This is a genomic window from Actinoplanes sp. NPDC049598 (assembly GCF_040675435.1).
In the GTDB taxonomy this organism is placed as follows: Bacteria; Actinomycetota; Actinomycetes; order Mycobacteriales; family Micromonosporaceae; genus Actinoplanes.
This window is the reverse complement of sequence record NZ_JBFAOX010000003.1, coordinates 290,721-347,658: the sequence shown is the minus strand read 5'-3', so window position 1 is coordinate 347,658 and position 56,938 is coordinate 290,721. Positions and strand designations below refer to the sequence as shown.

Below are 56,938 nucleotides of genomic sequence, written 5' to 3'. Positions count from 1 at the left end.
CGCTGCCGGTGCTGCCGCCGCTGTTTGAGCTGCCGCTGCCGGTGCTGCCGCCGCTGCTCGAGCCTCCGCCGCTTGTGCTGCCGCCGCCTGTGCCGCCGCTGCTTGCGCCGCCGCCCGTGCCGCCGCTGGTAGTGCCTGTGCCGGTGCCGCCGCCGGTGCCGCCGGAGCCGGTGCCGCCGCCGCTGGTGGTGCCGGTACCGGTCCCTGTGCCGCCGGCCGTGCCGCCCGGGGCGGCCGGCTTGGTCGGGGTGCTCGGCGGGGTGCTGACCGGCGTGCTCGGCGGGGTGCTGGGCGGCGTGGTGACCACGCCCGACTCGAGCGGCCGGGAGGTGGTCGGCTTCGGGGCCGGCTTGGTGGTGGGTTTGGTGCTCGGCTTGGGCGTGGCCGACGGCGCCTTCGACGACGGCGTCACCTGGGCCGACTCGAGCCGCGGGGCCGGGCGGCGCTCGGGCGTCCGGCGGGCCTCGGCCACGAAGACGGCGGTCGTCTTGGTCACCGGGGTCGGCGTCGGGCTGGGCGCCGGCGGGGCCGGGGGCGGGGGCGCTTGTTTCTTCTCGGGTTCGAGCCCGGGTAGGGGCAGCACCGCGCTGGAGCGGACCGGACCGCCGGCCAGGCTGACGCTGATCAGGCCGCCGTACAGCATGACCAGCGCGCCGAAGGCGTAGGCGAGCCGCCGCAAGAACCGGCTGCGGCGCCCGGTGCTGTCCACGAACACCGGTGCGGGCGGCGCCACGGAGATCACCTCGGTCTCGAGGCTTTCGGCAGTGGCGAATTGCGGGTTTTCTGGCTCGTGCGAAGTCACGCGGCGAGCTTAAAAATATTTATGGCGATCTTGAGAGCCCTCACTCGGGAGGGTGACGGATGATCGCCGAAAGGAATCAACCGAAATGATGAGGGTCAACGTTTGACCAGATGGGCCCTGGTATGTGCCGCTCAAAAAGACAACGCTGTGAGCAGCGGTGCAGGGGGCAATGGATCGAGGTTACGCGAATTTGGACAACCGTTAGCTGTCGCTTTGCCGACAGTGAAAGAGGCTAAAAGCTGAAGCCTATTCACGAGGCGATATGCCGGACTAAATGAGAATAAAATAGTTTGTCCGTTTTGTGCAAACGGCTTGATCGAAATTTGAAAGTTCGCGGCGCGAGCCGTTGTGCCCGACATCGGAGGTCGTTAAGCTTCTTGGTGCGCGCCCCTATCGCCCGCTTCCCCCGTGGCAGGCGATCGGGGCGCGCCCTTTTCTTCCCCGGTGCTTGAGGCAGCTCGCGCCGGCAGGGTCGAGCACCACCGGCGCGATCCAGATCCGACGACCACTAGATCCAGCGGCCGCCCAACCACATTCGTTGTGACCAGCTGTCGTACGGGATCACGTGCCCGACGAAGATCGGGTAGAAGTAGGCGAAGCAGAGCGCCACCACCACGACGTACGCCGTGACCACGATGGTGCCGATCAGCTGTCTGTCCGAGCGGCCGGAGCCGGCGGCCACGCCTTCCCTGGGCGTCATGATCGCGCCGAGCACGTAGACGACGGCCAGGATCAGGAACGGCAGCGCGGGCAGGACGTAGAACGAGAACATCGTCCGGCCGTCCTTGATGGCGTAGTAGAACCACGGCAGGATGCCGGCCGTCGCGCCGGTGAGGATGGCCCAGGCCCGCCAGTCGCGGCGGGCCAGACCGAACCAGATGAGGGCGGCCAGCGCGGGCAGGAACGACCACCACAGGATCGGCGTGCCCAGCAGCAGGATCTCGCGGGCGCAGCTCGGCGCCCCGCAGTTGCCGCCGTTGTTCCAGTAGAAGGCGACCGGCCGGCCCAGCAGCAGCCACTGCCACGGCCACGATTGATAGACATGCCGCTCGGTCAGGCCACTGTGGAACTTGTAGGCCTCCGAGTGGTAGTGCCACAGGTTCATCAGCGCGCCGAGGATCGGTGGCTCGCTGAGCCCGTTCGCCTGCCGGTAGTGCCGGAAGTAGCCGTCGTCGGTGACGAACCAGCCGGTCCAGGTGGCCAGGTAGATCCCGAAGCTGATGACCAGGCTCAGCAGCAGCCAGCCGAGGTCGCCGATGATGCCGGCCAGGAACGGGCCGTGGATGCCGGCCGAGCGGCGGGCCTGCACCCGCCAGACGATCACCAGCACGGCGAAGAACGGCGCGAAGGCCAGGGCGCTCCACTTGACGCCGCAGGCCAGGCCGAAGGTGACCCCGGAGACCAGCAGCCACCCGGGCACGATGCGGGGCACCGTCGCCGTCTTCTCCGGGTCGTAGCCGTTCTCCAGCGCCCGCAGCAGGCTTCGCCGGTAATGGTCCCGGTCGAGCACCATCGCGGCGAAGGTCATCAGGACGAACAGGCCGAGGAAGATGTCGAGCAGCGACGTCCGCGACAGCACCAACTGGAAGCCGTCCAGCGTCATCAGCAACCCGGCCAGGCCGGCCAGCAGGACCGAGTGGAACAGCCGGTACGTGACCCGGATCAGCACCAGGATCATCAGCGTGCCTGCGACGGCCGGCATGAAGCGCCAGCCGAGCTCGTGGTTGCCGAAGATCCACTCGCCGATGGAGATCAGCCACTTGCCCAGGGGTGGATGCACCACGTACGCCGGGCCGTTGGTCTTCTCGTCCCACTCGACGCCGTGCTGCAGCATGTCCCAGGCGTCGGTCGGGTAGTACACCTCGTCGAAGATGTACCCCTTAGGGCTGCTGACCCCGACGAGACGCAGGATCGCGGCCATCGCCACGATCACCCCGGTGACGATCCACGAGTGTGGATCGAGCCAGCTGTCGAGGGTGGCCAACCGCCGCCGGACCACCTCGGGAACCGCGCGCACGCCGCCGGGCTCCGGGGCCTGAACGGGCGGTTCCGGGGTGAGTTCTTTCTCCGCTGTCGCCGCCGTAGTCACCCCGCGATCGTAGAAGGTACGTCTAAGAGGCGACGTGCGCCGTCGCCGCGTCGCGTCATGTGATGAACTTTCCGGCGTGTCTGCTGCAGAGAACGCTTCCGGCCGGGTGGTGCTGCTCGGCGCGCCGCTGGGCAACGTCGGCGACGCCTCCACCCGGCTGCGTGAGGTCCTGGCCACGGCGGACGTGATCGCCGCCGAGGACACCCGCCGCCTGGCCCGGCTCACCCGCGATCTCGGCGTGACGGTCACCGGGCGTGTCGTCTCCTACTTCGAGGGCAACGACTTCAGGCGTACGCCCGAACTCGTCGAGGCCTTGGCCGGCGGCGCGGTCGTGGCCGTGGTGACCGACGGCGGCATGCCGAGCGTCTCCGACCCCGGTTTCCGCCTCGTCCGGGCCGCCCTCGACGCCGGCTACCCGGTCACCGCCGCCCCCGGCCCGAGCGCGGTGACGACCGCCCTGGCCCTCTCCGGCCTGCCCAGCGACCGTTTCGTCTTCGAGGGATTCCTGCCCCGTACGGGTTCGCATCGGCGCTCCCGCCTGCGCGAGCTGGCCACCGAACCGCGCACGCTGGTCCTGTTCGAGGCGCCGCACCGCATCGCGGGGACCCTGACCGACCTCGCCGCGATCTTCGGCGCCGAGCGGCCGGCCGCCATCTGCCGGGAGCTGACCAAGACGTACGAGGAGATCCGCCGCAAGCCGCTGGGCGAGCTGGCCGCCGATGCCGCCACCGAGGAGTTCCGGGGCGAGATCACCCTGGTCGTGGGCGGGGCCCCGGCCGGGCCGGCCGAGCGCCCGGCCGACGACGACCTGCGGGCCGCGGTGGCCGAGCGCGAGGCCGCGGGCGCGTCCCGCCGCGACGCGATCCAGGCCGTGGCCGACGAGTACGGCGTCAAGAAGCGCGAGGTGTACGCGCTCGTCCATCAGTAGGCGGCGGCCAGGAACCCGGCGAGCAGCGCGAGCGGGCCGGCCAGGCTGAGCAGGATCGCGCCCCGGCGCGCCTTGGCCGACGGCAGCTGCCGGGCCCGGGTCACCCCGGCGATCGCGTACCCGCAGAGCAGCACCAGCACGAAGCCGAGCAGCCAGCGCAGCTGCAGCAGCGCCCCGGTCCCGCCCAGATAGGCCTGCTGGCTGTCCGGGCTGACCATCTTGGCCGGCGTGACCGCGCCCGGCTGCCGGCCGGTGCCCTCGACCCCGAGCAACGTCACCCGGGCGATCGTGTAGCTGCCGTCCTCGGCCGTGAACTGGCCGGCGCAGCGCTGGGTGACGCCGGTGCCGGTGCAGACGGTGGTGGTCGCGTTCCCCTGGTCGCCGTGACCGACGGCCAGCCAGAACGGCTCGGCGCTGACCCAGGCGAAGAACGCCGCGACCAGGCCCAGCGCGACCAGCGAGACCTGGGCCGAAAGAGGTAGGCCGGCGGAGGGGCGGCTGTGCCGCGGCTTGCCGGGCGTGCGGCGCGGCGCCTCCGGGCGGACCTCGACGGTGTCCTCGACCCGGTCCTGCCAGAACGGGGAGTTCTCCAGGCGCTCCAGGCGGGCGTCGGTGGCCGGCGACCCGGTCGGCGGTGGCAGCGGCTCGGCCGGCGACGGCAGCGGCTCGGCCGGGCGGGCGTGCGCGCCACCCTGCCGCGGCCGGCGCGCCGACGGGGGCCGGGCCGGGGGCGGGGCGGCGCCGGGCTCCAGCGGCACGGTGGGCCGGTTCCGGGCGCTCGGCTCGGGCAGAACCATCACGTCCTCATCCGCCGGCGGCGGCGTCACGGTGCCCGCGGGCGGCCCGTCTGCCCTGACCCGCGGGGATCCCGCCTCCGCAGCGGCAGTCGTCTCAGCGCTCGTCTCCGCCACCCCGGCCGTCTCGGCAGCCGCGGCATTTGTGGCGTTTTCAGCTGCGCTGGGGGTACCGGCCGGCGAGGCGGTGGCACCGGCGGTGCTGGGGGTCGCGGCAGGCCCGGCGGTCGCTGCCGTGCCGGCGGTCCCAGCCGTCGCGGCGGCGCTGGGCGTCGTGGCGGGTCTGGCGGTCGCTGCGGTGCCGGTGGTCCCAGCCGTCGCGGCGGCGCTGGGCGTCGTGGCGGGTCTGGCGGTCGCTGCGGTGCCGGTGGTCCCAGCCGTCGTGGCGGTGTCGGGGGGTGCGGCCGCTTCGGCGGTCCCTGCTGCCGCGGCGATGCCGGAGGCTCCGGCGGTCGGGGAGTCAGCGGCGGTAGTGGCCGGGGGCTGGGGTGTGGTGACGGGGGTGGTGGGCACCGGGGTGACCGCGGCTGTCGGGGGCTCGGGGGCGATGGTCGGCGAGGCGTCGGCCGCCACCGTGGCGGCCGTTCGGCGGGGGGTGTGGCCGGCGGTGGGGCGCAGGGGGTCGTAGCGGTGCGGGTCCGGGCGGTCGTGGTCGCGCTCGGCGGCGATGAACTCGGCCACGGCCCCGGTCGGGGGCGCCACCGACGCGATGACGCCCTCGACCGGCTCGGCCGGCGGGGTGAGGGCGGCGGCGTCGGCCGGGGCGGTGAGGTCGGCGGCCGGGCGTGGAGGTGCGGTGGGGTCGAGGGCGCCGGCGACGTCCTGGGCGGCTGCGGCGTGGGCCTGGGCGGCCTCGCCGGCGTACTGCTTGGTGGCCGGGGGCTGGAGCACACCCGTACCGCCGGGGGTCTGTTGATCTTGATTGGCGGCCGCAGGCCGGCGGCGGGGGTGACGGGGGCGGCCCGAGGGTGGGTCCGTCTCGCCGCGCCACCAGGCCGCGTCGGGATCGGCGAACGACCACGGGTCGGACTCGCTGCGAGGCGTTTCCCCTGGCTGTGGCGTGTCTCCGATCATCTTTCCATTGGACTACGACGGCACCCGATGACCAGGTTAGAAATCGGGCGTGTCGTAATAAATGCGGATCTCGCTCAAGGCGGAGGCGATCCCGTCGCGGTGTCACGGGGTAGCTCACTACGCTTGTACCTCATGAGTCACGTTCTCGCCGCGGTTGCCTGGCCCTATGCCAACGGCCCGCGCCACATCGGTCATGTGTCCGGCTTTGGAGTGCCCTCCGACGTCTTCAGCCGGTACATGCGGATGGCCGGCCACGACGTGCTCATGGTCTCCGGCACGGACGAGCACGGCACGCCGATCCAGGTGCAGGCCGACGCCGACGGGGTGACCCCGCGCGAGCTCGCCGACCGGTACAACCGCGTCATCGTCGAGGACCTGCACGGCCTCGGCCTGTCCTACGACCTGTTCACCCGCACCACCACGCGCAACCACTACGCCGTGGTGCAGGAGCTGTTCGGCGCGCTGCACCGCAACGGCTACATCGTCGCCCGCACCACGCTGGGCGCGAAATCGCCCTCCACCGGCCGCACCCTGCCCGACCGCTACATCGAGGGCACCTGCCCGATCTGCGGCTACGAGAGCGCCCGCGGCGACCAGTGCGACAACTGCGGCAACCAGCTCGACCCCGAGCAGCTCATCAACCCCAAGTCGAAAATCAACGGCGAGACCCCGGAGTTCGTCGAGACCGAGCACTTCTTCCTCGACCTGCCCGCCTTCGCCGAGGCCATCGGCAACTGGCTCGACCAGCGGGAGAACTGGCGCCCCAACGTCCTGAAATTCTCCCGCAACCTGCTCGACGACCTCCAGCCCCGGGCCATCACCCGCGACCTGGAGTGGGGCGTGCCGATCCCGCTCGACGGCTGGCGCGACCGCAACGACAAGCGCATCTACGTCTGGTTCGACGCGGTCATCGGCTACCTGTCGGCCTCGATCGAGTGGGCCCGCCGCTCCGGCGACCCCGACGCCTGGCGCAAGTGGTGGTCGGCCGACGGTCTCGGCAAGGACGCGCTGGCCTACTACTTCATGGGCAAGGACAACATCGTCTTCCACTCGGTGATCTGGCCGGCGCTGCTGCTCGGCTACTCCGGTGAGGGCGACAAGGGCGGCGAGCCGGGCGAACTGGGCCGGCTCAACCTGCCGACCGAGGTGGTCTCCAGCGAGTACCTGACGATGGAGGGCAAGAAGTTCTCCTCGTCGCGCCGGGTCGTCATCTACGTGCGCGACTTCCTGGAGCGCTACGACGCCGACGCCCTGCGCTACTTCATCGCCGCCGCCGGCCCGGAGTCCAACGACACCGACTTCACCTGGGCCGAGTTCGTCCGCCGCAACAACGACGAGCTCGTGGCCGGCTGGGGCAACCTGGTCAACCGCTCGATCTCGATGGCGGCCAAGAACTTCGGCGCCATCCCCGAGGCCGGCGAGCTCACCGCCGAGGACGAGGCGCTGCTGGCGGTGGCCAAGGCCGGCTTCGGCACGGTCGGCGAGCTGATCGGCAAGCACCGGCAGAAGGCGGCCATCGGCGAGGCGATGAAGGTGGTCGCCGAGGCCAACAAGTACCTCTCCGAGCAGGCCCCGTGGAAGCTGAAATCCGAGGAGGACAAGCCCCGCCAGGCCACCATCCTGCACGTGGCGCTCCAGGTGGTCAGCGACGCCAACACGATCCTGACCCCGTTCCTGCCGCACTCCGCGCAGAAGGTCTTCGAGCTGCTCGGCGGCGAGGGCGTGCACGCCCCGATGCCCCGCATCGACGAGGTCGAGGACCTCGACGGCGGCCCGTCGTACCCGGTGCTGCAGGGCGACTACACGGTCGGCGCCAAGTGGGAGTCGGTCCCGCTCGTCGCGGGCACGCCGCTCGCCGCCCCGAAGCCGGTCTTCAAGAAGCTCGAGCCGTCAGTCGTCGAAGAAGAGCTCGAGCGCCTGGGCAGTTGAGTCGACATCCCCTATCGGCTCTGATCAGAGCCGATAGGGGATGTCGGCGATGTGGTGGTCCCTGAGCTCGGCGACGGGGGCCCAGGACTCGTAGACGCCGCGCTCGTAGCAGCGGGCGCCGGTGTTGCTCAGCGCGTCGGCGTCCGGGCGGACCAGGCGCAGCCGGGCCCAGGCGTCGTCGCGCTGCAGCACCCAGCAGGGCGCGCCCCGCCACAGGGCCTGCTCGGCGCGGCGGCTCAGCGTGGACACCGGGTACCGCGCGGCCCGGGTCAGGGCCCGGACACGGAACTCCTCCGGCGGATCGGCTACCGCCTCGTACTCCCGGTCCTTGATCGTCCCGATCAGCTTGGCCGAGCCGGGCGTCGTGCAGGGCACGTACTCCCGGTCCGGGCTGACGCCGGGCAGATCGTCGAGCAGACCCCGCCAGCGCGGGCCGGCCAGCCGCAGCCAGCCGTGCTGCTCCGGCTGATACGTGTAGAGCAGGACCTCCTCACCACCGGGCACGTACGCGATGATCTGCGCGTTGGCCGGCATCGGCAGATCGGCGAACCCGGCGGTGACGTACTCCGGGATCAGCTCCTCGTTGCTCGGGGTGAAACCGGTGCCGAGCACCATCGCGCCGACCCGCGAATGGGCCGGCAGCAAGGACAGACCCGGCTGGTACGGGTCGGTGGGCACCTCGTAGTCGACCGGGTCGGTGGCCCGCCAGCGCAGCGCGAACGTCACCTCGCCGTCAGCCGTGCCGTCCGTCCGCAGCAGCGCCAGATCGCGCGGGTCGCGCAGGTGCGCGATGTCGCAGGCGCGGTAACAGAACCCGTACGGCAGCCAGCCCCCCAGATGCCCGGAGACCTGAGCCGGTGAAAGCACCTTGACCATCCGGGTGCCGCGGTGAATCGCCGCCGTGGCCCGGATCTGGCGCAGAAGGGGATCGTCGCGGTGGTCGGCGGACTGGCTCATCCGCAGAACCTGCTGCCAGCCGAGGTCTCGGCGCAGAGGGGCGGACAGGGGCGGCTCGAGCGGATCAGAGCCGATCACACTGCCCTCGCCGGTCACAGTCACGGCCAGTGAAGCTAAGCGACAGCGGTGGCCACCAGGTGAACAAACAGTGTCGGGCGCGTCCAAGTGCAGAATGTCTCACATGTCAACGTCACCGTCAGAATCCCGTCGGAAGAAGGCCGCGCGGCGGGCCGGCGAGTTCCCCGGGGCTCCCGAGCCGCTCGCCGTGCCGGTCTTCGACAGCCACACCCACCTGGACATCACCATCCAGGAGGCCGGCGTGCCCGGCGACCCGACCGGCGACCCGGTCGACGCGCTGATCACGGCCGCGGCCAAGGTCGGCGTGGACCGCATCGTGCAGGTCGGCGTGGACGAGGCATCCTCACGGTGGGGCGCCTCGCTGGCCGCGCGCCACCCCTCCGTGCTGGCCGCAGTGGCGCTGCACCCGAACGACGCCCCCCTGCTGACCGACCTGGACGAGTCGCTGCGGGTCATCGAGGCACTGGCCGCCGAGCCCCGGGTGCGGGGCATCGGAGAGACGGGCCTGGACACCTTCCGTACGGGTGAGGAAGGCCGCGAGGCGCAGGAGAAGAGCTTCCGGGCCCACATCGCGATCGCCAAGCGGTACGGAAAACCGCTGATCATCCACGACCGGGACGCCCACGCCGAGGTGCTTCGCGTGCTCGACTCCGAAGGCGCCCCGGAGACGGTCGTCATGCACTGCTTCTCCGGCGACGCCGAATTCGCGGCCGAGTGCGTGCGGCGAGGGTTCCATCTGAGCTTCGCGGGGACGGTGACCTTCGCCAGCGCCGGCAACCTGCGCGAGGCGGCTGCGCTGACCCCGCCTTCGCAGATCATGGTGGAGACGGACGCGCCGTATCTGACACCGGTGCCGTACCGCGGCCGCCCCAACGCGTCGTTTCTGATCCCGCTGACCGTGCGGGCCCTGGCCGCGACCCGCGGCGACGACGTGGACGAGCTGAGCGCAGCCATCTCCGCCAACGGCGACCGCGTCTTCGGCCCCTGGAACTAGGCGTTATCCACAACCGCGGCGGAGTTATCCACAGCCGCGCTCAGAGGACGCGGGCTGGGGCGCCGAGTTCGAGGCCGAGGCGCTCGATCGTTTCGGCGAAGCTGCGGGGGGCCGAGTTGAGGGGGCCGCGGGAGACGAAGCGGACGGCCCAGCCGTGGCCGGCGGCGATGTTGAAGATGCGGAAGCGGACCAGGCTGCCCTGCTCGTATGGCTCGACCGAGTGGACGCCGCGGTACCACCAGGCGCCTTCGAGGGTGACCGAGCGGGCGGCGCGGTCGACGGTCACGCTGACCTTGCCGCCCTCCTGAACCACCTCGAACTGGTCGCCGACGTCCGTCTCCTCGATCGTGCCGGTGACGGCGATCGGGGAGCGGCCGCCGGGGCGTACGTCGAGCAGGACGGCGGCGACCGCCTCAGGGGGCGCCTCGACCACCCCGCGTAACGTCAGCAACTCGCTCATGGCTCGTTTGTACCCCGCGGCGGCCCTCCCCGTAGGCTCTGAACCCATGGCTGACGCACTTCTCGGCCCGGCGGAGATCCGGGAGCTGGCCGCCCGCCTCGGCGTGGCGCCGACCAAGAAGCTCGGCCAGAACTTCCTGCACGATCCGAACACGATCCGGCGCATCGTGGCCGCGGCCGGTCTGCGGCCGGAGGACGTGGCGCTGGAGGTGGGGCCGGGGCTGGGTTCGCTCACCCTGGGCCTGGTCGGCGCGGTGCGGCACGTGCACGCGGTGGAGATCGATCCGCGGCTGGCCGAGGCGCTGCCGGGCACGGTGACCGACGCCCATCTGACCGTGCACAACGCCGACGCGCTGCACGTGCGGGCGGCGAGCTTCGACCCGCCGCCGACGATGCTGGTGGCCAACCTGCCGTACAACGTGGCGGTTCCGGTAGTGCTCAACCTGCTGGCCGAGTTGCCGACGCTGCGCGGCGGCCTCGTCATGGTGCAGAAGGAGGTCGCGGATCGGCTGGTGGCTGGTCCCGGCTCCAAGGTGTACGGGGTTCCGTCGGTGAAGCTGGCCTGGTACGCAGAAGCCCGCTCGGCCGGGAAGGTGCCGCCGGCGGTGTTCTGGCCGGTGCCCAATGTGGATTCCGGGCTGGTCGCCTTCACCCGTCGTACACCTCCGGGTGACGTCGATCGATCGGAGGTGTTCGCTGTCGTGGATGCGGCTTTCGCCCAGCGCCGCAAGACCCTGCGGGCCGCCCTGTCGGGCTGGGCCGGCGGGGCCGACCGGGCCGAGAGACTGCTGGTGGCGGCCGGGATCAGCCCGCAGGCCCGCGGTGAGTCCCTGACCGTCGAGCAGTTCACCGCCATCGCCGCGGCGGCCAAACTCTCGCCCCCCGGCGGTAAGCTCAGCCCGACCGGAAGCCAGCAGCGGGAAGAGGTTGACTCGTGACAGCGGAGACATCCGAGTTCGTCATGGGGGCGCCCGCCGACGGACTCCCGATCCGGGACGTCGCTCCGTGACCGAGGCGTGGGGGCCGGACGATGACGAGCCGCGCCGGCACAGCGGGCCGGTGCGGGTGCGGGTCCCCGCGAAGATCAACCTTCATCTCGGGGTCGGGCCGTTGCGGGCCGACGGCTTCCACGAGCTGAACACCGTCTATCACGCGATCAGCCTCTTCGACGAGCTGACCGCGCGGGCCGGTGACACCCTGACCCTGACCATGGAGGGTGAGGGCACCGGCACGCTGGAGCTCGACGAGAGCAACCTGATCATCCGGGCCGCCAAGGCGCTCGCGCAGCGGACCCGCCAGCCGGCGTACGCGCGGTTGCACCTGCGCAAGAGCATCCCGCTCGCGGGCGGGCTGGCCGGCGGCAGCGCCGACGCCGCGGCCACGCTGATCGCCTGTGACCTGTTGTGGGGTACCGGGCTGTCCCGCGACGAGCTGGCCGAGGTCGGCGCGACTCTCGGTTCCGACATTCCCTTCCTGCTGCACGGCGGTACGGCGCTGGGCACCGGCCACGGCGAGACGGTCAGCCCGATCCTGGCCCGGCCCACCACGTGGCACTGGGTGCTCGCCGTGGCCGACGGCGGTCTCTCCACCCCGGCCGTCTACCGCAAGCTGGACGAACTGCGGGCGAGTTCCTTCCCGCCGAAGGCGCTGGGCGACCCCGACGAGCTGATGACCGCTCTGCGGCAGCGTGACCCCGAGGTGCTCGGCGCCGCGCTCGGCAACGACCTGCAGCCGGCCGCGCTCGCGCTGCGGCCCGAGCTGGCCGAGGTGCTCGACGCCGGGCGGCAGGCCGGGGCGGTGGCCGGTCTGGTCTCCGGGTCGGGCCCGACCTGCGTATTCCTGGCCACCGACGCGGCCCACGCGGGCCGGGTGGCGGCCGGGCTGAACGCGGCCGGGGTCTGCCGGGAGGCGGTCACCGCGCGCGGGCCGATGCCGGGCGCGCGGGTAACGTAGACGCCATCGTGGCTAACATCATCAACCTCGACCGGGTCTCCAAGGGCTACGGCGCCGCCGGTCAACTGCTCACCGACGTCTCTCTCGGCCTCGACGACGACGCCCGCGTCGGCATCGTCGGCCTCAACGGGGCGGGCAAGTCGACCCTTCTCCGCCTGCTCGCCAAGAGCGAGGAACCCGACTCGGGCCGGGTCACCCACCGGCGCGACGTGCGGGTCGCCACCCTCCCGCAGAGCCTCACCCTGGCCGCTGAGGCGACCGTGCGCGACGTCGTGCTCGGCACCGCCTGGCTGTCCGAGGGCATGGGGGCCGAGCACGAGTGGGCCGGTGACGCCGGCGTGCGGGCCATCCTCGACGGCCTCGGCATGGGCTACCTCGGCCTGGACACGCCGGTCGGCCCGATGTCCGGTGGCGAGCGCCGCCGGGTGGCGCTGGCCGCGCTGCTCGTGCGCGAGAGCGACCTGCTGATCCTCGACGAGCCGACCAACCACCTGGACGTGGCCGGTGTCGACTGGCTCGCCCGCTACCTGCTGACCCGCCGGGGCGCGCTCGTCGTGGTCACCCACGACCGGTGGTTCCTCGACGCCGTCTGCACGGCGACCTGGGAGGTCGTCGACGAGCAGGTCCACCTGTACGAGGGTGGGTACGCGGCCTGGACGCTGGCCCGGGCCGAGCGCCAGCGGGTCGCCGCCGTCATCGAGTCCCGCCGGCAGAACCTGCTGCGCAAGGAGATCGCCTGGCTGCGGCGGGGCCCGCCGGCGCGGACGTCCAAGCCGCAGTTCCGGATCGACGCCGCGAACGCGCTGATCGCCGACGTGCCACCGGTGCGCGACACCGTCAGCCTGCAGAAACTGGCCACCAGCCGGCTCGGCAAGCAGGTCTACGACCTCGAGGACGTGACCCTCAACGCCGGCCCGAAGCCGATCTTCAAGGGGCTGACCTGGCAGGTCGGCCCGGGTGACCGGTTCGCGATCCTGGGCGCCAACGGGGCCGGCAAGACGACGCTGCTGCGGCTGCTGGCCGGGGTCACCAAGCCCGACGGCGGGCGCCTGGTCACCGGCTCGACGGTGCGGCCGGCCTTCCTGTCCCAGGAGCTCAAGGAGCTGCCGGGCCATCTGCGCCTGCTCGAAGCGGTCGAGGAGGTGGCCAAGCGGGTCAAGCTGGGCGACCGGGAGCTGTCGGCGGGCCAGTTGGCCGAGGTGTTCGGCTTCACCGACAAGCGGATCTGGACGCCGGTCAGCGACCTCTCCGGTGGTGAGCGGCGGCGCCTGCAGCTGCTGCGCCTGCTCGCCACCGAGCCGAACGTGCTGCTGCTCGACGAGCCGACCAACGACCTCGACACCGATACCCTGGCCGCGCTGGAGGACCTGCTCGACTCCTGGCCGGGCACGATGATCGTGGCCAGCCACGACCGGTACCTGGTGGAGCGGGTCACCGACACCGCGTACGGGATGTTCGGCGACGGCCGCCTGGTGCACCTGCCCGGTGGGATCGACGAATATCTCTCACGCGCGGCCACGGGGCTCGGTCCCCCGGCGGGCGGTGCTCCGGGCGTACAGCCGAAAAGCGCGGAAAGCGCGAGTGGCCTTTCCGCGGCCGAGGTCCGGCAGGCTCGCAAGGATCTGGCCAAGCTCGAGCGGCAACTGACCAAGCTCGACGAGCGCGTGCTCAAGATCAACGAGAAGCTGGCCGACCACGGCAGCGACTACGACAAGATCGTGGAGTTGGACGCCGAGCTCAAATCGGTACAAGAGGAACGGTCCGCGGTCGAGGAGGCCTGGCTGGAGCTCGCGGAGCAGGTGCCCGGAAACTGATCCGGGGGGTGTGCCTGCGCCGCTTGACCGGGATACGCGAGAATCGGCGTGTACAACACCTGACCTTGGAGACGGACACCATGGCGCACACTCCGGTAAACCACCCGCTGCGGCCGCTGTACCGCGCGCTCGGCCTCCTGGTCGGCGCCTACCTGGTGGTGTTCGCGATCATCGGGTTCATCCAGACCTCCGGCGAGAGCTTCACCGGCGACAACGGCGAGCGGGTCATCGGGCAGGGCACCAACCTGCTCTGGTCGATCATCTCGCTCGTCTTCGGCGCGATCGTCCTGGCCACCGCCGTGCTCGGCCGCAACCTGGACGTGGAGGCCTACAAGTACGTCGGCTGGGCGCTGCTGGTCCTCGGCAGCTACGAGCTGGCCACCAACCGCACCGACGCCAACTTCTTCGGCTTTACGATGTCCACGGTCGTCGTGACGTACCTGGCCGGCGTGATCCTCATCCTGGCCGGCCTGTACAGCAAGGTCGCGGCGCCCAGCAAGGCCGGCGCCCCGCGCCAGGTCCGCGAGGGCCGCACCGCCTGACCGGTTCTTGTGCGAAGGCCCGCCGTCCGGCGGGCCTTCTTTCATTTGACCTTACGGGTGATCAGGCTCGGTTTCGGCTCCAGGTGGGACAGGCCGTTCCAGGCCAGATTGACCAGGTGGGCCGCGACCATCTCCTTCTTCGGCTTGCGGGCCTCCCGCCACCACTGGCCGACCAGCGCCACCATGCCGACCAGGGCCTGCGAATAGAGCTCGGCGAACTTCGGGTCGAGATCGCGGCGGCGGAACTCGTCACCCAGGATGTGCTCCACCTGGTGGGCCACGTCGTTCATCACGCTGGAGAAGGTGCCCGCGGACGACAGCGCCGGGGACTCGCGCACCAGCACCTGGAAACCGTGCGGCTCCTGCTCGATGTAGTCGAGCAGGGCCAGCGCCGCCTGCTCCAACAGCTCACGAGGGTCACCCGCGGTCAGCGCGGTCGCGATCCGGTCGAGCAGCCCGCGGACCTCACGGTCCACGACCACCGCGTACAGACCCTCCTTGCCGCCGAAGTGCTCGTAGACCACCGGCTTGGAGACCTTGGCCCGAACGGCGACCTCCTCCACGCTAGTGGCGTCGAAGCCACGCTCGGCGAAGAGCTGCCGGCCGATCGCGATGAGTTGCTCGCGGCGCTGAGCGGCCGACATGCGGATGCGAGGGGCTGCCGCGTCCGGCCGCTGACGCCGGGGGCGCCCGCCGGTGGCGTCATCAGGATCCGTCACCGGGCCATAGTGTCAGCCTTCAGTCTGGTCAAGGGTGGCGGTGGGGCGTGGAACGCGTCGCCGGGCGTGTGATGCCGATCGGGTGGCCTCGGTGGGGCGACCCGATGTGGGCCGGTGTTGTCGGGGTTCCGGCGGAGTCGTTCCGGCGGGCCACCGAGAAGACGCACAATCCGTCCACGGCTCGGCGGAATGTCGGGGACTCTTATCGGGGCTGCCTGGTCGTCTATGTGCCCAAGTCGTCCCGGCCCTATGGGGAGGTTGAGGGAGTCATGCGCGGGATCGCGGCGAGTGGGGACCGGTGGCGTGCCGCTAAGATGTGACCGGCGGATGGATCCCTCTGGGGGTATGTCCGAAATAGTCCCGGATCGTCTAATGGTAGGACCGCGGCTTTTGGTGCCGTTTATAGGGGTTCGAATCCTCTTCCGGGAGCAGTCTGTCCGCGGCTGTGTTGGCGCCGCCTCTCTGCGTAAATCTCTCTACTGCGAGCAATGGAGTACCGCGTGAGCCAGGCCCCTCGTCGAACTGTTGTTGTTCTTGCCGCCGGGGAAGGGAAGCGGATGAAGTCCGCTACGCCCAAGGTGCTGCACCCGCTGCTCGGCCGCACCCTGGTCGGGCATGTGCTGGCCGCGGCCGAGCCGGCCGGGGCGGAGCAGGTCATCGTGGTCGTGGGGCACAAGGCGGACCAGGTCAAGGAGCACCTGGCTGAGGTCGCCCCGGCTGCGGTGCCGGTGCTCCAGGCCGAGCAGAACGGCACGGGTCATGCCGTACGCATCGCGCTCGAGGCCGTGCCCGAGGCGACCGGCACGGTCGTGGTGCTCAACGGTGACGTGCCGCTGCTGCGGCCGGAGACGGTGTCGAGCCTGATCGAGGCGCACGAGGCCGGGCAGCGGGGCGCGACCGTGCTGGCGGCCGAGGTGCCCGACCCGACCGGCCTGGGCCGTATCGTGCGCGACGCCGCCGGCAACCTGGAGCGCATCGTCGAGGAGCGGGACGCGTCGCCCGAGGTCAAGGCGCTTCGCGAGATCAACGCGGGGATCTACGCGTTCGACGTGGTGTCGCTGCGGGAGGCGCTGTCCAAACTTTCCACCGACAACGACCAGGGCGAGGAGTACCTCACCGACGTCTTCGGGCTGCTCGCCTCGTCGGGCGACCCGGTCGGTGTGTTCGTGGCGCCGGACGCGCAGGAGACGCTGGGCTGCAACGACCGGGCCGAGCTGGCCAAGCTGCGCGCGCTGCTGCGCGACCGGGTGAACGAGGCCTGGATGCGCTCCGGGGTGTCGATCCTGGACCCGTCGACGACCTGGATCGACGTGACCGTGACCCTGGCCCCGGACGCCGAGATCGACCAGAACTCGCAGCTGCTCGGGGCGACCAGTGTGGCCGCCGGGGCCATCGTGGGCCCCGACACGACGCTGATCGACACGACCGTGGGCGCGGGGGCCGTGGTCCTGCGTACCCACTCGATCGGCGCCCGGATCGGCGACGAGGCGACCGTCGGGCCGTTCTCGTTCCTGCGGCCGGGCACCGAGCTGGGCCGCAAGGCCAAGGTCGGCGGCTTCGTGGAGACGAAGAACGCCGAACTGGGCGACGGCGCCAAGGTGCCCCACCTGTCGTATGTGGGCGATGCCACGATCGGCGCCAAGTCGAACATCGGGGCCGGCACGATCTTCGCCAACTACGACGGCGTCAACAAGAACCACACCACGGTCGGCGAGGCCGCGTTCGTCGGCTCGGACACGGTGCTGATCGCCCCGACGACCATCGAGCCGGGGGCGTACGTGGCGGCCGGCAGCGCGATCCAGGGCACCGTGCCCGCGGGCAGCCTCGGTGTGACCCGGGCGCCGCAGCGCAACGTGGAGGGCTGGGTGGCCCGCCGCCGGGCCGGCACGGTGTCGGCAGCCGCCGCGGAGCGGTTCGAGGCGGCCAAGGCCCCGGAAGGCGAGATCTCCGACGCCGAATAGGTCCGGCCGGTGGGGTATCTGCGGGAAGCTGTGGGTACCCAGGTGGGTGGCGGCTATCCGACACCACGGGCCATCGGCGAGCCGGATCGGTGATGATCCGGGTGCGCTGGGTGGTCCGGCGACGGCCGGGTGAACCCGTTCTGACCTGGAGTGATCCGCCGGGGGTGAGGCATCCCACCCGCCGCCCGCGTAACGTGGCGGTTCGGTGGCCTCGGGGGATACTTCACTCGATCACATCCCCACCCCCTCGATCCAACGGGAGTAGCGAGCCGATGGGCAGCATCGTCGCGGAGAACCGTAAGAGTCTGATGCTTTTCTCCGGACGTGGTTTCCCGGAGCTGGCGGACGAGATCGGCCAGGTGCTCGGCGTCGCGCCGACCCCCGCCGACTCGTACGAGTTCGCCAACGGTGAGATCTTCGTCCGGTTCAAGGACTCGGTCCGGGGCTCGGACGCGTTCGTCGTGCAGTCGGTCACCGAGGGCGTGAACCGCTGGGTCATGGAGACCCTGATCATGATCGACGCGCTCAAGCGCGGGTCGGCCAAGCGGATCACCGTGGTGCTGCCGTTCTACCCGTACGCGCGTCAGGACAAGAAGCACCGCGGCCGCGAGCCGATCTCGGCCCGCCTGGTGGCCGACCTGCTCAAGACGGCCGGGGCCAACCGCATCCTCACGGTCGACCTGCACACCGCGCAGATCCAGGGCTTCTTCGACGGCCCGGTGGATCACCTGTTCGCCATGGACATCCTGGCCGAGCACGTGCAGAAGAAGTACGCGGGCCGCCCGATGACCGTGGTCGCGCCCGACTCGGGCCGGGTGCGGGTGGCCGAGCGCTGGACCGACCGGCTGGGTGGGTGCCCGCTGGCCTTCATCCACAAGACCCGTGACCCGCTCAAGCCCAACCAGGTCGTGGCCAACCGCGTGGTCGGCGAGGTCGAGGGCCGGGTCTGCCTGATCGTCGACGACATGATCGACACCGGCGGCACCATCACGAAGGCGGCCGACATCCTCTGGGACGAGGGCGCGGCCGATGTGATCGTGGCCTCGACGCACGCGCTGCTCTCCGACCCGGCGACCGAGCGGCTCAAGAACAGCCGGATCACCGAGCTGGTGGTGACCAACACGCTGCCGCTGCCGCCGGAGAAGCGACTCGACAAGATCACTGTGTTGTCCATCGCCCCGCTGCTGGCCCGGGCCATCCGCGAGGTCTTCGACGACGGCTCGGTGACCACGCTGTTCGGCGGTCTCAGCTAGGGATTTTGAAACCTCGCACGGGTGAAGTTTGCGCGGAGTGCCGTAGCAGGCCGGACCCGCTGAGGAGTGCGCTCAGGCTGTGGGTAAGATAGTGCGGTTGCCACGGCGAGGGTGTCCCGCGGCCTGCTGAGGTTCGCAGCCATTCGGGGGCACCGTGATCGACGCGGTGCTCCGGGCCTGTGCCCAGCGCGCCCCCTTGCCCGGCAGCGCCGACGACGGCCTCCAGCACGGATGGCGGCCGATCACCACACTGCCGCAGCACGCCGACTTAGACGCAGCCCGATCGAAGAGTTTCAGGAGTTTCCCCGTGTCCGAGGTAAAGATCAGCGCCGAGCCCCGCACCGAGTTCGGCAAGGGTGGTGCCCGCCGCACGCGCCGGGCCGGTTTGGTGCCCGCCGTGCTTTACGGCCACGGCGAGAAGCCGCAGCACATCGCGCTGCCGGCCCGTGAGTTCGCCGCCGCGATCCGGCACGGCGGTCTCAACCAGGTTTTCACGATCGACATCGCGGGGGCCGCGGCGACGCTGGCCCTGCCCAAGGCGATCCAGCGTGACCCGATCAAGGACACGTACGAGCACGTGGACCTGATCATCGTCAAGCGGGGCGAGAAGGTCCAGGTCGACGTCCCGGTCAACGTGACCGGCGAGGCCGCCCGCAACACCCTCGTCGTGCACGAGTCCAACACCCTGGCCGTCGTGGCCGACGCGCTGCACCTGCCGGGTGGTCTCGACGTCTCGATCGAGGGCCTCGAGGCCGGCGCGCAGGTCACCGCCGCCGACGTGACCCTGCCCGAGGGTGTCGAGCTCGCCGTCGAGCCCGACTTCGTGCTGGCCATCGTCTCCCAGGCGCAGACCGCCGAGCAGCTCGAGGGCGGCGACGCCGAGGGCGGCGAGACCGCGGCCGAGGGCGAAGAGGCTCCCGCCGCGGAGTAACAACGTCGGGCCCAGTCGGACCGAAGCAGTGATCGGGGAAAGTGCCGTGGGCACTTTCCCCGATATGCGTATGGAGAAGCCTTCAGTCCGTTTTGGGGCGGCGGCGGGGTGGTTGGATGGGGAGCAGGAGCAATGACTGAGGACGCGCCGTGGCTGGTGGTCGGCCTGGGCAATCCGGGCAAGGAGTACGCCGGCAACCGGCACAACGTGGGTTTCATGGTGGCCGACCTGCTGGCGTCCCGGGTGGGCGCCAAGTTCGGCCGGTCCAAGCGCGCTCACGGTGAGGTGGCCGAGGGCCGGCTCGGTTTCGGTGGCCCGAAGCTGGTGCTGGTGAAGCCGCTGACGTTCATGAACCTGTCCGGCAATGCCGTCGTCTCGCTGGCCCAGTTCTTCAAAGTGCCGGTGTCGAACGTGATCGCCGTGCACGATGAGCTTGATGTGCCCTTCGGGCAGGTGCGAGCAAAGCGTGGCGGTGGTGAGGGTGGCCACAACGGTCTTCGTTCCATGTCGAAATCGCTGTCGAGCAAGGAGTACGCGCGGGTCCGGTTCGGGGTCGGCCGTCCGCCGGGACGGCAGGATCCGGCCGATTACGTGCTCTCCGACTTCTCCGGCGCGGAGCGCAAGGAGCTGGACTTTCTCATCGACCGGGCGGCCGACGTGGTGGAGGCCATCGTGCTCGAGGGCGTCGAGTGGGCGCAGAACAAATACCACGGCGGTTGATCTAGCGGGACGGGAACGGATAGATCATTTGGGCGGTTTTGTCCGTCTCCCGGTCCCGTGACGCTCTCGACCGTCCGTCCGTTGGTCACACGTACGCACCGGTTCGGTGCGGTTTGACCGCCGGACGGGGGAGGATCGGGATGCGGCAGGACCTGTCCGCGCCGCGGGAGTCGGTGCTGACCGAACCGACCGTGCTGCTGCCGGAGATCGAGGCGCCCGAGGGCTTCGGACCGGCCAACCATCCGCCGGCCAACCTCGGCCCGCGCACCGGGCCCCGAAAGGCCAACTCCAAGATCCCGGCGCCGGTGGTGCCGCTGAGCCCGCCGCCGGCCGGCTCGGGCTCGCGCCCCCGCCCGGAATGGCCGGTCAATCCGGCCCACGCGCCGGTCAATCCCGGCCCGGCGTCGGTCCGCCCCGGCCCTGCGCCGGTGAGCCCCGGCCACGCGCCGGTCAGTCCGGCGGTCGCGCCGGCCGGGCCCGGCCCCACGCGGCCGTCGAAGCCGGACAACGCGCCGCCGCGGGCCGGGCGGGAGGCCGTGGACCCGGGGCGCAACCAGGCGATCGACCGGCACTGGTCGCAGCGGCGTAACCGGTCGGGCGCGGCCCGGCCCGCCACCCGCCCGTTCGTGCGGATCCGGGGCCGGCACGCGGCGATGTCGCGGCGCCAGCGCTGGGAGCGCAGCTACGTCCGCACGCTGGTGCTGTGCGACCTGATCGCGGGCACGGCGGCCGGCGCGACCGCCTTCGGACTGCGCTTCGGCGACGAGGTGACCACCTACAACCGCGCCTACGTGATCCTTTCGGCCCTGCTGCCGGTGCTGCTGCTGGCCGTGCTGGCGGTCTCCCGGGCGTACGAGCGGCGCTACCTGTTCGTGGGCACCGACGAATATCAGCGGGTGCTCCGGGGCGGGGTCGGCCTGATCGCCGGGGCGGCCCTGGTTTCGTACGCCCTCGATCTTGACCTGGCCCGGAGTTATGTCCTGGCCGCCCTGCCGACGGCGATCGTGTCCTCGGCGGTGCTGCGTTTCGCGCTGCGCAAGCGGCTGCATCTGGCCCGGGCCCGCGGCGAGAGCCTGCGGCGGGTGATCCTGGTCGGTCACGAGCTGTCGATCATCGGGATGGCCCGGCAGCTGCGTCGGGAGCGGTACCACGGGCTCGAGGTGGTCGGCGCCTGCCTGCCGCATGGGCACGACGGCGCGGGGATCAACGGCCCGGTCGTCTACGGCACGTTCGACGACGTGGCGAGCGCGGTCGAGCAGGCCGACGCGGACACCGTGGTCGTGCTGAGCTGCCCCGAGCTCGACGGCGACCAGCTGCGCCGGCTGGCCTGGCAGCTCGAGCGCGACGAGGTCGACCTGGTGGTGGCCAGCGCCCTGGTCGACGTGGCCGGGGCCCGCACCACGATCCGCCCGTTCGACGGGCTGCCGATGCTGCACGTCGAGCATCCGCGGCTGCACGGCGGTTCGCGGCTGGTCAAGGAGGTGGTGGACCGGCTGGGGGCGCTGGCCCTGCTCCTGGTCTTCGGCCCGCTGCTGCTGGGGGTCGCCCTGTGTGTGCGGGTCACGTCCCGGGGGCCGGTACTCTTTCGTCAGGTACGGGTGGGGCGTGACGGCCGCCACTTCCGCATCTTCAAGTTCCGCAGCATGTATGTCGATGCCGAGGCACGCTTGAGCGAGCTGCGGCATCTCAACGAGCACGACGGGGTGCTCTTCAAGATCCGAGACGATCCGCGGGTGACCCCGGTCGGGCGATATCTGCGCCGGTTCTCCCTGGACGAGCTGCCTCAGCTGCTCAACGTGGCGCTGGGACAGATGTCGCTGGTCGGTCCCCGGCCGCCGCTTCCGGCCGAGGTCGCGGCCTATGCCGACGACGTGCGGCGCCGGCTCGCCGTCAAGCCGGGCATGACGGGCCTGTGGCAGGTTTCCGGACGTTCGGATCTACCGTGGGAGGAAGCGGTCCGCTTGGACCTGCGCTATGTGGAGAACTGGTCGCTGAGTTTGGACCTGGTGATCCTGTTGCGCACCATGACCGCAGTGGTGCGGTCATCCGGGGCGTACTAGAGGATCGGCCTTCAGACCGCTTAAGGGCGGCGGTGAGGCGGTCGGATGGGGAGAAAAACAGATGGGCGAGCGGACAGAGACGTCGGCGCGCGTGATCTCGCAACGGGAAGACCCGGTCACCGCCCCGGTGACCGACGCCGCCTTCGCCCGCTGGCTGGCCGACAAGGCCGGTCAGGTGCTGCTTCAGGTGCGCGAGGAGCTGGGGTACGCCGACGGCGCCGCCCTCAAGGCGGCCGGTGACAAGGCCGCGCACGACCTGATGAAGGCCGAGCTGGCCCGCTGGCGCCCGGCCGACGCGGTGCTGTCCGAGGAGGACGAGCACGCCCGGACCGCCTGGCGCGACGGCGAGCCGGGCAGCGTGCGCCCCGAGCGGCTGAACGCGGGCCGGGTCTGGATCGTCGACCCGCTCGACGGCACCCGTGAGTTCTCGGAGCAGGGCCGGTCGGACTGGGCCGTGCACGTCGCCCTCTGGACCGCCGACTGCGGCAGCCCGGCCTGCCTGGCCGCGGGCGCGGTGGCCATGCCGGCCCAGCACCGGACCATCGCCACCGATCACCCGCCGGCCTACCCGCCGCTGCCGCTGGAGTCGGCCACCGGCGGCCCGATCCGGATCGCCGCCAGCCGCACCCGGCCGCCGGCCTTCGTGACCACCCTGGCCGAGGAGCTCGGGGCCGAGCTGGTGCCGATGGGCTCGGCCGGCGTCAAGATCGCCGCGGTGATCAACGGCGACGCCGACGCGTACGTGCACGCGGGCGGCCAGTACGAGTGGGACTCGGCCGCGCCGGTCGCTGTGGCCTTGGCCACCGGCTTGCATGCTTCCCGTATCGACGGTTCTACGCTGAGATACAACGAGGCCGACCCTAAGTTGCCGGACCTGGTGGTGTGCCGTAAGGATCTCGCTCCTCGGTTACTTGCAGCGTTGCAGCGTCACCTTCCGTCAAAATGACGGTTCTCCCCCTGTAACAGAGCCGCAGAGCCCCGGAAAGGTCTGGATACACCGATGAGCCAGACAAAGCCGTACCGCGTCTCGCATCTCGATGCCCTCGAAGCCGAGGCGATCTTCGTGATGCGTGAGGTCATGGCCGAGTTCGAGCGCCCCGTCCTGCTGTTCTCGGGGGGCAAGGACTCGATCGTCATGCTGCGCCTGGCCGAGAAGGCCTTCGCCCCGGCCCGCATCCCCTTCCCGGTCATGCACGTCGACACCGGGCACAACTTCCCCGAGGTGCTCGACTACCGCGACACCCGGGTCGCCACCCTCGGCCTCAACCTGGTCGTGGCCAGCGTCCAGGAGGCGATCGACACCGGTCTGGTCCGCGAGCTGCCCGACGGCACCCGCAACCGCATCCAGACCCCGGTGCTGCTGGCCGCGGTCGAGAAGTACCGCTTCGACGCCCTGTTCGGCGGCGCCCGGCGCGACGAGGAGAAGGCGCGCGCCAAGGAGCGCATGTTCAGCTTCCGCGACGAGTTCGGCCAGTGGGATCCGAAGAACCAGCGCCCCGAGCTGTGGGCGCTGTACAACGGGCGGCACCACCCCGGCGAGTCGATCCGGGTCTTCCCGCTGTCCAACTGGACCGAGCTGGATGTCTGGCACTACATCGCCAAGGAGCGGATCCCGCTGCCGAGCATCTACTACGCCCACGACCGCGAGGTCGTCGAGCGCAGCGGGATGTTCTACGCGGTCAACGAGTTCATCCAGCTCCGCGACGGCGAGACGTCGCAGGTCCGCCGGGTGCGGTACCGCACGGTGGGCGACGCCTCGCAGACCGCGGCGGTGCTCTCCGAGGCCGACACGGTGGAGAAGGTGATCGACGAGGTCGCCGCGACCCGGATCACCGAGCGCGGCGCGACCCGCGGTGACGACAAGGTCAGCGAGGCCGCGATGGAAGACCGCAAGCGAGAGGGTTACTTCTGATGAGCCAGGCCGTCCTGGAGAACGAGACGGCGCCGTCGGCGCGCATGGACCTGCTGCGGTTCGCCACGGCGGGCAGCGTCGACGACGGCAAGTCCACCCTGATCGGGCGTCTTCTGTACGACACCAAGACGATCTTCGCCGACCAGTTGGAGGCCGTGGAGGCGGCCAGCGCGTCGCGCGGCGACGAGTACACCAACCTGGCGCTGCTCACCGACGGCCTGCGGGCCGAGCGCGAGCAGGGCATCACGATCGACGTCGCCTACCGCTACTTCGCCACCCCGCGGCGCAAGTTCATCATCGCCGACACCCCGGGGCACATCCAGTACACGCGGAACATGGTCACCGGCGCCTCCACCGCCGACCTGGCGCTGATCCTGGTCGACGCGCGTAAGGGCCTGGTCGAGCAGTCGCGCCGGCACGCGTTCCTGACCTCGCTGCTGCGGGTGCCCCACCTGGTGCTCTGCATCAACAAGATGGACCTGGTCGACTGGGACAAGGCGGTCTACGACCGGATCGCCGACGAGTTCACCTCGTTCGCGGCCAAGCTCGAGATCACCGACCTGACGATCATCCCGGTGTCGGCGCTCAACGGCGACAACATCGCGTCGCGCTCGGAGAACAGCCCCTGGTACGACGGGCCGTCGCTGCTGCACCACCTGGAGCACGTGCACATCGCCAGCGACCGCAACCTGGTCGACGTGCGCTTCCCCGTGCAGTACGTGATCCGCCCGCAGTCGACCACGGTCACCGACTACCGCGGTTACGCCGGTCAGGTCGCCTCGGGCGTGCTCAAGCCGGGCGACGACGTGATGGTGCTGCCCTCCGGGCTGACCAGCAAGATCGAGGCGATCGACACCGCCGACGGCCCGGTCGACGAGGCGTTCCCGCCGATGTCGGTCACGGTCCGGCTGGCCGACGAGATCGACATCTCGCGCGGGGACCTGATCTGCCGCCCGCACAACGCGCCCGCGGTGGCCCAGGACATCGAGGCGATGGTCTGCTGGATGGACGAGTCGGCGCCGCTGCGCGTCGGCGGGAAGTACGCCATCAAGCACACCACCCGCTCGGCCCGGACCGTCGTGCGTGGCCTGCAGTACCGGCTGGACGTCAACACGCTGCACCGGGACGAGGCGGCCGGCGAGCTCAAACTCAACGAGATCGGCCGGGTGCGTCTGCGCACCACCGTGCCGCTGCTGGCCGACGAGTACCGGCGCAACCGCACCACCGGCGGCTTCATCCTGATCGACGAGTCGACCAACCGTACGGTCGGCGCCGGAATGATCATCGAAGCCCAGTAAAGGTCGGCACCCGTGGCCGTCCGGTGTCGCCGGGCGGCCACGAACGTTTCAAAGACGCGGCATGTCGTGTCGGCTGGTCCCGGTCTTGCCCGCCCGCGGCGACTTCAGCGTCGCCCAGACCACCTTCCCGGTACGGGTCGGCAGCGTGCCCCACGCCGTCGCGGCGCCGTCGACGAGCCGCAGCCCCAGCCCGCGCTCGTCGAGCGGCCGGTCCCGGCGCACCCGGCTCTGCTTGATCAGGTGGGGCAGGTCGGGGCAGAGGTCGGCCACGCTCATGTGCAGACCGGGACCGCGCTTGCTGACCACCACCGTCATCTCGGTCCGGGCGTGCTCGACCACGTTCGTGACCAGCTCGGACATGACGGTGCGGCTGGTGTGCAGCAGCTCCGGCAGGCCCCAGGCGAGGCTGGCGTCGCTGACCAGGTTGCGGGCGATGCTGGGGGCCTCCGGGTCGGGCCGCAGGATCCGGGTCAGGCGTTCGGTCAGCGGCAGCCGGCTGGCGATGGCCACCCGGGCCTGCCTGACCTTGGCGTAGACGGGCAGGTGGTTGCGGGCGCCGAGGCGCTGCAGCCGGTCGGCCAGCGGCAGGGTGGGCGGGACGCACAGGGCCAGCTCGACGGGTGGTTCCATGGCCGCGGCGGTGAGCCGGGCGGTCATCCAGGTCGGCGCGCTGAGCGCGCGCGGATCGTCCAGGCCGGAGAGGTCCACGATGATGGCTTCGGGATGCCCGGCCAGGCATTTGTGCAGACGCTCGGTCGTACGCTGCCACAGCGCCCGGTCCCAGGCGCCGATGACGGTCAGCAGAGCGACTGACGCGTCGACATCGCTTTCGAGGTGCACGGCGGACTCCTCGGCCGGCAGACACGCTGCGCTCAGGGACATGCCGTCACGGTAATCGCGAATGCAGATCCATGAGGTGACGCTTAGCTCCGCCGGGTGATCGGACTTAAGTACTGCAACGTTGTATAGTCCAGTTCCGTGCCGCCGGGCCTCAAGGATGTCGCCGCGCGGGCCGGTGTCTCGATCAAGACGGTCTCCAATGTCGTCAACGGATACGTGCACGTGGCCCCGGCGACGCGCGCCCGGGTGCAGGCGGCCATCGAGGCGCTCGGTTACGTGCCCAACATGGCCGCCCGTCAGCTGCGCAGCGGCCGGTCCGGGGTGATCGCCCTGGCCGTGCCCGAGCTCCAGTCGCCGTACTTCGCCGAGATCGCCGGGTTGATCGTGCAGGCGGCCGAGCAGCGCTCCTGGACCGTCCTGATCGACCAGACCGACGGGCAGGCCGAGCGCGAGCGCAACCTGGTGGCCGGGCTGCGCCGGCACGCCATCGACGGGCTGATCTTCAGCCCGCTGGCGCTGGCCGGCGAGGAGCTGGCGCACGAGGGCGGGACCCCGATGGTGCTGCTGGGCGAGCGGGTCTGGCACGGGCCGGCCGATCACGTGGCGATCGACAACACCGCGGCCGCGGCCGACGCGACCCGGCACCTGTGCTCGCTGGGGCGGCGGCGCATCGCCGCCATAGGGGTGCAGGACCGGCCGTCGGCGGTGACCGCGCGGCAGCGGCTGGCCGGCTACCGCTCGGCGCTGGCCGAGGCCGGGCGGCCGGCCCTGGAGATGCCGGTGGAGAGCTTCCACCGGGCTGACGGCGCGGCCGCGATGGCCCGGTTACTCGACGAGGGTGAGCGGCCGGACGCGGTCTTCTGCTTCAACGACCTGCTCGCCCTGGGCGCGATGCGCACCCTGGCGGAGCGGGGCCTGAGCGTGCCCGGCGACGTCGCGGTGATCGGCTTCGACGACATCGAGGACGGGCGTTTCTCCACGCCGACGCTGAGCACGATCTCGCCCGACGCGCCGCGGATCGCCCAGCTCGCCGTCGACCTGCTCGCCGAGCGGCTCGGCGACGGGAGCGCCGCGGCCGGGGCGCCGCGCGAGCTGCGGGTCGATCACCGCCTGGTGATCCGCGAGAGCACCGCGGGCTGACCAAGTTACCGCTGTATTTCGTAACGTTTACATGCCTCTCTTTACAACGATGAATGCAACGTTGTAAAACCTAGGCATGGCAGTGGCGCACCTCACTCTCGATCCCGCCTTCGCGATCGCCCCGGTCGACCGGCGGCTCTTCGGCTCCTTCGTGGAGCACATGGGCCGCTGCGTCTACACCGGCATCTTCGAACCCGGTCATCCCACCGCCGACGACGACGGCCTGCGCGGCGACGTGCTCGAGCTGGTCCGCGAGCTCGGCGTCAGCACCGTCCGCTACCCGGGTGGCAACTTCGTCTCCAACTACCGCTGGGAGGACGGCGTCGGCCCGCGCGGCGACCGGCCCCGCCGGCTCGACCTGGCCTGGCGGGCCCTGGAGAGCAACGCCTTCGGGCTGAACGAGTTCATGCGCTGGGCCGGCCTGGCCGGCGTCGAGCCGATGATGGCGGTCAACCTCGGCACCCGCGGCGTCGAGGCCGCGGCCGAGCTGGTCGAGTACTGCAACCTGCCGGACGGCACGGCCGCCGCCGACCTGCGCCGCAAGCACGGCGTGGCCCGGCCGCACGACGTGAAGCTGTGGTGCCTGGGCAACGAGATGGACGGTCCGTGGCAGATCGGCAGCCTCACCGCCCGGGAGTACGGCCGGCTCGCGGCCCGGGCCGGGCACGCCATGAAGCGGGTCGACCCGAGCATCGAGCTGGTCGCCTGTGGCAGCTCCAACTCGGGCATGCCGACGTTCGGGGCCTGGGAGGCGACGGTCCTGGAGGAGGCGTACGACCAGGTCGAGTACGTCTCGCTGCACACCTACTACGACCCCGAGAAATACGACGAGGCCAGCTTCCGGGCCTCCGCCGTGGATCTCGACGGGTTCATCGACGACGTCGTGGCCACGGCCGACTTCGTCCGGGCCAAGCTCCGCAAGACCAAGCGGATCAAGCTCTCGCTCGACGAGTGGAACGTCTGGTACCAGTCCCGCTTCACCGAGCCCGAGGACCGGGCCATCGAGGAGCTGCCGGCGCTGATCGAGGACGACTACGACGACACCGACGCCATGGTCGTGGGCAACCTGCTGATCAGCATGCTGCGCCACGCCGACCGGCTCGCCGTCGGCTGCCAGGCGCAGCTGGTCAATGTGATCGCCCCGATCCGGACCGAGCCGGGCGGCCGGGCCTGGCGGCAGAGCATCTTCCACCCGTTCGCGCACACGGCCCGGCTGGCCCGCGGCACGGTGCTGCGCCCCTCACTGACCGCGCCCTCGATGAGCGGCGGGCGCTTCGGCGACGTGCCGGCCGTCGACGCCGTGGCCACCCACGACGAGGAGACCGGCGCCCTCACCGTCTTCGCCGTCAACCGTGGCACCGAGCCGGTGCCGCTGACCCTCGATGTGCGGGCCTTCCCGCGGCACCGCCTGACCAAGCACCTGACGGCCACCGGCGAGCAAGCCCTCACCGGTTCGGCCGAGATCGTCCTCCCGCCCGTCTCCTGGCACGCCCTGTGCCTTACTCCCGAGGAGTCATAGATGAACCTTCAATTCTCCCGCCGGGGCCTGCTCGGCCTCGGCGCCGGCGCCGGCGGAGCCCTGCTCCTGGGCGCGTGCGGCGACAGCGGACCGAACGAGAAGGTGACCGGCGGCGGGCAGAACGCCGCCCCCGCCGCGACCGCCTACACCGGCCCCAACGTCGCCCTGGCCTTCTGGAACGGCTTCACCGGCGGTGACGGCCCGTTCATGAAGAAGCTGGTCGACCAGTTCAACACCGAGCACCCGAACATCAAGGTCTCGATGAACACCTACCAGTGGGCCGACTACTACCAGAAGGTGCCGGCCGCGGTCGCCACCGGCAACGGGCCCGACGTCGGCATCATGCACGTCGACAACGTGGCCACCAACGCCGCCCGCGGTGTCATCCTGCCGCTGGAGGACCTGGCCAAGGCGCTGAACTTCAAGGCCGAGGACTTCTCGCCGCCGGTGTGGAACGCGGGCGTCTACAACAACACCCGCTACTCGATCCCGCTCGACGTGCACCCGCTCGGCTTCTTCTACAACAAGACCGTCATGGAGAAGGCCGGCCTCGACCCGTCGAAGCCGCCGACCACCGACGAGGAGTACAAGGCCGCCCTGGAGCAGATGAAGGCCAAGGGCATCCAGGGCGACTGGGTCACCCCGTTCGAGTTCACCGGCAGCATGCAGTTCCAGTCCCTGCTGTGGCAGTTCGGTGGCAACCTCTTCGACGACCAGGCGACCAAGGCGCTCTACGCCGAGCAGCCCGGTGTGCAGGCGCTGACCTGGATGACCGACCACGTCAAGAACGGCTGGAGCCCCAAGAACGTCGCCCAGGACGCCGACCTGGTGGCCTTCCGCAACGGCAAGAACGCGTTCAACTGGAACGGCATCTGGACGATCAACACGCTCAAGGAGGACAAGAACCTCCAGTGGGGTGTGGCGCCGCTGCCGCAGATCGGGACGCAGAAGGCGGCCTGGGCCGGCTCACACCAGTTCGTGCAGTTCAAGCAGAAGGCCAAGGACGACAACAAGCTGACCGCGGGCAAGGTCTTCATCAACTGGATCAGCCAGCACTCGATCGAGTGGGCCAAGGGCGGCCAGGTGCCGGCCCGGGCCGAGATCCGCAACGGCGCCGAGTTCAAGGCGCTGCCGGAGCAGTCGGCGATCGGTTCGCAGATCGATTACCTGCACTTCCTGCCCCCGAAGCCGGGCATCGCGGACGCGATGGCGACCGTGGTCACCGCGATCAACGAGGCCGTCCTCGGCCGCAAGGAGCCGGCCAAGGCGCTGTCCGACGGCGCCGCCAAGGCCAACCAGCTCCTCGAGCAGAACGCGAAGAAGTATGGCAGCTGACCTGGCTCTCCGAGAGCAGGCGAAGACGGAGACGCGCGCCGGGGGCCCGGCCCGGCGCACCGGCGCGCTCACTCCGTACCTCTTCGTCCTGCCGTATTTCGTGGTCTTCGCGACCTTCGTGCTGGCGCCGGCGGTGTACGGCCTCTGGATCAGCCTGCACGACTGGGACTACCTGCTGCCCGGCAAGCCGTTCGTGGGGCTCGACAACTACCAGGCGCTGTTCGACTCGAACTCGGCCGTCTTCAGCTTCTTCTGGGAGAGCATGTCGGCCACCGGGATCTTCACGGTCCTCAGCGTGCCGCTCCTGCTGACCATCCCGCTGCTGATCGCGTTGCTGCTCAATCGCCGCTTCCCGGGCCGGACCTTCTTCCGCGCGGTCTACTTCGCCCCGTACGTCCTGGGTGTGGCCGTGATCGGCGTGCTCTGGCGTTTCCTGCTCGATCCGAACCTGGGCGCGGTCAACGCCATCCTCGACGCGATCGGGCTGCCGGGTGACACGCCGTGGACCACGGCGCTGCCCTGGGGCTGGGTCACGCTCGTGGGCGTGACGGTCTGGTGGACGCTCGGCTTCAACGCCGTGATCTACCTGGCCGGCCTGCAGGACATTCCCCGGGAGCTGTACGAGGCGGCGCGCATCGACGGCGGCGGCAAGTGGGCCGAGTTCCGCCACGTGACGCTGCCCGGTCTGCGCCCGGTGCTGCTGTTCGTCACCGTCAACACGATCCTCGTCTCGGCCAACATGTTCGGCCAGTCCTACCTGATCACGCAGGGAGCACCGGGCACCGAGACCCGCACCGCGATCATGTACATCGCCCAGGTCGGCCTGGCCGACTACAAGATGGGCAGCGCCGCCGCGATGAGCTACCTGCTCACCGTGGGCCTGCTGCTGATCAGCGCGATCGTGTTCCGCCTGTTCCGGGAGAAGGACGCATCATGAGCCGCGTCAAGCCGGTCGCCTGGTACACCGTCCTCATCGGACTCAGCCTGATCTTCATCGCGCCCGTCGTGTGGATGGTGCTCACGGCGTTCAAGACGCCCGGCGAGGCGACCCGGGTGCCGCCCACGGTCTTCCCGCAGGAGCCCACCACCAGCGCCTTCGACACGCTCATGGGCAACGACCAGACGCCGGTGCTGCGCTGGTTCCTCAACAGCGTGCTGGCTGCCACCGGACAGGCCGTGCTGGTGCTGGCGATCGCGTCGATGGCCGCTTATGCCCTGGCCCGGATGGAGTTCCGCGGCAAGCGGCTGATCTTCGGCATGATCATCGCGACGCTCTTCATCCCGAGCTTCGTGCTGATCATCCCGAACTTCCTGATCGTCGACCGCTTCGGCTGGCTGGACACGTTGTGGGCGCTGATCATCCCCGGTGCGGCCGGCGCCTTCGGCGTCTTCTTCCTGCGGCAGTTCTTCCTCAGCCTGCCGCGCGAGCTGGAGGAGGCGGCACTGATCGAGGGGGCCAACTCGTGGCAGATCTTCACCAAGGTGGTGCTGCCGCTCTCCAAGCCGGCGCTGGCCACGCTGGCGGTGATCAGTTTCCTGACCAACTGGAACGACTTCATCTGGCCGATCTACGTGCTGTTCAGCCCGGAGGTCTTCACACTGCCGCCGGGCCTGGCGATCCTGCAGGGCGCCTACACGATCAACTACCCGGTGATCATGGCGGGCGCGCTGGTGGCCAGCATTCCGGTGCTGCTGCTGTTCATGGTGGCGCAGCGCTACGTGATCGAGGGTGTCTCCCGCTCCGGCCTGAAAGGATGATCATGAGACGTCTGCTGGCCGCTGCGGCGGCGCTGCTCCTCCTCCCCGCTCTTACCGCGGCCGCGAAACCCGGCACCGCGGGTTCCGGCACTGCCGCCGCGAAGCCCGGCACCGAGGCCGCTGGAAAGCCGGGCCCCGCGGGCGGGAATCCGATCTCGGCCTCCTTTGCCGACACCTTCGCCGACCCCGTGATCGTCCGCGGTGACGACGGGCTCTACTACGCCTACGGAACGACCGACCCGCTGCGTGAGGGTGAGCACACCCCGCACCGCATCCCGATGGCCCGCTCGGCCGACCTCAAGCGATGGACCTACGTCGGTGACGCTTTCGGCGCCGATGCCAGGCCGCCCTACGCCGCCTCGAACGCGGCCTTCTGGGCACCGGACGTCCGCAAGATCGGCAACCGCTGGGTCATGTACGTGACCGTCACCGAGACCACGGTGGCCGAGGGCGCGTCGGCGATCGGCGTGGCTACCGCGCCCAAGCCGACCGGCCCGTGGACCTTCGCCCCGGAGCCGGCCGTACCGCCCCGCGCGGCTCCCGGCGGCGGCTGGTGGTGGACCTTCGACCCGGCCCAGCTCACCACCCCCGACGGCCGCAAGTACCTCTACTACGGCAGCTACTTCGGCGGCATCTGGGTCAGCGAGCTCACCGCCGACGGCCTGCGCATCACTGGCACACCGACCCAGGTCGCCATCGACAACAAGTTTGAGGGCGCGTACGTCGTCCGCCGCGATGGCTGGTATTACCTGTTCGCCTCCTCGGCCAACTGCTGCGCGGGCCCGACGACCGGCTACTCGGTCTCGGTGGGCCGTTCGCGCAGCCCGCTCGGCCCGTTCACCGACCGCGACGGTCTGCGCCTCGACGTGTCCCGCGCGGGCGGCACCCCGGTGATCGCGCCGAACGGCAACCGCTGGGTCGGCACCGGCCACAACGGACTGGTCACCGATCGGCGCGGGCAGGACTGGTTCGTCTACCACGCGATCGACCGCGCGGACCCGTACCTCGACGAACCGTTCGGGATCAACGAGCGGCCGATGCTGCTCGACCGCCTCGACTGGATCGGCGGCTGGCCGACGGTCAACCGGGGCGCTTGGGCGTCCGACGGGCCGAGCGGCACCGCGGTCACGCCGGCGCCGGGCCGGGTGCTCTATTCGAACGAGTTCAACTCGCTCGGCGCCGGCTGGGACTTCGTGCGGCCCGACCCGGCCGTGACGACCACCGGGGGAGCGCTGCGCTGGCCGGTGCAGGGCGCCGATCTGACCGGCACGAGCAACAGCGCCGGGGTGCTGCTGCGCGACCCGCCGGCCGGATCGTGGATCGCCGAGACGAAGCTGACGCTGCCGCTGGGCGAGGACACGGTCCGCAACTATCAGCAGGCCGGGCTCATCGCGTACAGCTCGGATGATCTTTTCGCCCGGCTCAGCGCGGTCGCGATCTGGAACACCCGGCAGGTCGAGTTCGGCAAGGAGATGCCGTACGCGGGTGCGCTGTCCTACGGCGGCACGATCGCCGGCACGCCCGGGCTCGAGACGACGTGGCTGCGGCTGGCCCACCGGGTCGACCGCACGAACGGCGAGCACGAGTACCGCGCCGGGGTCAGTCGCGACGGCAAGCACTGGACCTGGGGTGGGGTGTGGACGCTGCCCGCGGACAGCACGCCGCGGATCGGGCTGATCGCCCACGGCGGAGCCGAGCCGCCGGTCACCGCTTCGTTCGACTACCTGCGGTTCTACCGGTGGTGAGACGGTTTCTCCCGTTGGTGGCCGTGGCGGCGCTGCTCATGGGCTGCGACGCCACGGCCACCTCTTCCTCAGGGGGCAAAGTGGACACCTTTACCAATCCTGTGTTCGGCGAGAACTTCCCCGATCCGGGGGCGCTGCTCGTCGACGGCACCTGGCACGCGTACGGGACGAACGGCCCTTCGGGCAACGTCCCGATCCTGACCTCGACGGATCTCGTGCACTGGACCCCGGCGGGGGACGCGCTGCCGCAGGTCGGTAAGTGGGCCGAGCGGGGCAACACCTGGGCGCCCGAGGTGATCGAGGGACCGGGCGGCACCTACCTGCTGTATTACACGGCCCGCTCGACCGCGACGGGGCGGCAGTGTGTCGGCGTCGCGGTGGCCGGCGCGCCCGGCGGCCCGTTCACCGACGACGCCGCCGAGCCGCTGGTCTGCCAGGCCGAGGAGGGCGGGTCGATCGACGCCAGCCCGTACCTCGACGAGTCCGGTGGGCGCTGGCTCTACTGGAAGAACGACGGCAACGCGATCGGGCAGCCGACCTACCTATACGGCGCGCGGCTGAGCGAGGACGGTCGCAAGATCGTGGGTGAGTCCAAGCGGCTGCTGCGCAACGACGCCGAATGGGAGGCCCACGTCATCGAGGCGCCGCAGATGGTCCGCCACGACGGGAAGCTTTACCTGTTCTACTCGGCGAACGCGTTCGACGCCGACGCGTACGCCCTGGGCTATGCGACCTGCGAGGGCCCCCTGGGCCCGTGCGTCAAGGCCGCGGAGAACCCCATCCTGCGCTCCTCGGCCGCGGCGGCCGGCCCCGGTCACGGCTTCCTCGTCACCCTGCCCGGCGGCGCCACCTGGATGCTCTACCACGCCTGGCCCGACGGGGCCGTGGGCAGCGTCGCCCCCGGCCGGCAGCTGTGGCTCGACCGGGTCGACTGGGTGGACGGGCGCCCGGTGGTCAAGGGGCCGACCGCGGAGGCCCAGCCGGTGCCCTAAGAGTTCTTGTCTTCCTCGTGCCGGTGGCGGCCGCCCTCGGCCACTTCCTCGATCGCCTCGACGATCGAGCCGGTCAGGTCGCCGGCCGGCACGGCGATGCTCTCGCCGAAGCCCTCGTCTGGCTTCCGCTCGGGCTCCGGCGCGGTGCCGTCCCCGGCGAAGCCGAACTCGTTGGGCTCGTCCTGCTCTGTTTCCCGTGGTGTGGTCATGTCCCTGCGCATACCCGCAGGGACATGACCTGAAGCGTTCCCTAGGCGGTGATGGCGGTCGCGCCGGGGCCGGCGGTGACGGTCCAGCACGTGGGGGCGGTGAAGCCCCGTTCGGCGTAGGCCGCCTCGACGGCCTCGGTGGTGGCGGCGGCGCGGTCGGCCTCGATGAGGGCGAGGACGCAGCCGCCGAAGCCGCCACCGGTCATCCGGGCGCCCAGGGCGCCCGCGGCCAGGGCGGCCTCGACCGCGACGTCGACCTGGGCCACGGTGATCTCGAAGTCGTCGCGCATCGAGGCGTGGCCGGCGGTCAGCACCGGGCCGATCTCACGGACCCGGCCCGCGTGCAGCAGCGCGACCGTGTCGAGCACCCGCTGGTCCTCGGTGACGATGTGGCGCACCCGGCGGCGCATCACGTCGTCGTCCAGGCGGGCCAGGGCGTCGTCGAGTTGGTCGACCGCGACGTCGCGCAGGGCGGTGACGCCCAGGATGGCGGCCGCCTCTTCGCACGACTTGCGGCGGGCGCCGTACTCGCCGTCGACGTGCTGGTGCGGGGCGTTGCTGTTGATGACCAGGATGGCCAGGCCCTCGGCGGCCAGGTCGAACGGGATCTGCTGGACCTCGTACGACCGGCAGTCGAGGAAGAGGGCCTTGCCCTCCTGGCAGCGGATCGAGGCCGACTGGTCCATGATGCCGGTGGGCGCGCCCACGTAGACGTTCTCGGCCCGCTGGGCGAGCGACGCCCGGCGGTCGAGCGGCACGTCGAGCCCGCCCAGGTCGACCAGCGCGGTCAGCACGGCCGACTCCAGGGCGGCCGAGGAGGACAGGCCGGAGCCCAGCGGCACCTCGGAGGCGAGCGCGATCTTCGCGCCCGGCACCTCGTGGCCGGCGTCGGCCAGGGCCCAGACGACCCCGGCCACGTACGCGGCCCAGCCGGTGATCTGGCCGGGCTCGGTCGGGCCGAAGCTGACCGCCTCGTCGGTGAACGTGGAGCAGACGGTCCACTCGCCGGCCGGGGCCGGGCTGACCGCGGCCACCGTGCGCTGGGGGAGCGCGAAGGGCAGGACGAAGCCCTCGTTGTAGTCGGTGTGCTCGCCGATCAGGTTGACCCGGCCGGGAGCGGCCCAGAGGCCGGCCGGCTCGGTGCCGAACTGCTTGCGGAACGCCTCGACGGCGTCATTAGCGATAGACATGGCCTTCAGTCCGATTAAGGGCGGTCGGTGGGGTGGTTGGACGGGGCCACGTGCTTGCGGTAGAAGGTCCAGGCGTCGCCGATCATGTCCTGCAGCGTGTTCTTCTGCGGGACCCAGCCGAGGTCCTCGCGGGCGCGGGCCGAGGAGGCGACCAGGGTGGCCGGATCGCCCTCACGGCGCGGGGCGATCTCGACCGGCAGCTCGGCCCCGGTGACCTCGCGGGCCACCTCGACGACCTCGCGGTTGGAGAAGCCGTTGCCGTTGCCGAGGTTGTAGATGCGGTGCTCGCCCGGGGTGGCGGCGTCCAGCGCGAGGAGGTGGGCGCGGGCCAGATCCTCCACGTGGATGTAGTCGCGCACGCAGGTGCCGTCGGGCGTGGGGTAGTCGTCGCCGAACAGCTGCAGCTTGTCGCGCTTGCCGGCGGCGGCCTGGAGCGTGATCGGGATGAGGTGGGTCTCGGGATCGTGACGCTCGCCGATCTCGTGGCCGTCGTGGATGTAGGCTCCCGCGACATTGAAGTAGCGCAGCGACACCGCGGCGAGGTTGTGCGCGAACGTCTCCGAGGTGAGCGCGTAGTCGAAGGCCAGCTTGGTGGCGCCGTACGTGTTGGTGGGCGCCTTGGCCGCGTTCTCGGTGATCGGCAGCTCGACCGGGTTGCCGTAGACGGCGGCGGTGGAGGAGAAGATGACCCGCGGCACCCGGGCGGCGCGGATGGCGTCGAGCAGGGCCAGCGACTTCACCACGTTGTCGTGCCAGTACACCTCGGGCTTGGTCATCGACTCGCCGGCCTGGATGAGCCCGGCGAAGTGCAGCACCGCGTCGAAGCCGGCCTCGGGGGTCAGCACCTGGGCGGCGTCGGCGATGTCGGCTTGGACGAAGGCGGCGTCCGGCGCGACCGCCTCGCGGAAGCCCCGGACCAGACTGTCCAGGACGACGACCTCGTGGCCGGCGTCGAGCAGCAGCCGGCTGGTGATGCTGCCGACGTAGCCGGCGCCCCCGGTGACGAGCAGTTTCACGGTGCGGTTCCCCTTAGCTGAGGCCTTTTCAGTCCAGCTTACGTTCTACCATTTTCGAACTAAAGTCAACACCTTCAAACATCAGACGATTGGCCTTCAGGCGTTTTCAGGGGCGGCGGTCGGGGTGGTTGGAAGAGCCGTACGGGGTGTCTGCGGGCGACCGGAAGCGGCTGACACAATGGGCTCATGTCCGATGTCGTCCGCCGCCCGCGTGTGCTTTCCGGCATTCAGCCGACCGCCGACTCGTTCCACCTCGGCAACTACCTCGGCGCCGTGCGCAACTGGGTGGCGATGCAGGAGACCCACGACGCGTACTACTGCGTCGTCGACCTGCACGCGATCACGATGGGCCACGACCCGATCGCCCTGCGGAACAGGACCCGGATCTCGGCCGCCCAGCTGCTCGCCGTCGGGCTCGACCCGGAGCGCTGCACGCTCTTCGTCCAGTCCCACGTGCCCGAGCACGCCCAGCTCGGCTGGGTGCTGAGCTGCATCACCGGCTTCGGCGAGGCCGGCCGGATGGTCCAGTTCAAGGACAAGTCGGCCAAGGCCGCCGACAGCACCACCGTCGGCCTGTTCACCTACCCGATCCTGCAGGCGGCCGACATCCTGCTCTACCAGGCCGACCAGGTCCCGGTGGGCGAGGACCAGAGGCAGCACCTCGAGCTCACGCGGGACCTGGCCCAGCGGTACAACACCCGCTTCGGCAAGACCTTCACGGTGCCCTCGGCGTACATCGTCAAGGACACCGCGAAGATCACCGACCTGCAGGACCCGACCTCGAAGATGTCGAAGTCGGCCTCCTCGCCGAACGGCATCATCGAGCTGCTCGAGGAGCCGGCCCGCTCGGCCAAGAAGATCAAGTCGGCGGTGACCGACACCGGGCGCGAGATCCTCTACGACGAGGAGAGCAAGCCGGGCGTGAGCAACCTGCTCACGATCTACGCCGCGCTGACCGCGCGGACCATAGACGAGCTGCTCGAGCAGTACGAGGGCCGCGGCTACGGCGATCTGAAGAAGGACCTGGCCGAGATCGTGGTCGACTTCGTCAAGCCGATCCAGGAGCGCACCCGGGCCTACCTCGACGACCCCGGCTACCTCGACAAGGTGCTGGCCATCGGGGCCGAGAAGGCCCGCTCGGTCGCTTCCGTGACGCTCGCCGACGCGTACAAGAACATCGGCTTCCTGGCCCCGGCGCGCGAGGCCTGACCCCCGGTGGCGGAACCCCATCCAACCTCCCCGCCGCCGCCCTTGAGCGGACTGAAGGCTGCCTCCATCACTAAGATCGGGGTAGCGATCGACATCCCCGAGCCCTGGGGAGAGCAGCTCACCCGTCGCCGCGCCGAGGCGGGTGATCCGCAGGCGGCGTACACCCCGGCCCACGTGACGCTGCTGGGGCCGACCGAGGTACGCACCGAGGCGCTGCCGGCGATCGAGCGGCACCTGGCCGAGGTGGCCGCGGCCCAGCCGCCGTTCACCATCCACCTGCGCGGCACCGGGACGTTCCGGCCGATCACCGAGGTGGTCTTCGTGACGCTGGCCGTCGGCATCAGCGAGTGCGAGCTGCTGGCCGCGGCGATCACCTCGTCGGCCGACGTGAACCGGGACTCCCGTTTCCCGTACCACCCGCACGTGACCATCGCCCAGGACGTGCCGCCGGCGGCGCTGGACGCGGCGTTCGACGATCTCGCCGGCTTCTCGGCGAAGTTCGGCGTCCCGGCCTTCACGCTCTTCTCGCACGGCGGTGAAGGGCCGTGGAAACGCCGCCGGGACTACCCGCTGGGCTCGTAGTTTCCGCTACCTTCAGCGCGTGAATCCGATCGATCGGGCGTACGACACCGCTGAGATGCAGATCCTGCGGCTGCGCCGGCGCTCGAAGTACTTCGATCACCTCAGCCGCGCCCTGCTGCGGTTCTGGGAGGCGCAGGGCGGCCGGCTGGCCGCCGCCATCGCGTACTACGGCTTCTTCGCGGTCTTCGCGCTGCTGCTGATCGGCTACTCGATCTTCGGCATCCTCCTGGACAACAACAAGGAGCTGTTCGACGCCGTCCGCGACTTCCTGCGCCAGAACCTGCCCTTCCTGGAGGTGGAGGCGATCCTGGCCAGCGGCAAGACGGTCGGCATCGTCGGGATCATCGGCCTGACCTTCACCGGCATCGCCTGGGTGGAGGCGATCCGCTCGTCGCAGCGGCTGATCTGGCGGCTCAACGAGCAACCCGGCTACATCGGTGTCCGGCAGGCGCTCGACCTGCTGGTGCTGCTCGGGGTGCTGGCCCTGCTCGCGCTCAGCCAGCTCGCCGTCTACGGCGTCGAGAAGCTGCTCGACTGGATGGCCGACGGCTTCGTGCAGTCCACCGTGAGCTGGATGCTCACCGTGGCGGTCAACATGCTGCTCGCGGCGGCGCTGCTGGCCGCGGTGCCGCGGCTACGGATGACCGTGCGGCGGATGGCGCCGCCGGTCGTGCAAGTCGGCGTCGGTGTGACCTTGCTCAACACCGTGGGCAAGTCGTTCGTCGGTCTGGTGCAGCGGAACCCGGCCTACGGCCTGGTCGGCTCGGCCGTCGGCGTGCTGGTCTACCTGTACGTTTTCAATCAGCTCCTGCTGTTCGGGGCGGCCTGGGCGGCGACCAGCCCGCACGGCCGGGTCATCGACCTCTCAGCTGACGATAAAAGTGCTCCCGTGGGGCAAAATACCTGGATTCGGCACAGCCGCCCGGAATGATGTGCCCGTGGGCACTCTCGTGACACTCGATCTGCCGGCCGGCTCGCCGGTGGCCGACCTTCCCTGGGTCATCACCATCGGTGCGCTCGCCGACGAGGAGGACTGGGAACCCGTCGTCTGCGGGCCGTACGAACGCGCGCACGCGCTCGCCCTGGCCCAGGCCGTGGTGGCCGACGAGGACCTGATGGCGGTGGTGGAGCCGCTGCTGCCCCGGCCCGACGCCGAGGCCATCCGCGAGGAGATCGCCCTGGCCCGTGCGGTGGCCGAGGCGCCCCTCGGCGACGAGGAACACGACCAGGAGGAGTACGAGACCCGGCGCGTCCGGCCCGGTCGTCCGCCGACCGAGGCCGAGGTGCGCGAGGGCTGGTCGCGGATAGCGGCCCGGCTGACCGTCCCTACCGGTTGATCAGCTCCCGGATCCCGCGCAGGTAGGTCTGTTTGTCCGGGCTGCCGGTCAGCATCCGCTGCAGCGCGTAACCGGGCACGAAAGAGTAGAACGCGCTGGTCACCGCCTCGACGTCGGTGCCGGCGGGCAACTCGCCGCTCTCCACCGCGTTCTCCACGAGCACCTGGAGCGCCTTGCGCAGCGTCGTGTAGCGATCCCGGGTGATGGCGGCGATCGCCGGGTCGACCGAGGACTCGGCCCACACCTGGAGCGCGATCGGCAGGTGGCCGCCCGGGCCCAACTGGACCTCGATCGCGTCGAGGACGGCCGCCATGGATTCGGTCAGCGGCAGCCGGCGCTCGGCGACGTCGTTGATGTGCTGCAGGATGCCTCCGGTGACGGTCTCGGCGATGGCCGCGATGATCTCGTTCTTGGACTTGAAGTAGCGGTAGACCGCGCCGACCGAGAGCCCGGCCTCCTTGATGAGGTCCTGCATCGAGGTGTTGTGCAGGCCCTTGGTGACGAAGCAGACGCGGGCGGCGTCGAGGATCTGCTGCCGGCGGGCGTTGAGGTGTTCTTCCGAGACGCGTGGCACGTCCCACAGTGTAAAACGAACGCTCGTTCTTGACTTGACCTCGTGTCCGGGACCACGCTGAGGAGACAAATAGAATGAGTGTTCGTTTTAGGAGAACGAGATGCGACGCAACGCCATCACCCTCGGCGTGCTCATCGCGGTCGCGGTGGTCGCCGTCCAAGCTCTGCTCGTCCCGCTGTTCGCCGCGCCCGCGGCCAACATGGCGCCCCGCGACCTGCCGATCGCAGTGGCCGGCCCGGCCGCGGTGGCCGCCCGGCTCGAGGCCGGGCACCCCGGCGCGTTCGAGGTCACCCCCGTGGCCGACGCGGCCGCGGCCGACGCCGCCATCAAGGACCGCGAGGTGTACGGCGCGATCCTGGTCACCGCGGCCGGCCCGGAGGTGCACATCGCCTCGGGCGCCTCGCCCACCGTGGCCACCCTGCTCAGCCAGGCCGCGACCGCCCTGGCCACCCGGCCGGGTGCAAGCGGGGGGCCCGCTGCAGCCGGCCAACCGGCCGGGAGCGGTCAGCCGGCCGGGGTCGTGGTCAAGGACATCGTGCCGCTCGACGCCGACGACCCGCGGGGCACTGGCTTCACGGCGGCCTTCCTGCCACTGGCCATCACCAGCATGATCGCCGGGGTGCTCGTCTTCTTTCTGCTCAAGCACCGGGTCGCTCGGGTGGCCGGGCTGCTGACCTACGGGGTGCTGGCTGGGCTCGGAGCGGCCGCCGTGCAGCAGCTGTGGCTCGGCATCGTGCCTGGTGACTATCTCGCGGTGGCTGGTGCGCTCGGGTTGTTCGCGCTGGGCATGTCGGCTGCGGTGGCCGGGCTGGCGGCGTTGTTCGGGGAGGCCGGCATCGGGCTCGGGGCGCTGACGTTCTTCCTGGTCGGCAACGCGATCTCCGGGATCGCGGCCGCGCCCGAGCTGCTGCCGCAACCGTGGGGTGCGGTCGGTCAGTGGCTGCCGATCGGCGCCGGTGGGTCGCTGCTGCGCTCCATGTCCTACTTCGACGGGGCCGGCGCGGGCTTCCCGGCCGCGGTGCTCACAGCGTACGGCCTCGGGGGTCTGATCTTGATCTTGATCGGACGTAAAGGGCTCGCTGGGAAGCAGGCCGACGTGGCGGTCGCGGGGGAGACGGCGACCTCACCGGAGCTGGTCGCGGCGAGCTGAGCGCGGGCCCGCTGGGATAGTGGGCACATGGTGATCTCGCGCGGATGGGCGGTCTTCCTGACGGCGGTCGGGGTGTGGACCTGGGTGATCTGGCCCCGGTTCGGGCTCGCGATCTGGCAGGACGACCGCTCGTTCGCCGATGGGCGGCCGACCTCGTTCCTGATCGTCCACGCGGTGTTGATCGTCACTTCGCTGGCGGTCGGCACCGTCGTCGGCGTTCTCGGTGTCCGGGCCTGGCGGGCTTCCCGCAAGTTGTCCGCTGTCGCGGCGGCTGCGCCGAAAGATTAAGGGCTTGTTACCGGGTGGGCCGGGAAATTGCCGCAGTATCGGATACAAGCGACGACCAGGGTGCCCGGCGATTGCGCGCAGATAACGGTGCGCCAACAGTCCGGCCCAAACTTGGTCGGCCGCTCTGGCCTGCGACTACGCTCCCGCTCTGAAGACTCACCGACATGTGTCGGTGTGCGTTGGAAGGAGGGCGTCTTGCGCCCAGTACGTGGGAACCGGATCCTTGCGATTCTCGCGGCAGGTGGGCTGACGCTCGCTGCCGCTGCTTGTGGTGACGCCCCTGACGAGACCCCCGCCGGCAGCGGATCGAGCGCTGCCGCCGCATACAAGGCCTGCATGGTCACCGACACCGGCGGCATCGACGACAAGTCGTTCAACGCGTCCGCGTGGGCCGGCCTGCAGGCCGCGAAGACCCAGGCCAGCAACGTCGACCCGAAGTACGTGGCGTCCTCCGCCGAGGCCGACTACGAGCCCAACCTGCGCGGCTTCGTCACGCAGAAGTGCAACTTCACGCTCGCCGTGGGCGGCCTCATGATCGACGCCACCAAGAAGATCGCCTCGGAGAACACGAGCTCGCAGTTCGGCATCGTCGACGGTGTCGTGGCCGGCCAGAGCAACGTCTACCCGATGCAGTTCGCCACCGACGAGGCCGCGTTCCTCGCCGGCTACCTCGCCGCGGGCTACTCGAAGAGCAAGAAGGTCGCGACCTTCGGCGGCATGAAGCTGCCGACCGTGGCCATCTTCATGGACGGCTTCGTCGACGGCGTGAACTACTACAACACGCAGAAGAAGGCGAACGTCCAGGTCCTCGGCTGGGACAAGGCCAAGCAGACCGGCAGCTTCACCGACGACTTCGCCAGCCCGGCCAAGGGCAAGGCGCTGGCCAACACGTTCGTCGCCCAGGGCGCCGACGTGATCCTGCCGGTCGCCGGCGGCACCGGTCTCGGCGCGGCCGAGGTCGCGCAGGGTTCGGCCGGCAAGGTTTCGATCGTCTGGGTCGACCAGGACGGCTGCAAGAGCGCCGCGCAGTACTGCGACGTCTTCCTGACCACCGTCGTCAAGAACATCACCGACGCGGTCGAGAAGGCGGTCGTCTCCGGCGCCACCGGCCAGCCGCTGGCCGCCACCCCGGGCTACCTGGGCACGCTGGAGAACAACGGCGTCTCGCTCGCGCCGTACAACAAGTTCGACAGCAAGGTCGACGCCGGTCTCAAGTCCGAGGTCGACGCGCTGAAGGCCGACATCGTCTCCGGCAAGGTCAAGGTCGAGTCGACCAACGCGCCGAAGTGACGTTGCGCTAGGTAACATCACGCCGCCGCCGGTTGCGAGTCTTTCTCGCAGCCAGCGGCGGCTTCACCTGTTCAGACATAGGCCCGAGCGTCAGGGGATTCCGCTGAGACTCGAATTGCGCGGCATCACCAAGCGCTTCGGCGACCTGGTGGCCAACGACCACATCGACATCACGGTCGAGCCGGGTGAGGTCCACGCCCTTCTCGGCGAGAACGGCGCCGGCAAGTCGACGCTGATGAACCAGTTGTACGGCCTGCTCCAGCCGGACGAGGGCGAGATCCTGGTCGACGGCGAGAAGAAGGTCTTCCGCAGCCCCCGCGACGCCATCGCCGCCGGCATCGGCATGGTCCACCAGCACTTCATGCTGGTCCCGGTCTTCACCGTGGCCGAGAACATCGCGCTCGGGGCCGAGGAGGTGCGCGGCGGCCCGCTCGGCTGGCTCGACCGGCGCCGCAACCGCCGCGACGTGCTGGAGACCTCCCAGAAGTACGGCCTGCCGGTCGACCCCGACGCCCTGGTGGAGAACCTGCCGGTCGGCGCCCAGCAGCGGGTCGAGATCGTCAAGGCCCTCACCCGCGACGTCGACCTGCTGATCCTGGACGAGCCGACCGCGGTGCTCACCCCGCAGGAGACCGACGAGCTGCTCGCGGTCATGCGCTCGCTGGCCGAGACCGGCAAGTCGATCGTCTTCATCACCCACAAGCTGCGTGAGGTCAAGGCGATCGCCGACCGGATCACGGTCATCCGGCGCGGCCGCACCGTAGGCACCGCCACCCCCGACACCTCGGAAGACGAGCTCGCCGCCCTGATGGTCGGCCGCGACGTCAGCCTCGAGGTGACCAAGGGCCCGGCCGACCCCCAGGGCGAGGTGCTCAAGGTGGCCGGCCTGATCGTCGACGACGACCGCGGCGTCCGCGCCGTCGACGGCGTCGACCTGACCGTCCGGGCCGGCGAGGTGCTCGGCATCGCGGGCGTGCAGGGCAACGGGCAGACCGAGCTGGTCGAGGCGATCATGGGCCTGCGCCCGGCCCGGGCCGGTACGGTTCACCTCCTGGACGACCCGCTGATCGGCAAGAGCACCAAGCAGGTGCTGCGCTCCGGAGTCGGCTACGTGCCCGAGGACCGCAGCCTCGACGGCGTCGTCAAGGACTTCTCGGTCGCGGAGAATCTCGTGCTCGACATGTACGACCGGGAGCCGTACGGCAGCTCGTACAAGCTCAACCCGAAGGCGATCGCGGTCAACGCGGCCGAGCGGGTCGAGCAGTTCGACATCCGGGTCTCCTCACCGCAGTCCGCGGTCGGCACCCTCTCCGGCGGCAACCAGCAGAAGGTCGTCGTGGCGCGGGAGATGTCGCGGCCGCTCAAGCTGTTCATCGCCTCCCAGCCGACCCGCGGCGTGGACGTCGGCTCGATCGAGTTCATCCACAAGCAGATCATTCACGAGCGCGACAACGGCACCGCCGTGCTCGTGGTCTCCAGCGAGCTCGACGAGGTGGTCGGCCTGGCCGACCGGATCGCGGTCATGTACCGGGGTCGCGTCCTCGCGATCGTCTCGCCGGACACCCCGCGTGAGGAGCTCGGCCTGCTGATGGCCGGCATCACCGGTGCCCACGACGAAGAGGACGGCCAGTGACCACCGAAGTAGCGCCTCCGGAGAAGAAGAGGGAGGAGGAGAAGAACGAGTCGTTCGTCTCGCTCTTCGTGCAGAACCTCTGGTCGGCGAACACCGTCACGGTCACGTTCCTCTCGATCTTCCTGGCGCTGGTCATCGGCGCCATCCTGATCGTGGTCTCCGACAGCGACGTGCTCGCCACGTTCTCGTACTTCACCTCGCGGCCCAGTGACGCCTTCAACGCCAGCTGGGACCTGATCAGCCACGCCTACGGCGACCTGTTCAAGGGGGCGATCTTCGACCCGGCCGCGTTCCAGGCCTGGTTCGACGGCACCGGCACCTGGCAGAGCGCGTTCGGGTCGATCTCCGAGACCCTCACCTACGCGGCGCCGCTGGTCTTCACCGGTCTGTCGGTCGCGCTCGCCTTCCGCGGCGGCCTGTTCAACATCGGCGGCCAGGGCCAGGCGGTCATCGGCTGCATCACCGGTGGCGTGGTCGGCTTCGCCGTCGGCCTGCCGGTCGGGTTCCACCTGGTGGTGGCGCTGCTGGCCGGCTTCCTGGGCGGCGCGCTCTGGGGCTTCCTGCCCGGCCTGCTCAAGGCCCGCACCGGCGCCCACGAGGTGATCACCACGATCATGCTCAACTACATCGGCACGCTCTTCCTGAGCTGGCTGATCCTGCAGAACGGCGTGCGCGACCCGGACCGCACCGACGCGATCAGCAAGACCATCGAGTCGTCGGCCCAGCTGCCCGCCCTGCCCTCGCCGCTGCGGGTGCACCTCGGCATCGTCCTCGCGGTGATCGCCACGGCGGCCGTGGCCTGGCTGCTCAACAAGTCGCCGTTCGGCTTCGAGCTGCGCGCCGTCGGCGTCAACCCGCCGGCCGCGAAGACCGCGGGCATGAGCATCGCCAAGACGTACACCCTGCTCATGGTCATCGCCGGTGGCCTGGCCGGCCTCGGCGGCGCGGTCCAGGTGCTCGGCACCGCCGACAAGCTCACCGCCCAGGTGGCCGGCAACATCGGCTTCGACGGTCTGCTGGTCGCCCTGCTCGGCCGCAACAAACCCTGGGGCACGCTGCTCGCCGCCATCCTGTACGGCGGTCTGCGCGCCGGTGGCAACCTGATGCAGGTCGACGCGGGTGTCTCGCTCGAGCTGGTCACCGTGCTCCAGGCCCTGATCGTCATCTTCATCGCCGCCCCGGCCCTGGTGAAGGCGATCTTCCAGCTCCGCGCCGCCCGTACCGCACGGCTCGGCGCCTCGATGGCGAAGGGCTGGTGAGCCACATGTCGACCGCGACCGTGGAAGACCTGACCGAGATCACCGCACCCGATCCGTTCTGGACCCGGCAGCGCCGCCTCGGCGTCGCCCTGGTCATCATCGGCCTGATCGCGGCGGTCGTGTTCGGCTCGCTGGCCGAGTCGAAGACCGCCAAGTTCACCCTCAGCGAGGACGCCGAGGGCGCCGCACTGTCGATCAACGGCCAGTTCGGCGCCATCCTGTTCGGCATCGTCACCATCGCCGCCGGCGCCACCCTGCTGGCCGGCGTGGCCAAGCGCTGGCAGACCTGGCTGCTCGGGCTCGGCATCGTCACGTTCGTCCTGTCGTTCCTGTGCTGGCAGGTCGCCGGCAAGTTCCTGCCGCTGGTCGACACGGTCAGCGGCTCCCTCGAGCTGGCCCTGCCGCTGATCCTGGGCGCGCTGGCCGGTGTGCTGTGCGAGCGCTCCGGCGTGGTCAACGTGGCCATCGAGGGCCAGTTCCTGATGGGCGCGTTCGGCGCGGCCCTGGTCGGCACCCTGGCCACCAGCGTCTGGGCCGGCCTGGTGAGCGCCATCGTGGGCGGCGTCATCATCGCCGCCATGCTGGCCTGGCTCGCCATCCGCTTCCTGGTCGACCAGGTCGTGGTCGGTATCGTGCTCAACCTGTTCGCGCTCGGCGTCACCGGCTTCCTCTACGAACGCCTCATGCAGCCCGACGCGCTGAAGTACAACTCGCCGCCGCGCCTGCCCGAGTGGAAGATCCCCGGCCTGGCCGACATCCCGGTCGTCGGCCCGGTGCTGTTCGACACCAACCTGCTGGTCTGGATCGCCCTGATCCTGGTCTTCGTGATCCACTTCGCGCTGCGCCGCACCCGCTGGGGCCTGCGCACCCGGGCGGTCGGCGAGCACCCCACGGCGGCCGACACGGTCGGCATCCGGGTGCGCGGCCTGCGCTACATGAACGTCCTGCTCGGCGGCGTGGTCGCCGGCATCGGCGGCGCCTACTTCACGCTCGTGTCGACCAGCGCCTTCAACAAGAACATGACGGCCGGCGCCGGCTTCATCGCCCTGGCCGCCCTGATCTTCGGCCGCTGGACCCCGTTCGGCGCCCTGGGCGCGGCCCTGTTCTTCGGCTTCGCCCAGAAGCTGGCGAACTACCTGAGCGCGGTCGGCAGCCCGGTCCCGAACCAGTTCCTCAACATGCTCCCCTACATCGCTACCATCATCGCCGTAGCCGGCCTGGTCGGCCGGGTCCGAGCCCCCGCCGCCGACGGCGTCCCCTACGTGAAGAGCTGAAAGTGGTGGACGACCGGCATACCTTCAAACTACTTTGAAGGTATGCCGGTCTCCGAGGCTCCGTTCTCCGATTTGATCAACAAACCCAAGGCGACCCTTCAGCCGCTCACCGGCTCGCGGGCGCACGCCATTCGGCTACGTCGGCGCGACGATGTCGATCTGGTGGTCACGACGGCCGATCGCTACGACCAGGACCATGCCGTCGTCTCTGCCGCGCTCCGCCTCTTCCGCACCATCGTCCTCAACGGTCAGGCCGACGCCGTACTCGACCTGTTGCCCGAGGTCTTCCCTTGGTCGCGGTTCCTCCCACCGGGTGACAGGCACACCCTTCTGATCGAGTTCGTCGATACCCTGCGAGCCGTGGAGGATCTTGACACGCTGGCGCCGGTGACTCAACTCCTCACCGAATGGCGGCACACCGCCGAGGTGTATGCGGATCCGACGGTGCTCGCGGCACTGACTCGGGGCGCCGACGACCTCGGCCCAGTGCCGGAGCCTCCGGGCGCATGACTCCGAAGCGGGCACGCGGCATCCCAGGATGACGGAATAGCGGATCAGGGGCGGGACGGGGATCCGTACCGGCACGTCAGGCAGGATAGGCGGCATGGAGATCGACTGGGTTGGGCTGCGTGCCGCCGCTACCGAGGCCATGCGGCACGCCTATGCGCCGTACTCCGACTTTCCGGTCGGGGCGGCGGCGCTCGTGGACGACGGCCGGGTGGTCGTCGGGTGCAACGTGGAGAACGCGTCGTACGGCGTGGGGCTGTGTGCCGAGTGCGGGCTGGTGAGTCAGCTGCACGCGAGCGGCGGGGGGCGCCTGGTCGCGTTCTCGTGTGTCGACGCGACCGGCAACCCGCTGATGCCGTGCGGGCGCTGCCGGCAGCTGCTCTGGGAGCACGGCGGGCCGGAGTTGCTGGTCGAGTGGCACACCGGGCCGATCCGGATGACCGAGCTGCTGCCGCACGCGTTCGGCCCGGAGGACCTGGAGCGGGTCAACGGCGCCATGTCCGGCCCCGAGGTGCCGGCCGAGCTGGCCAAGTGGCGGGGGCGCGGCACCGTTTTCGTCCACCCCGACCTGTCCGGCGGCGAGACCGTCTGGACGGCGTACTGGGAGCGCTCGGGCGGCAGCCCGCAGGAGAGCGACGCCCCCAAGGGCGTCCTCGAGGAGGGCCCGAACTTCGCCACCACCGCCGAGGCGGTCGGGTGGGGCCAGGCGCGTACCCCCCGGATCGTCGTGGTGGACGCCGAAGGCGGACTGGCCTGGGCCGGGGAGGGCGAAGCGCCCGACGGCATTCCCTCCAAGTGGACGGAAGGTTCCATCGATGAGTGAGTTCGCCGCCGTCGACGTCATCCGGGCCAAGCGGGACGGGCACACGCTGAGCGACGCCCAGATCGACTGGGTCGTGGACGCGTACACCCGGGGTGTGGTGGCCGACGAGCAGATGTCGGCCCTGGCCATGGCGATCCTGCTGCGTGGCATGACGCCGGCCGAGATCGCCCGCTGGACCGCCGCCATGATCGCCAGCGGGGAGCGGCTGGATCTCTCCTCGGTCACCCGGCCCACCGCGGACAAGCATTCCACCGGCGGCGTCGGCGACAAGATCACGCTGCCGTTGACGCCGCTGGTCGCCGCCTGTGGCGTGGCCGTCCCGCAGTTGTCCGGGCGCGGCCTCGGGCACACCGGTGGCACGCTGGACAAGCTCGAGTCGATCCCCGGCTGGCGGGCCCAGTTGAGCAACGACGACTTCAAGCGGCAGCTGCAGGAGATCGGCGCGGTCATCTGCGCCGCCGGCGAGGGCCTGGCCCCGGCCGACCGCAAGCTGTACGCGCTGCGCGACGTCACCGGCACGGTCGAGGCGATCCCGCTGATCGCCAGCTCGATCATGAGCAAGAAGATCGCCGAGGGGACCGGCGCGCTGGTGCTCGACGTCAAGGTCGGCTCCGGCGCGTTCATGAAGGACCTGGCGACCGCCCGTGAGCTGGCGAGCACCATGGTCCAGCTCGGCCAGGACAGCGGTGTCACCACCGTCGCGTTGCTCACCGACATGAGCGTTCCGCTCGGCCTGGCCGTCGGCAACGCCAACGAGGTCACCGAGTCGGTCGAGGTGCTGGCCGGCGGCGGCCCGGCCGACGTGGTCGAGCTGACCCTGGCCCTGGCCCGCGAGATGCTGGTGGCCGCGGGGGTCGACGCCGACCCGGCCAAGGTTCTGGAGTCGGGCGCGGCCATGGACACGTGGCGGGCCATGATCCGGGCCCAGGGCGGCGACCCGGACGCCCCGCTGCCGGTGGCGCGCGAGACCGAGGTGCTGCGGGCGGCGGCCGACGGGGTGGTGACCGGCGTCGACGCGTACGGCATCGGCATCGCGGCCTGGCGCCTCGGCGCCGGACGGGCCCGCAAGGAGGACCCGGTCAGTTTCGGCGCCGGGATCCAGCTCAAGGTCAAGCCCGGTGACGCCGTACGCGCCGGTGACGTGCTCCTGGAGCTTCGCGCCGACGACCCGGCCCGCATCCCGGCCGCCCGGGACGAGGCGGCCGCGGCCGTGACTGTCGGCGCGGAGCGCCCCACCCCTACAAAGCTGGTGCTCGACCGCATAGCCTGACGCACCATGACGAAGGCCGCACCCGATCCGCACGCCGTTCGCGAGGCCAGCCTCGACGAGCTGCGGCGGCTCGGCCTGCCGCTGCCACCCGCGGGGTTCCCGCTGGTCTGGGAGGCGGGCGACACCATCGAGCTGCGGCCGACGGCCGAGATCGAGGCGCGGGCGGCGGTGCTGCACGTGGTGGTCGCCCGCTGCTTCGGCATGCCGACCGAGGCCGCGATGAGCTGGCTGCTCGGCTCACACCTGGTGGATTTCGTCACACCGCCGGAGTGGCAGTTCGTGATCGGGGCGAAGGGCGATCACCGCTCGTTCGTGCTGCACCACGACGCGGTGTTCGCCCTCGCCTGGCTGCTCGGCCTGGCCCGCCATCTCGATCCGACCGCGCCGCCCGAGGGCCGGTTCATGTCGCAGATGCCGGATCTGCCGGCTGGTGAGAGTTTCAACAGCTGGCGGTCGCGGTCGCTGATGTCGCCGCGTGACCCGATCGAGGCGGCCGTCCTGCTCGATCTCTACTACTGCCTCGACTGGGCCTTCCAGGAGTGCGAGCAGACCGGCCTGGCGTTACCGGGCGAGATCGACGCCAACGCGATCGGCCAGCGGCGCTGGGCGCTGGAGTGGGCCGTGGTCTTCACCGGGCCCTATCACGACAAGCCGGCCGAGTGGGAAGAGGTCGACCTCTCGGTGTAGGTGGTGATCTCCACCGCCGCCGTGACGGTGACCGCGCCTTCCGGCATGGCGTCCGGGGGAACGTGCCGGGCGGCGGGGGTCATGCCGATCAACGTACGGGCCTCGGCGGCGGACAGGCGCAGGGTCCGGCGCTCCGTCGTCGTGGGGCCGGCGGTGAAGTGCTCGCCGAGTGACCCGCTCACCCTTTCCGCCTTGGCCGGGTCGACCCGGATCAGGCCCCGCATCAGCTCGGCCAGGTGATCGGCGGCCGGGGTGACGACGACCAGCACCCCACCCGGGCGCAGGATCCGGCGGTACTCGGCGCCGTTGCGGGGCGCGAAGACGTTGAGAATCATCGCCGCGGCGCCGTCGGCGATCGGCAGGGGGCGCCACAGGTCGGCCAGCACGGCGGCCGCGCGCGGGTGGATCTTGGCGGCTCGGCGCAGGGCCGGCTTGGAGACGTCGATGCCCAGACCCTGTACGTCCGTTTTGTCGAGCACGCGGGCGAGGTAGAAGCCGGTGCCCGTGCCGGCGTCGACCACGAGGCCGTCGGCTCCGGGAAGCGCGCCGGCGATGAAGTCGTAGTGCCCGGCGGCCAGGAACGCCTCGCGGTCGGCGATCATCTCGGCGGTGTCGCCCACGTGCGGCATGCGGCCGGCGGTCAGGTCGGCGTACCCCTGCTTGGCCATGTCGAAGCTGTGCCCGCGCGGGCACAGCAGCCGCCGGTCGTCGCGCCGGAGCCCGTCCCGGCAGACCGGGCACCGCAGGTACGGCAATGCGCCGTCGATCATTCGTCTCCGCCCTCTAGGCTCGGCTGATGGCCGCCATCGCTTACTCCGACATCGTTCCGGCGCCCAAGGCGCTGCTGCACGACCACCTCGACGGTGGTCTGCGCCCCGCGACCATCGTCGAGCTGGCCGGGGCGGTGGGCCACGAGCTGCCCACCACCGACCCGGCCGCGCTGGGCGAGTGGTTCGTCGCGGCCGCCGACTCGGGCTCGCTCGAACGCTACCTGGAGACGTTCGCCCACACGGTCGCGGTGATGCAGACCGAGGAGGGCCTGTTCCGGGTGGCCAAGGAGTGCGCGCTCGACCTGGCCGCCGACGGCGTCGTCTACGCCGAGGTGCGGTACGCCCCCGAGCAGCACCTGGAGCGCGGCCTCACCCTCGACCAGGTGGTCGACGCGGTGAACGCCGGGATCGCCGCGGGCTCGGCCGAGGCGGCGGCGCTGGGCACCCCGATCCGGGTCGGCGTGCTGCTGACCGCGATGCGCCATGCGGCCCGCTCGCAGGAGATCGCCGAGCTCTCGGTGCGCTACCGGGACAGCGGCGTGGTCGGTTTCGACATCGCCGGGGCCGAGGCCGGTTTCCCGCCCACCCGTCACCTCGACGCCTTCGAGTACCTCCAGCGCGAGAACTTCCATTTCACCATCCACGCCGGCGAGGCCTTCGGCCTGCCGTCGATCTGGCAGGCCATCCAGTGGTGCGGCGCCGACCGGCTCGGTCACGGTGTGCGCCTGGTCGATGACATCACCGGTACGCCCGATGGCGGCGAGACGGTCCTGGGCCGGCTGGCCGCCTATGTTCGCGACAAGCGGATCCCGCTCGAGCTGTGCCCGTCGTCCAACGTGCAGACCGGGGCCGCGCCCTCGATCGCCGAGCACCCGATCGGCCTGCTGCACGATCTGCGGTTCCGGGTGACCGTCAACACGGACAACCGCCTGATGAGCGGCACGTCCATGTCGCGCGAGATGGCGCTGCTGTCGGAGGCCTTCGGCTGGGGCTTCGCGGATCTGCAGTGGCTGACGATCAACGCGATGAAGTCGGCCTTCATCCCGTACGACGAGCGGCTGGCCATCATCAATGACGTCATCAAACCGGGATATGCGAAATTGATCGGTTGAGTCCGACAAGTCGCTCTTTGGCAAGTAAGCCTGCCGGTTCGGCGGTGTCCCTCATCCGTTCGGTCAGAATGGTCCCTACAAACACTGCGAAATCGGGCATCTCACCTTGCCGATCGGGTCGGACCGCGACATCGTTCCTCCTGCCGCGATCCACTACGATCGGGCGCGTTCGACGAGCGTCACCCCCGCGTCTCGTCGATCGACACGAGTGACACTGAGATAAGTACCTCTATACAGCCAGTGAGGCGGCCCGGTTCCACGGCGCAGACATTGCGTCACACAACCGGTCCGTGTCTTATGGGCCTTTCTCTTTGACACTCGGCGTGATGGAATCTCGGGGGCCCGACGCGGCAGTCGGCCGTGTGCGGCCCCGGCGAGCCGAATGCCGGGCCCGAATCAGGAGGACGGTGACGTGAGCAAGCGCCCCGAGACGGCGACCGGCGTCATGTCGCGTCTCCGTCGGCCGGCCGATCGGCTGCGTGATCTGCCGATCTGGTCGAAGCTAGGCTTGATCATGTTGGTGCCGACCCTGGCGACGATCATCGTCGGCGTCAGCGGCCTGGTCGACCACATCGACGAAGCCAGCAACGCGGAGCGCGCGCGCAATCTTTCGGTGCTGTCGCAAGCGGCCGGTGGTCTCGTCGACCACCTGCAGAACGAACGCGCTTACGGCATCATCCTCAACACCACCGGCATGAGCACGCAGGTCAAGGCCAACGCGCTCAAGTCCTACACCGCCGAGAACGCCCAGGTCGACCAGGCCAAGGTGCCGTACTCGCAGCAGAAGGCCTCCCTGGACGACGTGCCCGACAAGGTCAGCACGCTGCTCCTGCGGCTCGACCGCAACCTCGAGGACCTGCCGTCCAAGCGCAGCCAGATCGCGAACCAGGACCTCGACCTCAAGGGTGTCGAGGACACGTACAACAAGCTGATCGACGACCTGCTCTCCGTGCGGGACGCGTCGGCCCAGCTCTCCGACGACACGACCCTGAGTGACCACCTGCGCGCCGTGGCCGCCGTGGCCCGCGCGAAGGAGTACGTCGCCCAGCAGCGCGACATCGGCCAGAAGATCGTCGGCCAGGGCGAGCTGACCAACGGCCTCCGCCGCGAGTACCTGATCCCCGACACGGGCTTCGAGCTCGCCGGCACCACGCTGCACTCGGTCGGCACGCAGGCCGAGGTCGACATGTTCGACCGCATCACCGACACCGATGCCGGCCGCGGCGCCACCACGTACAACCAGATGCTGACCAGCCTGCAGGGCACGAACACCAAGGCCATCCCGTTCGACTCCGCGAAGTGGGACGCCGCGATGGTGGCCTACAACAAGGAGTTCCGCGCCATCGAGCAGACGATGGACGGGCAGATCGTCACCGAGGCCACCGACCTGCGGAACGACGTGAACCGGCGGGTCTTCATCGAGACCAGCATCCTGCTCGGCATGCTGCTGCTCGCCATCCTGTTCGCCTGGCTGGTCGCCCGGTCGATGGCCCGCTCGCTGCGTGAGCTGCGGCAGGGCGCCCTCTCGGTCGCCCAGTTCGGCCTGCCCCACGCGGTGAGCCGGCTGCGTGACCCGCAACTCTCCACGTCGATGACGCCGGCCCAGGTGGCCGACCAGATCGCCGAGCCGCTGCCGGTGCGCAGCCGGGACGAGTTCGGTCAGGTGACCGAGGCGTTCAACGCGGTTCACCTCGAGGCGGTGCGCACCGCGGCCGAGCAGGCCGCCCTGCGGGCCTCGGTCGCGACGATGTTCGTCAACCTCGCCCGCCGTTCCCAGATCCTGGTCGACCGGCTCATCGGTCACCTCGACCGGCTGGAGCGCGGCGAGGAGGACCCGGACCGGCTGGCCGAGCTCTTCCAGCTCGACCACCTCGCCACGCGGATGCGCCGTAACGACGAGAACCTCCTGGTCCTCGCCGGTGCCGACTCGACCCGCGTGCAGCGCGAGCCGGCCGCCCTGATCGACGTGCTCCGCGCCGCGCAGTCCGAGGTGGAGCACTACACCCGCATCGAGTTCGGCATGATCGACCGAGACATCGAGGTGGCGGCGCACGCCGTCAACGACATGGTCCACCTGGTCGCCGAGCTCTTCGACAACGCGACCGCCTTCTCGCCGCCCAACTCGACGGTCATCGTCGAGGCCCGGCGCCTGGGTGACGGCTCCATCCTCACGGTCGAGGACCGCGGCATCGGCATCAGCCGTGAGCAGCTGCGCGACCTGAACGAGCGGCTGGCCAACCCGCCCTCGGTGGACGTCGCCGTCTCCCGCATGATGGGCCTGGTCGTGGTCGCCCGGCTGGCCAACCGGCACGGCGTCAAGGTCGAGCTCCGCCCGGCCGAGACCGACCGGGGCACGGTGGCCGAGGTCGGCCTGCCGCTCTCGGTCCTGACCGGCAGCGCGCAACCCGCCACGGCCGGCCGCATGCAGGCCGTCGGCGCCGGCTACGACCAGCAGGGCCGCCCGGGCATGCCCGAGCCGCTCGCGCTGGAGAGCGGCCACGGCGGTTACCCGACCGGCCGCCCGTTCGACCCGAACCCGCCGATGAACAACGGCGGCATGCTCGGCACCAACGGGCGCTCGGCGCCCGCCTGGTCCGACCTGACCGGCGCGCCGTCCAACGGCTCGAACGGATCCAACGGCTTCGGCTCCTCGAACGGCTCGCTCAACGGCCTCAACGGCGGCGGCGCCAACGGCTCCAACGGCAACGGTGGCTTCTACGGCCCGCGCAGCAACGAGCCGATCCCGCCGCTGCCCTCGGGCCCGGCCGGCTCGCCCGCGCAGCCGCGTGGCTTCGACAGCCCGCAGGGCTTCGACGCCCCGCAGGGCTTCGCCGGGCCGGACGGTCTGCCGCAGCGCCGCAACGGCGACGGGTTCCAGCCCACCGGTGGCGACACCAACGGGTTCGGCGCCACCATCCCGCGCCAGCTCCCGGCCAACCCGGAGTCCCAGGGCCGCAGCCCGTTCGTGCCGCCGGTCTCCGCGCCGCCGGTGCCGCCGGTCTCGGCGCCCCCGGTGCCGTCCGCGCCGCCGTACGGTGGCCCGCCGGTCTCCACCCCGCCGTTCTCCGCCCCGCCGGCCAACGACCCGGTCTCGGCCGCGCCGCCCGCGTGGCCGCCGGTCGCCTCCGACCGGGAGCAGGGCCAGACGCCGCACGTGCCGGAGAGCCTCGCCGCCGCCCTCGACATGACCGCCGAGCTTCCCCGGTACCGCCCGGAGCAGCGCAGCGAGCCCCAGGTCGAGCGCCCGACGAACCCGCCGATCGCGCCCATCCCGTCGTCCGCCCCGCCGGCCCGGCCGGTGTCGGCCACGCCGGTGTCGGCCACCCCGGTCTCGGGCGGAGCCGACCAGGGCGAGGCGCAGCGGGCCGCCGCGGCCGCCCGGGCCGCTCACGAGCTCGCCGCCGCACAGGCCGCCGAGGCCCAGGCCACGGCCGCCGCGCAAATCGCCGCGGCCCAGGACGCGGCCCGGCAGCGCGACAACGGCCAGGGCCAGTTCGCCGACGAGACGATGGAGCTGCCGATCTTCCGGGAGCTCGAGTCGGCCTGGTTCACCACGGCCCGCCCGGCCGAGCCCGCGAAGCCGTCCACCAACGGCATCGACGAGCCGGTGACCTCGCAGCGGATCCCCACAGGGGAACCGGCGCGGATGGTCGGCGTACCGCAGCAGGCGGTCTCACCCGAGTCGCGCGACCGGGACCCGGCTACTGTTGGTGTCGGTGCCTCCAACGGCGCCGGTTCGACCAGCCCCAACGGCAGCGTCGCCAGCAACCCGTGGCGTACCGCGGCCGACGAGGGCTGGCAGGCCGCGCAGGCGGCGGCCGAGGCCCGGGTGGACACTACGACCACCGCGGGTCTGCCCAAGCGCACACCGATGGCGCAGCTCGTTCCCGGTGGTGTCGATCGGGGCAGTGACCCCGCTCAGCGCCGTACCCCCGAGGGTGTCCGCGGGCTCCTGTCCGCGTACCACCGGGGTGTGCAGCGCGGTCGCACCAAAGATTCGACCAACCCGGAGGAGACTCCGGGAGGGCAGCAGTCCTCGCAGGCTGGCAAGGAGCATGAGGCATGACATCTACGCAGGATCTCGGTTGGCTGCTGGCCAACTTCGCCGACCGCGTTCCCGGAGTCGCGCATGCGATCGCGGTCTCCGCCGACGGTCTGCTCC

General features: G+C 70.6%; 50 protein-coding genes, 1 tRNA gene and 1 pseudogene (1 of these 52 running past the window's edge). 40 read left to right on the top strand and 12 right to left on the bottom strand.

Features of this window, described 5'->3' with window-relative positions:
• Positions 1–802: the 5' portion of a hypothetical protein gene (locus tag AB0J66_RS10315; protein WP_364658179.1), read on the bottom strand. 227 nt of this gene lie to the left of the window's left edge; 802 of the gene's 1,029 nt are visible here — the first part of the coding sequence; the start codon lies at positions 800–802; the stop codon falls past the left edge of the window.
• A gap of 508 nt (positions 803–1,310) precedes the next feature.
• Positions 1,311–2,891 carry a phospholipid carrier-dependent glycosyltransferase gene (locus AB0J66_RS10310; RefSeq protein ID WP_364658177.1) on the bottom strand — a complete coding sequence of 527 codons (1,581 nt, stop codon included), beginning with the start codon at positions 2,889–2,891 and terminating at the stop codon, positions 1,311–1,313.
• Positions 2,892–2,967: 76 nt separating this feature from the next.
• Between AB0J66_RS10310 and rsmI the strand changes: the two genes are divergently transcribed.
• Positions 2,968–3,819 carry a 16S rRNA (cytidine(1402)-2'-O)-methyltransferase gene (gene rsmI / locus AB0J66_RS10305; protein ID WP_364658175.1) on the top strand — a complete coding sequence of 284 codons (852 nt, stop codon included), beginning with the start codon at positions 2,968–2,970 and terminating at the stop codon, positions 3,817–3,819.
• On the opposite strand, the gene AB0J66_RS10300 is transcribed toward rsmI, so the two are convergent.
• Entirely contained in the window at positions 3,813–5,687 is a 1,875-nt protein-coding gene (locus AB0J66_RS10300) for a hypothetical protein (RefSeq protein ID WP_364658173.1), read from the bottom strand. The two genes, rsmI and AB0J66_RS10300, sit on opposite strands and share 7 nt — an antisense overlap.
• A 132-nt stretch (positions 5,688–5,819) precedes the next feature.
• Between AB0J66_RS10300 and metG the strand changes: the two genes are divergently transcribed.
• Positions 5,820–7,616, top strand: a complete 1,797-nt coding sequence (gene metG, locus AB0J66_RS10295) for a methionine--tRNA ligase (protein ID WP_364658170.1) — start codon at positions 5,820–5,822, stop codon at positions 7,614–7,616.
• 24 nt (positions 7,617–7,640) lie between these two features.
• On the opposite strand, the gene AB0J66_RS10290 is transcribed toward metG, so the two are convergent.
• Positions 7,641–8,675: a hypothetical protein gene (locus AB0J66_RS10290; RefSeq protein WP_364658169.1), complete on the bottom strand. Its 1,035-nt coding sequence runs from the start codon at positions 8,673–8,675 to the stop codon at positions 7,641–7,643.
• 70 nt (positions 8,676–8,745) lie between these two features.
• Here AB0J66_RS10290 and AB0J66_RS10285 point away from each other — a divergent pair, with 70 nt between their 5' ends.
• Complete coding sequence (locus tag AB0J66_RS10285) at positions 8,746–9,645, top strand: TatD family hydrolase (RefSeq protein ID WP_364658167.1); 900 nt, start codon at positions 8,746–8,748, stop codon at positions 9,643–9,645.
• Between the two features lie 40 nt (positions 9,646–9,685).
• Here AB0J66_RS10285 and AB0J66_RS10280 read toward each other — a convergent pair whose 3' ends face one another.
• The gene (locus AB0J66_RS10280; RefSeq protein WP_364658165.1) at positions 9,686–10,105 is read right to left on the bottom strand and encodes a hypothetical protein; all 420 of its coding nucleotides are present in this window, start codon (positions 10,103–10,105) and stop codon (positions 9,686–9,688) included.
• Positions 10,106–10,151: 46 nt separating this feature from the next.
• On the opposite strand from AB0J66_RS10280, the gene rsmA reads away from it, so the two are divergent.
• The 4 genes from rsmA (at position 10,152) to AB0J66_RS10260 (ending at position 14,413) form a co-directional block, all read left to right on the top strand.
• On the top strand, positions 10,152–11,042 hold the full coding sequence (gene rsmA / locus AB0J66_RS10275) for a 16S rRNA (adenine(1518)-N(6)/adenine(1519)-N(6))-dimethyltransferase RsmA (RefSeq protein ID WP_364658162.1): 891 nt from the start codon (positions 10,152–10,154) through the stop codon (positions 11,040–11,042).
• Between the two features lie 67 nt (positions 11,043–11,109).
• Positions 11,110–12,057 (top strand): 4-(cytidine 5'-diphospho)-2-C-methyl-D-erythritol kinase, encoded by a 948-nt coding sequence (locus AB0J66_RS10270; RefSeq protein ID WP_364658160.1) that lies wholly within the window; start codon positions 11,110–11,112, stop codon positions 12,055–12,057.
• 8 nt (positions 12,058–12,065) lie between these two features.
• Positions 12,066–13,871: an ABC-F family ATP-binding cassette domain-containing protein gene (locus AB0J66_RS10265; protein ID WP_364658158.1), complete on the top strand. Its 1,806-nt coding sequence runs from the start codon at positions 12,066–12,068 to the stop codon at positions 13,869–13,871.
• 80 nt (positions 13,872–13,951) lie between these two features.
• The gene (locus AB0J66_RS10260) at positions 13,952–14,413 is read left to right on the top strand and encodes a DUF4383 domain-containing protein (protein ID WP_364658155.1); all 462 of its coding nucleotides are present in this window, start codon (positions 13,952–13,954) and stop codon (positions 14,411–14,413) included.
• Positions 14,414–14,454: 41 nt separating this feature from the next.
• Here AB0J66_RS10260 and AB0J66_RS10255 read toward each other — a convergent pair whose 3' ends face one another.
• The gene (locus tag AB0J66_RS10255) at positions 14,455–15,057 is read right to left on the bottom strand and encodes a TetR/AcrR family transcriptional regulator (RefSeq protein WP_364658686.1); all 603 of its coding nucleotides are present in this window, start codon (positions 15,055–15,057) and stop codon (positions 14,455–14,457) included.
• 433 nt (positions 15,058–15,490) lie between these two features.
• Here AB0J66_RS10255 and AB0J66_RS10250 point away from each other — a divergent pair.
• The 9 genes from AB0J66_RS10250 (at position 15,491) to cysN (ending at position 25,267) form a co-directional block, all read left to right on the top strand.
• Positions 15,491–15,561 (top strand) — tRNA-Gln (locus tag AB0J66_RS10250).
• Positions 15,562–15,632: 71 nt separating this feature from the next.
• Positions 15,633–17,093, top strand: coding sequence for a bifunctional UDP-N-acetylglucosamine diphosphorylase/glucosamine-1-phosphate N-acetyltransferase GlmU (gene glmU, locus AB0J66_RS10245; RefSeq protein ID WP_364658153.1), 1,461 nt, complete (start codon positions 15,633–15,635; stop codon positions 17,091–17,093).
• A 272-nt stretch (positions 17,094–17,365) separates the two neighbouring features.
• Positions 17,366–18,346, top strand: a complete 981-nt coding sequence (locus AB0J66_RS10240) for a ribose-phosphate diphosphokinase (RefSeq protein WP_364658150.1) — start codon at positions 17,366–17,368, stop codon at positions 18,344–18,346.
• 307 nt (positions 18,347–18,653) lie between these two features.
• Positions 18,654–19,277, top strand: a complete 624-nt coding sequence (locus AB0J66_RS10235; RefSeq protein WP_364658147.1) for a 50S ribosomal protein L25/general stress protein Ctc — start codon at positions 18,654–18,656, stop codon at positions 19,275–19,277.
• A 132-nt stretch (positions 19,278–19,409) separates the two neighbouring features.
• Positions 19,410–19,997 carry an aminoacyl-tRNA hydrolase gene (gene pth, locus AB0J66_RS10230; RefSeq protein WP_364658144.1) on the top strand — a complete coding sequence of 196 codons (588 nt, stop codon included), beginning with the start codon at positions 19,410–19,412 and terminating at the stop codon, positions 19,995–19,997.
• Positions 19,998–20,137: 140 nt separating this feature from the next.
• Complete coding sequence (locus tag AB0J66_RS10225; RefSeq protein ID WP_364658142.1) at positions 20,138–22,057, top strand: exopolysaccharide biosynthesis polyprenyl glycosylphosphotransferase; 1,920 nt, start codon at positions 20,138–20,140, stop codon at positions 22,055–22,057.
• Positions 22,058–22,118: 61 nt separating this feature from the next.
• Positions 22,119–23,003, top strand: coding sequence for a 3'(2'),5'-bisphosphate nucleotidase CysQ (locus tag AB0J66_RS10220; RefSeq protein WP_364658139.1), 885 nt, complete (start codon positions 22,119–22,121; stop codon positions 23,001–23,003).
• Between the two features lie 54 nt (positions 23,004–23,057).
• Positions 23,058–23,969, top strand: a complete 912-nt coding sequence (cysD, locus tag AB0J66_RS10215; RefSeq protein WP_364658136.1) for a sulfate adenylyltransferase subunit CysD — start codon at positions 23,058–23,060, stop codon at positions 23,967–23,969.
• Positions 23,969–25,267, top strand: coding sequence for a sulfate adenylyltransferase subunit CysN (gene cysN / locus AB0J66_RS10210; protein ID WP_364658133.1), 1,299 nt, complete (start codon positions 23,969–23,971; stop codon positions 25,265–25,267). The genes cysD and cysN overlap by 1 nt, the downstream gene beginning before the upstream one ends.
• Before the next feature lie 48 nt (positions 25,268–25,315).
• Here the strand turns inward: cysN and AB0J66_RS10205 are convergent, their stop codons facing one another.
• Positions 25,316–26,149 (bottom strand): ATP-binding protein, encoded by an 834-nt coding sequence (locus AB0J66_RS10205; RefSeq protein ID WP_364658132.1) that lies wholly within the window; start codon positions 26,147–26,149, stop codon positions 25,316–25,318.
• Positions 26,150–26,245: 96 nt separating this feature from the next.
• Here AB0J66_RS10205 and AB0J66_RS10200 point away from each other — a divergent pair, with 96 nt between their 5' ends.
• From AB0J66_RS10200 to AB0J66_RS10170, 7 genes are all read left to right on the top strand, one after another.
• Positions 26,246–27,247, top strand: coding sequence for a LacI family DNA-binding transcriptional regulator (locus tag AB0J66_RS10200; RefSeq protein WP_364658129.1), 1,002 nt, complete (start codon positions 26,246–26,248; stop codon positions 27,245–27,247).
• A gap of 76 nt (positions 27,248–27,323) precedes the next feature.
• The gene (locus AB0J66_RS10195; protein WP_364658126.1) at positions 27,324–28,766 is read left to right on the top strand and encodes an alpha-N-arabinofuranosidase; all 1,443 of its coding nucleotides are present in this window, start codon (positions 27,324–27,326) and stop codon (positions 28,764–28,766) included.
• Positions 28,767–30,101, top strand: coding sequence for an ABC transporter substrate-binding protein (locus AB0J66_RS10190; RefSeq protein WP_364658123.1), 1,335 nt, complete (start codon positions 28,767–28,769; stop codon positions 30,099–30,101).
• A complete protein-coding gene (locus AB0J66_RS10185) occupies positions 30,091–31,038 on the top strand; it encodes a sugar ABC transporter permease (protein WP_364658120.1) in 948 nt (315 codons plus the stop codon). The genes AB0J66_RS10190 and AB0J66_RS10185 overlap by 11 nt, the downstream gene beginning before the upstream one ends.
• Entirely contained in the window at positions 31,035–31,859 is an 825-nt protein-coding gene (locus tag AB0J66_RS10180) for a carbohydrate ABC transporter permease (protein WP_364658118.1), read from the top strand. Before AB0J66_RS10185 ends, AB0J66_RS10180 begins: the two co-directional genes overlap by 4 nt.
• Before the next feature lie 2 nt (positions 31,860–31,861).
• Positions 31,862–33,604 carry a family 43 glycosylhydrolase gene (locus tag AB0J66_RS10175; protein ID WP_364658115.1) on the top strand — a complete coding sequence of 581 codons (1,743 nt, stop codon included), beginning with the start codon at positions 31,862–31,864 and terminating at the stop codon, positions 33,602–33,604.
• Entirely contained in the window at positions 33,601–34,596 is a 996-nt protein-coding gene (locus AB0J66_RS10170; protein ID WP_364658113.1) for a glycoside hydrolase family 43 protein, read from the top strand. The genes AB0J66_RS10175 and AB0J66_RS10170 overlap by 4 nt, the downstream gene beginning before the upstream one ends.
• Here AB0J66_RS10170 and AB0J66_RS10165 read toward each other — a convergent pair.
• From AB0J66_RS10165 to galE, 3 genes are read right to left on the bottom strand one after another with little or no spacing between them, the layout of a single operon-like run.
• The gene (locus tag AB0J66_RS10165; RefSeq protein ID WP_364658110.1) at positions 34,593–34,805 is read right to left on the bottom strand and encodes a hypothetical protein; all 213 of its coding nucleotides are present in this window, start codon (positions 34,803–34,805) and stop codon (positions 34,593–34,595) included. The genes AB0J66_RS10170 and AB0J66_RS10165 overlap by 4 nt on opposite strands.
• A 41-nt stretch (positions 34,806–34,846) precedes the next feature.
• Positions 34,847–35,995: a galactokinase gene (galK, locus tag AB0J66_RS10160; protein WP_364658107.1), complete on the bottom strand. Its 1,149-nt coding sequence runs from the start codon at positions 35,993–35,995 to the stop codon at positions 34,847–34,849.
• A 14-nt stretch (positions 35,996–36,009) separates the two neighbouring features.
• Positions 36,010–37,011 (bottom strand): UDP-glucose 4-epimerase GalE, encoded by a 1,002-nt coding sequence (gene galE, locus AB0J66_RS10155; protein WP_364658104.1) that lies wholly within the window; start codon positions 37,009–37,011, stop codon positions 36,010–36,012.
• A 186-nt stretch (positions 37,012–37,197) separates the two neighbouring features.
• On the opposite strand from galE, the gene trpS reads away from it, so the two are divergent.
• From trpS to AB0J66_RS10135, 4 genes are read left to right on the top strand one after another with little or no spacing between them, the layout of a single operon-like run.
• Entirely contained in the window at positions 37,198–38,220 is a 1,023-nt protein-coding gene (trpS, locus tag AB0J66_RS10150) for a tryptophan--tRNA ligase (protein WP_364658101.1), read from the top strand.
• Between the two features lie 51 nt (positions 38,221–38,271).
• A complete protein-coding gene (locus AB0J66_RS10145; RefSeq protein ID WP_364658684.1) occupies positions 38,272–38,802 on the top strand; it encodes a 2'-5' RNA ligase family protein in 531 nt (176 codons plus the stop codon).
• Positions 38,803–38,821: 19 nt separating this feature from the next.
• Positions 38,822–39,733, top strand: coding sequence for a YhjD/YihY/BrkB family envelope integrity protein (locus tag AB0J66_RS10140; RefSeq protein WP_364658098.1), 912 nt, complete (start codon positions 38,822–38,824; stop codon positions 39,731–39,733).
• Positions 39,734–39,740: 7 nt separating this feature from the next.
• Positions 39,741–40,139, top strand: a complete 399-nt coding sequence (locus AB0J66_RS10135; RefSeq protein ID WP_364658094.1) for a hypothetical protein — start codon at positions 39,741–39,743, stop codon at positions 40,137–40,139.
• Here the strand turns inward: AB0J66_RS10135 and AB0J66_RS10130 are convergent.
• The gene (locus tag AB0J66_RS10130) at positions 40,129–40,713 is read right to left on the bottom strand and encodes a TetR/AcrR family transcriptional regulator (RefSeq protein ID WP_364658091.1); all 585 of its coding nucleotides are present in this window, start codon (positions 40,711–40,713) and stop codon (positions 40,129–40,131) included. The genes AB0J66_RS10135 and AB0J66_RS10130 overlap by 11 nt on opposite strands.
• Before the next feature lie 100 nt (positions 40,714–40,813).
• On the opposite strand from AB0J66_RS10130, the gene AB0J66_RS10125 reads away from it, so the two are divergent.
• The 10 genes from AB0J66_RS10125 (at position 40,814) to AB0J66_RS10080 (ending at position 50,894) form a co-directional block, all read left to right on the top strand.
• Positions 40,814–41,863: a hypothetical protein gene (locus tag AB0J66_RS10125; RefSeq protein WP_364658088.1), complete on the top strand. Its 1,050-nt coding sequence runs from the start codon at positions 40,814–40,816 to the stop codon at positions 41,861–41,863.
• Between the two features lie 27 nt (positions 41,864–41,890).
• Positions 41,891–42,151 (top strand): hypothetical protein, encoded by a 261-nt coding sequence (locus AB0J66_RS10120; RefSeq protein ID WP_364658085.1) that lies wholly within the window; start codon positions 41,891–41,893, stop codon positions 42,149–42,151.
• 195 nt (positions 42,152–42,346) lie between these two features.
• On the top strand, positions 42,347–43,441 hold the full coding sequence (locus tag AB0J66_RS10115; protein WP_364658082.1) for a BMP family ABC transporter substrate-binding protein: 1,095 nt from the start codon (positions 42,347–42,349) through the stop codon (positions 43,439–43,441).
• 115 nt (positions 43,442–43,556) lie between these two features.
• Positions 43,557–45,074 carry an ABC transporter ATP-binding protein gene (locus AB0J66_RS10110; protein WP_364658079.1) on the top strand — a complete coding sequence of 506 codons (1,518 nt, stop codon included), beginning with the start codon at positions 43,557–43,559 and terminating at the stop codon, positions 45,072–45,074.
• On the top strand, positions 45,071–46,333 hold the full coding sequence (locus AB0J66_RS10105) for an ABC transporter permease (RefSeq protein ID WP_364658076.1): 1,263 nt from the start codon (positions 45,071–45,073) through the stop codon (positions 46,331–46,333). The genes AB0J66_RS10110 and AB0J66_RS10105 overlap by 4 nt, the downstream gene beginning before the upstream one ends.
• Before the next feature lie 5 nt (positions 46,334–46,338).
• The gene (locus tag AB0J66_RS10100) at positions 46,339–47,607 is read left to right on the top strand and encodes an ABC transporter permease (protein ID WP_364658073.1); all 1,269 of its coding nucleotides are present in this window, start codon (positions 46,339–46,341) and stop codon (positions 47,605–47,607) included.
• 42 nt (positions 47,608–47,649) lie between these two features.
• Positions 47,650–48,117 carry a hypothetical protein gene (locus AB0J66_RS10095; protein ID WP_364658071.1) on the top strand — a complete coding sequence of 156 codons (468 nt, stop codon included), beginning with the start codon at positions 47,650–47,652 and terminating at the stop codon, positions 48,115–48,117.
• 94 nt (positions 48,118–48,211) lie between these two features.
• A complete protein-coding gene (locus AB0J66_RS10090) occupies positions 48,212–48,937 on the top strand; it encodes a cytidine deaminase (RefSeq protein ID WP_364658069.1) in 726 nt (241 codons plus the stop codon).
• The gene (locus AB0J66_RS10085; RefSeq protein WP_364658067.1) at positions 48,930–50,207 is read left to right on the top strand and encodes a thymidine phosphorylase; all 1,278 of its coding nucleotides are present in this window, start codon (positions 48,930–48,932) and stop codon (positions 50,205–50,207) included. The genes AB0J66_RS10090 and AB0J66_RS10085 overlap by 8 nt, the downstream gene beginning before the upstream one ends.
• A gap of 6 nt (positions 50,208–50,213) precedes the next feature.
• The gene (locus AB0J66_RS10080; RefSeq protein WP_364658065.1) at positions 50,214–50,894 is read left to right on the top strand and encodes a DUF4272 domain-containing protein; all 681 of its coding nucleotides are present in this window, start codon (positions 50,214–50,216) and stop codon (positions 50,892–50,894) included.
• On the opposite strand, the gene AB0J66_RS10075 is transcribed toward AB0J66_RS10080, so the two are convergent.
• Positions 50,849–51,664, bottom strand: coding sequence for a putative RNA methyltransferase (locus AB0J66_RS10075; protein ID WP_364658062.1), 816 nt, complete (start codon positions 51,662–51,664; stop codon positions 50,849–50,851). The two genes, AB0J66_RS10080 and AB0J66_RS10075, sit on opposite strands and share 46 nt — an antisense overlap.
• Before the next feature lie 26 nt (positions 51,665–51,690).
• On the opposite strand from AB0J66_RS10075, the gene AB0J66_RS10070 reads away from it, so the two are divergent.
• From AB0J66_RS10070 to AB0J66_RS10060, 3 genes and pseudogenes are all read left to right on the top strand, one after another.
• Complete coding sequence (locus tag AB0J66_RS10070) at positions 51,691–52,776, top strand: adenosine deaminase (RefSeq protein WP_364658059.1); 1,086 nt, start codon at positions 51,691–51,693, stop codon at positions 52,774–52,776.
• A 412-nt stretch (positions 52,777–53,188) separates the two neighbouring features.
• A complete protein-coding gene (locus AB0J66_RS10065; RefSeq protein ID WP_364658056.1) occupies positions 53,189–56,842 on the top strand; it encodes a nitrate- and nitrite sensing domain-containing protein in 3,654 nt (1,217 codons plus the stop codon).
• A pseudogene (locus AB0J66_RS10060) lies at positions 56,839–56,938 on the top strand (roadblock/LC7 domain-containing protein); the annotation flags it as partial. The gene AB0J66_RS10065 and the pseudogene AB0J66_RS10060, both read left to right, overlap by 4 nt.

Excerpts from the sequence above, each read along its gene's own strand:
- AB0J66_RS10300 (WP_364658173.1), bottom strand. The coding sequence starts at position 5,687 with ATGATCGGAGACACGCCACAGCCAGGGGAAACGCCTCGCAGCGAGTCC.
- metG (WP_364658170.1), top strand. The coding sequence starts at position 5,820 with ATGAGTCACGTTCTCGCCGCGGTTGCCTGGCCCTATGCCAACGGCCCG.
- AB0J66_RS10285 (WP_364658167.1), top strand. The coding sequence starts at position 8,746 with ATGTCTCACATGTCAACGTCACCGTCAGAATCCCGTCGGAAGAAGGCC.
- AB0J66_RS10280 (WP_364658165.1), bottom strand. The coding sequence starts at position 10,105 with ATGAGCGAGTTGCTGACGTTACGCGGGGTGGTCGAGGCGCCCCCTGAG.
- rsmA (WP_364658162.1), top strand. The coding sequence starts at position 10,152 with ATGGCTGACGCACTTCTCGGCCCGGCGGAGATCCGGGAGCTGGCCGCC.
- AB0J66_RS10260 (WP_364658155.1), top strand. The coding sequence starts at position 13,952 with ATGGCGCACACTCCGGTAAACCACCCGCTGCGGCCGCTGTACCGCGCG.
- AB0J66_RS10255 (WP_364658686.1), bottom strand. The coding sequence starts at position 15,057 with ATGTCGGCCGCTCAGCGCCGCGAGCAACTCATCGCGATCGGCCGGCAG.
- AB0J66_RS10240 (WP_364658150.1), top strand. The coding sequence starts at position 17,366 with ATGGGCAGCATCGTCGCGGAGAACCGTAAGAGTCTGATGCTTTTCTCC.
- pth (WP_364658144.1), top strand. The coding sequence starts at position 19,410 with ATGACTGAGGACGCGCCGTGGCTGGTGGTCGGCCTGGGCAATCCGGGC.
- AB0J66_RS10225 (WP_364658142.1), top strand. The coding sequence starts at position 20,138 with ATGCGGCAGGACCTGTCCGCGCCGCGGGAGTCGGTGCTGACCGAACCG.
- AB0J66_RS10220 (WP_364658139.1), top strand. The coding sequence starts at position 22,119 with ATGGGCGAGCGGACAGAGACGTCGGCGCGCGTGATCTCGCAACGGGAA.
- cysD (WP_364658136.1), top strand. The coding sequence starts at position 23,058 with ATGAGCCAGACAAAGCCGTACCGCGTCTCGCATCTCGATGCCCTCGAA.
- cysN (WP_364658133.1), top strand. The coding sequence starts at position 23,969 with ATGAGCCAGGCCGTCCTGGAGAACGAGACGGCGCCGTCGGCGCGCATG.
- AB0J66_RS10205 (WP_364658132.1), bottom strand. The coding sequence starts at position 26,149 with ATGTCCCTGAGCGCAGCGTGTCTGCCGGCCGAGGAGTCCGCCGTGCAC.
- AB0J66_RS10195 (WP_364658126.1), top strand. The coding sequence starts at position 27,324 with ATGGCAGTGGCGCACCTCACTCTCGATCCCGCCTTCGCGATCGCCCCG.
- AB0J66_RS10190 (WP_364658123.1), top strand. The coding sequence starts at position 28,767 with ATGAACCTTCAATTCTCCCGCCGGGGCCTGCTCGGCCTCGGCGCCGGC.
- AB0J66_RS10185 (WP_364658120.1), top strand. The coding sequence starts at position 30,091 with ATGGCAGCTGACCTGGCTCTCCGAGAGCAGGCGAAGACGGAGACGCGC.
- AB0J66_RS10180 (WP_364658118.1), top strand. The coding sequence starts at position 31,035 with ATGAGCCGCGTCAAGCCGGTCGCCTGGTACACCGTCCTCATCGGACTC.
- AB0J66_RS10175 (WP_364658115.1), top strand. The coding sequence starts at position 31,862 with ATGAGACGTCTGCTGGCCGCTGCGGCGGCGCTGCTCCTCCTCCCCGCT.
- AB0J66_RS10165 (WP_364658110.1), bottom strand. The coding sequence starts at position 34,805 with ATGACCACACCACGGGAAACAGAGCAGGACGAGCCCAACGAGTTCGGC.
- galK (WP_364658107.1), bottom strand. The coding sequence starts at position 35,995 with ATGTCTATCGCTAATGACGCCGTCGAGGCGTTCCGCAAGCAGTTCGGC.
- trpS (WP_364658101.1), top strand. The coding sequence starts at position 37,198 with ATGTCCGATGTCGTCCGCCGCCCGCGTGTGCTTTCCGGCATTCAGCCG.
- AB0J66_RS10125 (WP_364658088.1), top strand. The coding sequence starts at position 40,814 with ATGCGACGCAACGCCATCACCCTCGGCGTGCTCATCGCGGTCGCGGTG.
- AB0J66_RS10120 (WP_364658085.1), top strand. The coding sequence starts at position 41,891 with ATGGTGATCTCGCGCGGATGGGCGGTCTTCCTGACGGCGGTCGGGGTG.
- AB0J66_RS10100 (WP_364658073.1), top strand. The coding sequence starts at position 46,339 with ATGTCGACCGCGACCGTGGAAGACCTGACCGAGATCACCGCACCCGAT.
- AB0J66_RS10095 (WP_364658071.1), top strand. The coding sequence starts at position 47,650 with ATGCCGGTCTCCGAGGCTCCGTTCTCCGATTTGATCAACAAACCCAAG.
- AB0J66_RS10090 (WP_364658069.1), top strand. The coding sequence starts at position 48,212 with ATGGAGATCGACTGGGTTGGGCTGCGTGCCGCCGCTACCGAGGCCATG.
- AB0J66_RS10085 (WP_364658067.1), top strand. The coding sequence starts at position 48,930 with ATGAGTGAGTTCGCCGCCGTCGACGTCATCCGGGCCAAGCGGGACGGG.
- AB0J66_RS10080 (WP_364658065.1), top strand. The coding sequence starts at position 50,214 with ATGACGAAGGCCGCACCCGATCCGCACGCCGTTCGCGAGGCCAGCCTC.
- AB0J66_RS10075 (WP_364658062.1), bottom strand. The coding sequence starts at position 51,664 with ATGATCGACGGCGCATTGCCGTACCTGCGGTGCCCGGTCTGCCGGGAC.
- AB0J66_RS10070 (WP_364658059.1), top strand. The coding sequence starts at position 51,691 with ATGGCCGCCATCGCTTACTCCGACATCGTTCCGGCGCCCAAGGCGCTG.